48 protein-coding genes, 1 tRNA gene and 1 pseudogene (1 of these 50 cut by a window edge) are annotated in these 57,671 nt (G+C 55.9%); 26 read left to right on the forward strand and 24 right to left on the reverse strand.

Going from position 1 to position 57,671, the window contains the following annotated elements; genetic code table 11:
* Nucleotides 1-435: 435 nt before the first annotated feature.
* The 7 genes from PHACT_RS04525 to PHACT_RS04555 form a co-directional block, all read right to left on the reverse strand.
* Nucleotides 436-3,558 (reverse strand): efflux RND transporter permease subunit, encoded by a 3,123-nt coding sequence (locus PHACT_RS04525; RefSeq protein WP_070116104.1) that lies wholly within the window; start codon nucleotides 3,556-3,558, stop codon nucleotides 436-438.
* A gap of 13 nt (nucleotides 3,559-3,571) precedes the next feature.
* Complete coding sequence (locus PHACT_RS04530) at nucleotides 3,572-4,507, reverse strand: efflux RND transporter periplasmic adaptor subunit (protein ID WP_070116105.1); 936 nt, start codon at nucleotides 4,505-4,507, stop codon at nucleotides 3,572-3,574.
* Nucleotides 4,508-4,519: 12 nt separating this feature from the next.
* Nucleotides 4,520-5,836, reverse strand: coding sequence for a TolC family protein (locus tag PHACT_RS04535; RefSeq protein WP_070116106.1), 1,317 nt, complete (start codon nucleotides 5,834-5,836; stop codon nucleotides 4,520-4,522).
* A 71-nt stretch (nucleotides 5,837-5,907) separates the two neighbouring features.
* Nucleotides 5,908-6,264 (reverse strand): hypothetical protein, encoded by a 357-nt coding sequence (locus PHACT_RS04540; protein ID WP_139141439.1) that lies wholly within the window; start codon nucleotides 6,262-6,264, stop codon nucleotides 5,908-5,910.
* A 122-nt stretch (nucleotides 6,265-6,386) separates the two neighbouring features.
* Complete coding sequence (locus tag PHACT_RS16660; protein WP_317622274.1) at nucleotides 6,387-6,689, reverse strand: hypothetical protein; 303 nt, start codon at nucleotides 6,687-6,689, stop codon at nucleotides 6,387-6,389.
* Nucleotides 6,690-6,889: 200 nt separating this feature from the next.
* Nucleotides 6,890-7,687 carry a transposase gene (locus PHACT_RS16745; protein ID WP_070116109.1) on the reverse strand — a complete coding sequence of 266 codons (798 nt, stop codon included), beginning with the start codon at nucleotides 7,685-7,687 and terminating at the stop codon, nucleotides 6,890-6,892.
* A 3-nt stretch (nucleotides 7,688-7,690) separates the two neighbouring features.
* The gene (locus PHACT_RS04555; protein WP_070116110.1) at nucleotides 7,691-8,587 is read right to left on the reverse strand and encodes a cation transporter; all 897 of its coding nucleotides are present in this window, start codon (nucleotides 8,585-8,587) and stop codon (nucleotides 7,691-7,693) included.
* Between the two features lie 95 nt (nucleotides 8,588-8,682).
* On the opposite strand from PHACT_RS04555, the gene cadR reads away from it, so the two are divergent.
* Nucleotides 8,683-9,090, forward strand: coding sequence for a Cd(II)/Pb(II)-responsive transcriptional regulator (cadR, locus tag PHACT_RS04560; RefSeq protein WP_070116111.1), 408 nt, complete (start codon nucleotides 8,683-8,685; stop codon nucleotides 9,088-9,090).
* A gap of 256 nt (nucleotides 9,091-9,346) precedes the next feature.
* Here cadR and PHACT_RS15975 read toward each other — a convergent pair.
* The 9 genes and pseudogenes from PHACT_RS15975 to merR form a co-directional block, all read right to left on the reverse strand.
* Nucleotides 9,347-9,717: pseudogene (locus PHACT_RS15975) on the reverse strand (P-type ATPase); the annotation flags it as partial.
* A 212-nt stretch (nucleotides 9,718-9,929) separates the two neighbouring features.
* A complete protein-coding gene (locus tag PHACT_RS16750; protein ID WP_068893796.1) occupies nucleotides 9,930-10,160 on the reverse strand; it encodes a DUF2933 domain-containing protein in 231 nt (76 codons plus the stop codon).
* Between the two features lie 181 nt (nucleotides 10,161-10,341).
* A complete protein-coding gene (locus PHACT_RS04575; RefSeq protein WP_070116113.1) occupies nucleotides 10,342-10,671 on the reverse strand; it encodes a hypothetical protein in 330 nt (109 codons plus the stop codon).
* 60 nt (nucleotides 10,672-10,731) lie between these two features.
* Entirely contained in the window at nucleotides 10,732-11,556 is an 825-nt protein-coding gene (locus PHACT_RS16470) for a copper-binding protein (protein WP_245730582.1), read from the reverse strand.
* A gap of 61 nt (nucleotides 11,557-11,617) precedes the next feature.
* Nucleotides 11,618-14,752: an efflux RND transporter permease subunit gene (locus PHACT_RS04585; RefSeq protein ID WP_070116114.1), complete on the reverse strand. Its 3,135-nt coding sequence runs from the start codon at nucleotides 14,750-14,752 to the stop codon at nucleotides 11,618-11,620.
* Nucleotides 14,749-16,248, reverse strand: coding sequence for an efflux RND transporter periplasmic adaptor subunit (locus tag PHACT_RS04590; protein ID WP_083264343.1), 1,500 nt, complete (start codon nucleotides 16,246-16,248; stop codon nucleotides 14,749-14,751). Before PHACT_RS04590 ends, PHACT_RS04585 begins: the two co-directional genes overlap by 4 nt.
* Before the next feature lie 32 nt (nucleotides 16,249-16,280).
* Nucleotides 16,281-17,513: a TolC family protein gene (locus PHACT_RS04595; RefSeq protein WP_211284382.1), complete on the reverse strand. Its 1,233-nt coding sequence runs from the start codon at nucleotides 17,511-17,513 to the stop codon at nucleotides 16,281-16,283.
* A 175-nt stretch (nucleotides 17,514-17,688) separates the two neighbouring features.
* A complete protein-coding gene (locus PHACT_RS04600) occupies nucleotides 17,689-18,030 on the reverse strand; it encodes a hypothetical protein (RefSeq protein WP_139141440.1) in 342 nt (113 codons plus the stop codon).
* A gap of 505 nt (nucleotides 18,031-18,535) precedes the next feature.
* The gene (merR, locus tag PHACT_RS04605; RefSeq protein ID WP_070116118.1) at nucleotides 18,536-18,991 is read right to left on the reverse strand and encodes an Hg(II)-responsive transcriptional regulator; all 456 of its coding nucleotides are present in this window, start codon (nucleotides 18,989-18,991) and stop codon (nucleotides 18,536-18,538) included.
* Nucleotides 18,992-19,063: 72 nt separating this feature from the next.
* Between merR and merT the strand changes: the two genes are divergently transcribed.
* The 10 genes from merT (at nucleotide 19,064) to PHACT_RS04655 (ending at nucleotide 29,006) form a co-directional block, all read left to right on the forward strand.
* Complete coding sequence (merT, locus tag PHACT_RS04610) at nucleotides 19,064-19,414, forward strand: mercuric ion transporter MerT (protein WP_068810624.1); 351 nt, start codon at nucleotides 19,064-19,066, stop codon at nucleotides 19,412-19,414.
* Nucleotides 19,415-19,428: 14 nt separating this feature from the next.
* On the forward strand, nucleotides 19,429-19,737 hold the full coding sequence (gene merP / locus PHACT_RS04615; protein WP_068810623.1) for a mercury resistance system periplasmic binding protein MerP: 309 nt from the start codon (nucleotides 19,429-19,431) through the stop codon (nucleotides 19,735-19,737).
* Between the two features lie 13 nt (nucleotides 19,738-19,750).
* Complete coding sequence (merA, locus tag PHACT_RS04620) at nucleotides 19,751-21,157, forward strand: mercury(II) reductase (protein ID WP_070116119.1); 1,407 nt, start codon at nucleotides 19,751-19,753, stop codon at nucleotides 21,155-21,157.
* 57 nt (nucleotides 21,158-21,214) lie between these two features.
* Nucleotides 21,215-21,655 (forward strand): organomercurial transporter MerC, encoded by a 441-nt coding sequence (merC, locus tag PHACT_RS04625; protein WP_068810621.1) that lies wholly within the window; start codon nucleotides 21,215-21,217, stop codon nucleotides 21,653-21,655.
* Entirely contained in the window at nucleotides 21,648-21,854 is a 207-nt protein-coding gene (locus PHACT_RS04630; protein ID WP_068810620.1) for an FAD-dependent oxidoreductase, read from the forward strand. Before merC ends, PHACT_RS04630 begins: the two co-directional genes overlap by 8 nt.
* Before the next feature lie 58 nt (nucleotides 21,855-21,912).
* On the forward strand, nucleotides 21,913-22,128 hold the full coding sequence (locus tag PHACT_RS04635) for a hypothetical protein (RefSeq protein WP_068810619.1): 216 nt from the start codon (nucleotides 21,913-21,915) through the stop codon (nucleotides 22,126-22,128).
* Nucleotides 22,129-22,553: 425 nt separating this feature from the next.
* A complete protein-coding gene (locus PHACT_RS04640) occupies nucleotides 22,554-23,801 on the forward strand; it encodes an IS256 family transposase (protein WP_070116120.1) in 1,248 nt (415 codons plus the stop codon).
* 46 nt (nucleotides 23,802-23,847) lie between these two features.
* Nucleotides 23,848-24,333, forward strand: a complete 486-nt coding sequence (locus PHACT_RS04645) for a TolC family protein (RefSeq protein ID WP_083264345.1) — start codon at nucleotides 23,848-23,850, stop codon at nucleotides 24,331-24,333.
* A 168-nt stretch (nucleotides 24,334-24,501) separates the two neighbouring features.
* Entirely contained in the window at nucleotides 24,502-25,875 is a 1,374-nt protein-coding gene (locus PHACT_RS04650) for an efflux RND transporter periplasmic adaptor subunit (protein ID WP_139141441.1), read from the forward strand.
* Nucleotides 25,872-29,006 (forward strand): efflux RND transporter permease subunit, encoded by a 3,135-nt coding sequence (locus tag PHACT_RS04655; RefSeq protein WP_070116123.1) that lies wholly within the window; start codon nucleotides 25,872-25,874, stop codon nucleotides 29,004-29,006. Before PHACT_RS04650 ends, PHACT_RS04655 begins: the two co-directional genes overlap by 4 nt.
* Before the next feature lie 203 nt (nucleotides 29,007-29,209).
* Here PHACT_RS04655 and PHACT_RS04660 read toward each other — a convergent pair.
* The 3 genes from PHACT_RS04660 to PHACT_RS04670 all read right to left on the reverse strand — a co-directional run bounded on the left by PHACT_RS04660 (nucleotide 29,210) and on the right by PHACT_RS04670 (nucleotide 33,286).
* Nucleotides 29,210-29,286: transfer RNA gene (locus PHACT_RS04660), tRNA-Arg, on the reverse strand.
* A gap of 55 nt (nucleotides 29,287-29,341) precedes the next feature.
* Nucleotides 29,342-31,696 carry a sensor domain-containing diguanylate cyclase gene (locus tag PHACT_RS04665; RefSeq protein WP_083264346.1) on the reverse strand — a complete coding sequence of 785 codons (2,355 nt, stop codon included), beginning with the start codon at nucleotides 31,694-31,696 and terminating at the stop codon, nucleotides 29,342-29,344.
* 6 nt (nucleotides 31,697-31,702) lie between these two features.
* Entirely contained in the window at nucleotides 31,703-33,286 is a 1,584-nt protein-coding gene (locus PHACT_RS04670) for a M48 family metalloprotease (RefSeq protein WP_070116125.1), read from the reverse strand.
* Nucleotides 33,287-33,513: 227 nt separating this feature from the next.
* Here PHACT_RS04670 and PHACT_RS04675 point away from each other — a divergent pair, with 227 nt between their 5' ends.
* From PHACT_RS04675 to PHACT_RS04690, 4 genes are all read left to right on the forward strand, one after another.
* On the forward strand, nucleotides 33,514-35,703 hold the full coding sequence (locus PHACT_RS04675) for an outer membrane protein assembly factor BamB family protein (protein ID WP_070116126.1): 2,190 nt from the start codon (nucleotides 33,514-33,516) through the stop codon (nucleotides 35,701-35,703).
* 249 nt (nucleotides 35,704-35,952) lie between these two features.
* A complete protein-coding gene (gene ectA, locus PHACT_RS04680) occupies nucleotides 35,953-36,513 on the forward strand; it encodes a diaminobutyrate acetyltransferase (protein WP_070116127.1) in 561 nt (186 codons plus the stop codon).
* Nucleotides 36,510-37,784 carry a diaminobutyrate--2-oxoglutarate transaminase gene (gene ectB / locus PHACT_RS04685; RefSeq protein WP_070116128.1) on the forward strand — a complete coding sequence of 425 codons (1,275 nt, stop codon included), beginning with the start codon at nucleotides 36,510-36,512 and terminating at the stop codon, nucleotides 37,782-37,784. Before ectA ends, ectB begins: the two co-directional genes overlap by 4 nt.
* A gap of 51 nt (nucleotides 37,785-37,835) precedes the next feature.
* Complete coding sequence (locus PHACT_RS04690; protein ID WP_070116129.1) at nucleotides 37,836-38,219, forward strand: ectoine synthase; 384 nt, start codon at nucleotides 37,836-37,838, stop codon at nucleotides 38,217-38,219.
* A gap of 96 nt (nucleotides 38,220-38,315) precedes the next feature.
* Here the strand turns inward: PHACT_RS04690 and PHACT_RS04695 are convergent, their stop codons facing one another.
* From PHACT_RS04695 to PHACT_RS04710, 4 genes are read right to left on the reverse strand one after another with little or no spacing between them, the layout of a single operon-like run.
* Nucleotides 38,316-38,891 carry a hypothetical protein gene (locus PHACT_RS04695; RefSeq protein WP_070116130.1) on the reverse strand — a complete coding sequence of 192 codons (576 nt, stop codon included), beginning with the start codon at nucleotides 38,889-38,891 and terminating at the stop codon, nucleotides 38,316-38,318.
* Nucleotides 38,892-38,896: 5 nt separating this feature from the next.
* Nucleotides 38,897-39,385 (reverse strand): hypothetical protein, encoded by a 489-nt coding sequence (locus PHACT_RS04700; protein WP_070116131.1) that lies wholly within the window; start codon nucleotides 39,383-39,385, stop codon nucleotides 38,897-38,899.
* A gap of 42 nt (nucleotides 39,386-39,427) precedes the next feature.
* The gene (locus PHACT_RS04705; RefSeq protein WP_070116132.1) at nucleotides 39,428-40,105 is read right to left on the reverse strand and encodes a nitroreductase; all 678 of its coding nucleotides are present in this window, start codon (nucleotides 40,103-40,105) and stop codon (nucleotides 39,428-39,430) included.
* Nucleotides 40,105-40,836, reverse strand: a complete 732-nt coding sequence (locus PHACT_RS04710) for an SDR family oxidoreductase (RefSeq protein ID WP_070116133.1) — start codon at nucleotides 40,834-40,836, stop codon at nucleotides 40,105-40,107. Before PHACT_RS04710 ends, PHACT_RS04705 begins: the two co-directional genes overlap by 1 nt.
* 243 nt (nucleotides 40,837-41,079) lie before the next feature.
* Here PHACT_RS04710 and PHACT_RS04715 point away from each other — a divergent pair, with 243 nt between their 5' ends.
* The 4 genes from PHACT_RS04715 (at nucleotide 41,080) to PHACT_RS04730 (ending at nucleotide 46,750) form a co-directional block, all read left to right on the forward strand.
* Nucleotides 41,080-41,445 (forward strand): DUF4156 domain-containing protein, encoded by a 366-nt coding sequence (locus PHACT_RS04715; protein WP_083264347.1) that lies wholly within the window; start codon nucleotides 41,080-41,082, stop codon nucleotides 41,443-41,445.
* Between the two features lie 96 nt (nucleotides 41,446-41,541).
* On the forward strand, nucleotides 41,542-44,295 hold the full coding sequence (locus PHACT_RS04720; RefSeq protein WP_070116134.1) for an efflux RND transporter permease subunit: 2,754 nt from the start codon (nucleotides 41,542-41,544) through the stop codon (nucleotides 44,293-44,295).
* On the forward strand, nucleotides 44,292-45,185 hold the full coding sequence (locus PHACT_RS04725; RefSeq protein ID WP_070116135.1) for an outer membrane lipoprotein-sorting protein: 894 nt from the start codon (nucleotides 44,292-44,294) through the stop codon (nucleotides 45,183-45,185). Before PHACT_RS04720 ends, PHACT_RS04725 begins: the two co-directional genes overlap by 4 nt.
* A complete protein-coding gene (locus PHACT_RS04730) occupies nucleotides 45,182-46,750 on the forward strand; it encodes a DUF1302 family protein (RefSeq protein WP_070116136.1) in 1,569 nt (522 codons plus the stop codon). Before PHACT_RS04725 ends, PHACT_RS04730 begins: the two co-directional genes overlap by 4 nt.
* Nucleotides 46,751-46,771: 21 nt before the next feature.
* Here the strand turns inward: PHACT_RS04730 and PHACT_RS04735 are convergent, their stop codons facing one another.
* Entirely contained in the window at nucleotides 46,772-48,055 is a 1,284-nt protein-coding gene (locus tag PHACT_RS04735; protein ID WP_083264348.1) for a dicarboxylate/amino acid:cation symporter, read from the reverse strand.
* A gap of 144 nt (nucleotides 48,056-48,199) precedes the next feature.
* On the opposite strand from PHACT_RS04735, the gene PHACT_RS04740 reads away from it, so the two are divergent.
* From PHACT_RS04740 to PHACT_RS04770, 7 genes are all read left to right on the forward strand, one after another.
* Entirely contained in the window at nucleotides 48,200-48,946 is a 747-nt protein-coding gene (locus PHACT_RS04740; RefSeq protein ID WP_070116137.1) for a ferredoxin--NADP reductase, read from the forward strand.
* Nucleotides 48,947-49,034: 88 nt separating this feature from the next.
* The gene (locus tag PHACT_RS04745) at nucleotides 49,035-52,052 is read left to right on the forward strand and encodes a M16 family metallopeptidase (protein ID WP_070116138.1); all 3,018 of its coding nucleotides are present in this window, start codon (nucleotides 49,035-49,037) and stop codon (nucleotides 52,050-52,052) included.
* A 4-nt stretch (nucleotides 52,053-52,056) separates the two neighbouring features.
* Nucleotides 52,057-52,989 (forward strand): ABC transporter ATP-binding protein, encoded by a 933-nt coding sequence (locus tag PHACT_RS04750; protein ID WP_070116139.1) that lies wholly within the window; start codon nucleotides 52,057-52,059, stop codon nucleotides 52,987-52,989.
* Nucleotides 52,989-53,849: an ABC transporter permease subunit gene (locus PHACT_RS04755; RefSeq protein ID WP_070116140.1), complete on the forward strand. Its 861-nt coding sequence runs from the start codon at nucleotides 52,989-52,991 to the stop codon at nucleotides 53,847-53,849. Before PHACT_RS04750 ends, PHACT_RS04755 begins: the two co-directional genes overlap by 1 nt.
* 41 nt (nucleotides 53,850-53,890) lie before the next feature.
* On the forward strand, nucleotides 53,891-54,844 hold the full coding sequence (locus PHACT_RS04760) for a PDZ domain-containing protein (protein ID WP_070116141.1): 954 nt from the start codon (nucleotides 53,891-53,893) through the stop codon (nucleotides 54,842-54,844).
* Nucleotides 54,834-56,435 (forward strand): FG-GAP repeat domain-containing protein, encoded by a 1,602-nt coding sequence (locus tag PHACT_RS04765; protein ID WP_139141442.1) that lies wholly within the window; start codon nucleotides 54,834-54,836, stop codon nucleotides 56,433-56,435. Before PHACT_RS04760 ends, PHACT_RS04765 begins: the two co-directional genes overlap by 11 nt.
* Nucleotides 56,432-57,671: the 5' portion of an FG-GAP repeat domain-containing protein gene (locus PHACT_RS04770; RefSeq protein WP_070116143.1), read on the forward strand. 578 nt of this gene lie beyond the right edge of the window; 1,240 of the gene's 1,818 nt are visible here — the first part of the coding sequence; it begins with the start codon at nucleotides 56,432-56,434; its stop codon lies off the right edge, out of view. The genes PHACT_RS04765 and PHACT_RS04770 overlap by 4 nt, the downstream gene beginning before the upstream one ends.

Consider the following 57,671-nt stretch of genomic DNA (forward strand, 5'->3'; position numbering starts at 1 on the left):
GTGAAACTCAGAACGGAACAGTGCGAGTCGTCACTCCCGTGCACCTCAGTGATCGTATCATATACCGCGGCGGCGGTCAGCAGCCCGGCAGTAAAGGACAAAGTGGCCAATTGGAGAAGGCTACTCTGACTCCTGATCAGATAGTACGGAATCAGCGTCGCCCCAACGGCCGGCCCCCAAAAGCAGCGGATAACAGCAACCTCCTAGACCTAGTCAGGCGTTTGTCTTTCATGTTGGCGACGATGGAACAGTCCTCCGGGAAGTCAGGAAGCGCTTTTCCCAACACCAACGACCTGTAGCATTCTGTTACGCACGGCTTTCGATGGGGCGGAAAATCCGCCCCGCTAATCCTCCGCTGAAATTGCTTAACGCGGGTAACAGCGCCAGTATTATGACTGACTGTCCAGATCTGGTCCATTTGACTCACGTGAAAGTTCAGTTAGCGGCTAATGCGTTTTTACGTCCATGAACAATCCGATATAACGCCGGCAACACCAGCAAGGTCAATAGTGTCGAGGAAATTATCCCTCCAATGACAACCGTTGCCAATGGCCGCTGTACTTCAGCGCCGATGCCAGTGTTCAGTGCCATCGGCACAAAGCCGAGGCTGGCAACGAGTGCCGTCATCAGTACCGGGCGCAGCCGTATCAACGCTCCTTCGATGATGGATGCGATCAGGTCGCCCTTTTCCTCAACCAGATCACGGATGAACGTCAGCATCACCAGACCGTTAAGCACCGCGACGCCGGACAGGGCAATGAATCCGACCCCTGCTGAAATAGACAGCGGCATGTCCCGTAGCCACAACGCCAGCACACCGCCAGTCAAGGCCAGGGGAACACCGGTGAAGATGATCAATGCATCCCTGAAAGATCCCAATGCCATCACCAGCAGACCCAGGACCATGAGCAGCGTCAGTGGGACGATTATTAACAACCTCTGGCTCGCGGACTCCAGCTGCTCGAAGGATCCTCCATACTCCAGCCAGTATCCCGCCGGCAGGTCGACCTGTTCCAGTACCTGCTGTTCGACTTCCGCCACGAATGAGCCTAGATCGCGGTCCCGTACATTCGCACTGACGACGATGCTGCGCTTGCCGCTCTCGCGGCTGATCTGGTTGGGTGCCGGTGCGATCTCCAGTATGGCAAGCTCTGCCAAGGGAACATAGCCACCGCCTGGCAGTGGCACCGGCAGCTCGCCCATGCTGTTGATGTCATTGCGCAAGGCCTCGGGCAGACGCACTACCAACTCGAACCGGCGATCCCCTTCAAAGATCACGCCAGCCGACTCACCTCCCATCGCCATGGAGACATAATCCTGCACATCGGATACATTCAGGTCATAGCGGGCGATTGCCATGCGTTTGGGGTGGATCGACAGCATGGGTAACCCGGTCACCTGCTCAACCCGGGCATCAGCCGCGCCGGAGATTGTCGTGACAACCTCCAGGATGCTTTGGGCCGAGGTCAACAGCTGATCCAGATCGTCACCAAAGATCTTGATAGCGAGGTCCGCACGCACGCCGGAAATCAGTTCGTTAAACCGCATCTCGATGGGTTGAGTGAACTCGTAGTTGTTGCCCGGCAATTGTTCTAGCGCCTCTTGGATTTCGACAAGCAACTCTTCTTTGGTTTGATCCGGATCAGGCCATTCCTCCGTGGGCTTGAGAATCACGAAGGTGTCTGCGATGCTGGGCGGCATTGGGTCGGTCGCGACTTCCGGGGTGCCGATTCGCGCGAAAACTCTATCAACCTGAGGAAATTCTGCTATACGGGTCTCAAGCATTTCCTGCATGGCAACGGATTGATCGAGTCCGGTGCCGGTTGTGCGCAATGCCTGCACGGCGAAATCCCCCTCGTTCAGCTGAGGAACGAACTCTGAACCGAGCGTCGTGGCAAGCCACGCTGACACGGCAACCAGAATCGTTGCACAGACGACAACCAGCCAACGCAATTTCAAGGCTCCGACGAGCAGGGGCTTGTAGAGTACCTTTGCTCCCGTGACAACCGGGCTCTCCTTCTCGCGAATTCTGCCTCCCATGAAGACCGCGATCGCAGCAGGCACGACCGTGACAGACAGAACCAGCGCGGACAGCAATGCCATCACGACCGTCGCTGCCATCGGTTGGAACATCTTTCCCTCCACTCCTGTCAGCGTGAACAACGGAATGTATACGATGGTAATAATGAATACACCAAACAGGCTGGGGCGGATGACTTCGTTCGTGGCTGAAAAAACGATGTCCAGTCGTTCGCGCAACGGCAACCTTGCTCCTGAGGCTGGCTGAGCCAATGAAAGGCGCCTGATGCAATTCTCTACAATAATCACGGCACCATCCACAATCAGCCCAAAGTCCAGTGCGCCAAGGCTCATGAGATTGGCGGAAACGCCGGTGCGCACCATCCCGGTCAGTGTGGCCAGCATGGCCAGGGGTATCACAGCCGCCGTGATCAGTGCGGCCCGCATATTGCCAAGCAACAGGAACAGCACCACAATAACCAGCAGCGCACCTTCGAGCAGATTTTTCTCAACAGTGGCAATGGCCTTGTCCACCAGGGTGGTCCGGTTGTAGACCGCTTCGGCGACAATTCCATCGGGTAGAGACTGCTGAACAATTTCTAGGCGTTCTGCAACGGCGCGTGCAACAGTCCGGGGGTTTTCGCCCATCAGCATCATTGCCGTCCCCAGCACGGTTTCCTGACCATTCAGGGTTGCTGCTCCCGTGCGTAGCTGGCGGCCAATTGCAACTTCGGCAATGTCACGGATCTGAACCGGCGCTCCGGCGCGGTTAGCAATGACCACCTGCTCGATATCCGCAATTGTTTTCAACTGCCCTGGCGAACGAATCAGCAACTGCTGACCATTGCGCTCGACGTATCCGGCTCCACGATTGTCATTGTTCGTGCGAAGCGCTGCAGCAATATCTTCCATGCCCAGATCAAAGGCCAGCAGTTTTTCTGGCCAAGGTGTCACGTGGTATTGTTTGTTGTAGCCTCCAATGCTATTGACCTCCGTAACCCCATTAACGAGCGCTAACTGGGGCTTGATGATCCAGTCCTGAATTTCGCGCAGTGCTGTCGGGTCGTAGGGTTCGCCATTCGCCTGAACTGCGCCGGGCAATGCTGATATTGTGTACATAAAGATTTCGCCGAGCCCCGTGGCAATTGGACCCATTTCAGGCTCAAGTCCTGGTGGCAGCGTGCTCTTAATCGTGCCCAGCCGTGCATTGACCAAATTGCGGGCGAAGTACAGGTCTGTGCCTTCCTCGAAGACAGCCGTAACCTGAGAAAGGCCATAACGCGAAATCGAGCGCGTGTACTCCAGATTGGGCAAGCCCGCCAAGGCCGTTTCCACGGGATAGGTGATCCGTTGCTCCGACTCCAGTGGCGAGTAGCCAGGAGCATTGGTATTGATCTGTACCTGGACATTTGTAATGTCGGGAACGGCATCAATTGGAAGTTGCTGGAAGCTCCAGATTCCCGCTCCGATCAGAACTAGGACAAGAGACAACATAAGCCAACGCCGCTCAATTGAGAGGCGTAATATTGAAGAAATCATTTTTGTCTCCTGATCAGTCGTCGTCTTCGACGCTGGATTTTTCCAGGTCGGCTTTGATGAGATAGCTGTTCTCTACAACATATTGATCGCCGGGCTCGAGGCCGCTTAGAATTTCCGTGAGCGCATCGTCCTGGCGCCCTATTTGCACCGGTCGGGGTTCATAAATATCACCCTCCTGAACGAAGACCACCAGGGCATTTTCGAACGTCTGAATGGCGCGATTGTCGACGGCAAGCGCGACGTCTGCTTGACCGATAACTACGTCCGCCTGCACGAGCAGGCCTGGACTCCATAGCCCGTCACGGTTATCCAACGGCACCCGGGCGACGACCGCCGGCGATTCGCTGGTGCCCGGTAAAATGTGAGCTATGCTGCTGCGAAACGCTTGCGCGGTCGTTCGCAGAATGACTTCCTGTCCCACGTTGATACGTGCCGCATCGAGCGGAAAGACTGCCAGTTCTGCCCATAGGTGATCATAATTAGCGAGGGTCAGCAGCGGTTCGTCGCCCGTTGTCTCCCCCGGATTCGCGTTGCGGGAAATCACGATTCCATCTATCGGCGCCCGTATAACGTAATCATTCAGACTCTCACTGGACTCGATTCCCGCGATGGCATCGCCAGCCGCGACCAAGTCACCGATGCCGGGCTCAATACTGACGACTAGGCCAGGAAAGCGGGCGCGGATGTGACTGATACCCCGAGGGTCGACGACAGTCCTTCCATACACTGTGATGGCGTTCCGTATGACCCCTGCACCGGCGGCTGCCGTCGTAATGCCAGCCTGTTGTGCCATGGCGGAATCAATAATCACGCTCTCGGCATGCCCTTGCTCCTCTTCTTCATGCTCCTCTTCTGCTTCAGCAGCCAGCAATTCAGATGAGTGTAAAGAGAGTGACATAAACATTAAAAGCGCAGCGAGTAGCTGCTTCCATCGGCAATGCAGTTTCATAATTTAATCCTGTTAGTTGGTATGCTCAGCAAGAGGAGAAAGTAAAGGCTCAGCCGTTAATTGCTCGACGTCCGCGCCATAGCGCAAAGCGGCGGCCGCTGCATCGATAAGGGTCTCGCGCGCGCCAATGAGTTCCTGGCTGGCAGTCATCCACTCCAGGTAGCTATATCGCCCGCTCTCATAGGCGGCTCGTATCCCAGACAGCGCCTCTGTCAGCAAGGGAATCGTGCGGCTTTGTAGTGTATCAATGGTGGTGAGTGCCTGCTGCCGGTTCTGGAAGGCATTGAAGAGCTGAGTATGCATCCTGACCAATACAGCTTCGCGTCGTATCTCTACCTCATCGCGCGCTGCCATCGCCGAACGTATGGCACCCTGATTGCGCTCTGCACTAAACAGCGGAATGCTGAAGCCTGCAACCAGGCCGACGTCGCCAGTCTCCTGAAGCCGTCTGGCACCCACAGACCAACGCAGATCAGCCGCTGACTGCGTGCTGGCGAGACGTAGCTCCGCCTCGCGCAGGCGCTTTTCACTGGCAAATACCTGAATGAACGGGTTCTGCTGGACTCGCGCAAAGAGGTCCTCAAAGCCCACCGTTTGCTCGATCTGATAAAGATCTCCGGTCACGGACGCAAAGTTGGGATTTGTTTCACCCCACATGGCTGCCAAAGCAACCTGAGCATAGAGAAGCTGATTCTGCTCGGCAGACACAAGGAGTTCGGCCTGTGACAGCGCGGCTCGAGCCCGTAGAACCTCCGCATCGGGCGTGGCTCCGACCGCTGCGCGATCCTGCACAATCTGCAGTGTTTGGCGAGCGAGGCTTTCTGCATCCAGCGCCAATGCAAGTCGTTCCTGTGCCGCCAGCGTGTCGATGTATCGACGTGTAACCTCGCCCAACAGATCCAGCGCCTCAACCTGACGTTCTGCGTCCAACTGGCCCCGTCTGGCGCCGATGGAGGCAACTCTCGCTACACGCTTATCGCCAAGCTCAAGCACGGAGGAAAGAGAAACCGTCAGCTCGGCACCATCAATGCCTCTGAAATCGCCAGTGCCACCGATGTTCTCGATATCGGCACCAACTTCGAGCGGCGGGTTGAGAGATGCGGTTTCAAGCTGTCCCTGAAGCGCCTCATCGCGGAAGTCGAAGGCCTGCAACTGAGGATTCTGGGCTAGAGTACGCTTTACGGCTGATTCAAGAGTGAGTGTGCCATCAGTCGTGGCGGTAAGCGCTCCGTGGCTAAATATTAAAGCAATGCTAATGAGGAGTGGCCGCGACCGGATAGCGAGCCATGTCGCCAACTCGATAGCCGACGCCTTATAAAAGAAATTCATTGTAAAATCCTGCGTAAAGATTTATGCAACACGAGCCGAGCGCACTCAGCTCGCCATTGAAGGCAGCAGGATCAGGCTATGGGAGGTCGAAAAGGAGAGAAAGGGGAATCTGAAGGGAAGAACATTTCGTAACCAACCACGGCCACCATCGGCGCGGCCAGAACATTGTGTTCATAACTGCTGACCACTGCAGCGCAGGCAACACCATGGCAGTGACAGTAATGGTCACAATCATGCGGATCTGAAGGGGATAATCGATCAAACTTTTCTAAACCGGAGTTCTCATAGTCAGAATCATCTTGCTGATCAAGGCTAACGTCAAAGCGCGACGCGCCCGACTGATGAACCTGATGACCATCCGCCATAGCAATAACTGACTGCAGGGTAATCAGTGCTATTAAAGAGATTGACAACCAATATTTCAACATTAACGCCCGTTTTTCACCCCATTAAGAGCTAGGGTCTGTCGATAATCATCTATGTTACCTGATATGTATTCCCATGAATAGCGGGTAGCAGGACAACCATAGCATAGATCCAATATCTGAGGCTACCGTGAGATACGCAAGCGTCGTTGCCCTGGTTGTTCCGCGGTCAGTTTCTGCCGGATAGCCAAGCCAAAGATACCGATGATCTCATCCGCAAATGGCCCATCCGGACGTGCACCCAAGATCAGATCTGACTCTTCTTCCACCAGCATCTTGAAGCCATAGACTGTCTCTGCAGTCTGGCGAGCCGTAAACCAGTTGGGCGTGAGCTGACTTTTCACGTCGAACTTCAGACCTTGGCCGCGTGCTTGAGATTCATTCAGCCCAACCGAGGCGATGGGCGGCGGCGTGAAGCCACGCTCGATACACCCCGCTCGTCAGGCGATCAATGGTTACCTTCCAACACATTCATAGTGGCAACTTTGGCATCGTGACTGGAGACGGGGCAGCGATGGACCTGCTTGAGCGGCGTCACCCGCCGCATTGGAAATGCTCTGTAGATATTTAGGGTTTACGGATTTAATGGTTGATGGGGCACCTTCACCCCATCAATCTGATACCACCCTCAGATGGTTGATAGATCGACCCCGTAGTTGAGCTCCTTTGCGAAGTCCTGCAGTCCGTAACCGATGGTTTTCTTGTAGAAAGGAGAGATCTTCGCAGTCGGTGCCTTTTTCTTGTGCTTCGTGGTGTAGAGCATTCGTGCCCGCATCACCTCGAAGGAGTATCCGCGCCCTTCACGGTTCTTGTCCTTGGCCAGTCGGTTGATGGACTCCGTGTAAGCGTTGGTGACGGGCATGTCCGTGTCGAAGTAGGCCGTGAACTCTTCGCGCCAGTTTCCGACTGGCCTGATCAGATCGCTCGAGACTTCCTTTTGGCCCTTCGGGGTGGTGGCTATCCCCTCGTCCACGGCGGCTTCTGCCTGGAGCCGTGTGGTGGCATCCCAGATGTCGTAGAAGGGGCTCCATTTGTTCATGCTGACGATCTCGACCTTTTGTCGGTCTTTCAGCTTCATTGGGTAGCTGGTCAACACGTCCTGGCGGCGGGTGGCCAACAGGTCGAGCAGGGTTCGTTCCTCGCCTTTTTGACGATTTTCAAGGATCAGCTTGATCAGAAAAATTGAGACCACTACCGCGATTCCGATAAAAAAGTAGCGCTGCCAGCCTCCACCATTCGCAAAAAGACTGAATGCGGCACCGGTGTTCCATAGGTGCACCCAGTTAAAGAACGGGGTCACCGAAACATACTCGCCATAGGCCATTGATTGCTGCACCAGCCACTTTACAGCCTGATCAGACGCTGCCAGCAGGCCCGATATGGACAACAGGGCATACGGCGAGAGCTTTTTGCCAATAATGAGCATTATTTAACCCTTCAACGCCAAAATGCGTCTGGCACCGTTAAGTACAATGCCCCCCGCGATGGTGCCGATAATCAGATCCGGATAATTGGAACCGGTCCACGCGACCAGGGCGCCGGCGGTGATGACCCCCAGGTTGATCACCACGTCGTTGGCCGAGAATATCCAGCTTGCCTTCATGTGCGCCCCGCCTTCCCGATGTTTGGATATGAGCAGCAGACAACTGGTATTGGCAATCAATGCGACGAATGCGATAGCCATCATCACCAGCGATTCAGGCTCACTACCGAATACAAAGCGTCTCACCACCTCTACGAGCACGCCCACAGCCAAGATCAGTTGCAGTACACCAGCAAGATGCGCGGCACGTACCTGCATTTTCACGCTATGTCCAACCGCATAAAGGGCAAGCCCGTACACCGCCGCATCGGCAAAATTGTCCAGGGATTCTCCAATCAGGCCGGTGGACTGGGCGATCAGACCGGCAGTCATTTCCACCACGAACAGAAGTGCATTGATGCCGAGCAACCAGCGCAGGGTCCAGGATTCTTGCTTAGCAGAAGCTGCCGAGAACTCGTCAGCCTTGATGGTCTCCGGATTTGCAGCGACGGTTTCCTGAAGCGAGGCTCCTAGCCCCAAGGTCTTCAGTTTCGAGGTGACGGGCTCGACTTCGCCGTCATGCACGACCTTCAGCCGGCGGTTCGACAAGTCGAAGGACAGCGCCCGAACCTCCTCAAAGCCGTTCAGGGCCAGGCGAATCATTCGCTCTTCTGATGGACAGTCCATCTTCGGCACGGCGTAAACGCTGACCCATTTCCCCGACGCTTCGGAGGAGGCCTGAATATCAGTATCCGCCGCAGGCGTTACATCGTCGCCACAGGGGCGTCCGCAGTTTTTGCTCATGATACGACTCCACTTGACTGTGATCGGGCAATCATTTAAAACTATATAGTCGCTATAAGGTCAATAGCGTAGAGAATTCGTTGCGGAGGAACCCGATGCGTATTGGTCAGTTGGCGCAGTTGGTAGGGGTCGAAACACAGACGATCCGCTTCTATGAACAGCAGGGCTTGTTGTCGCCGCCTGATCGGCAAGACAACCGTTACCGTGTCTATACCGAGAAGCATGGTGAGGAGCTGGCCTTCATCCGTCGCTGCAGAATCCTGGGCCTGTCACTGGCTGAGATTCACGAACTACAGAGCTATCAGGACGATCCTCATCAGCCTTGTACCGCCGTCAATGCCTTGCTCGATGATCACATCTCTCGTGTGCGGTCGCAGATAGCCGCTGTGCAAGCGCTTGAGAAACAACTCGTTTCACTGAGAGCGAGTTGCAACGATAACCGGGAAGTTGAGGCGTGTGGGGTTCTTGCTGGAATTAGCGAAGGAAACATGCACCAGCAGTAGGTGAGGCATCAACCAGATAATCCGATGAGATGCCGATTTGTCTCACTCTCATGCAGAGGTAAAATCAACCATTTAATCGGCTTACCCGATATTAGTTAAGTCTGGGCCGACCGCATTCTACAGCAATACCTGCAGCACCAGGTTTGAGAGAGTCGAGAGCTGGGGCTCTGACAGCCTCATGGATGACGCAGTCGGCCTCTAACTCCTGCTTCCCGCTTCGGCTGTATGTGTGAACCTTGTATCCGGGATCAGTCCAATTTACAGTGCCCCCGATCAGCCTATCACCCTTGGCTTTTTGCACGGGCATTGGTTCACCGTTAACCATCGACTCGTCTACGTGGCTCTCGCCCTCTGCCACGGCTCCATCAACTGGAACTTTCTCGCCTGGCCGACTGCGCAAGCGGTCACCAACCTGTATGGCTTCTACCGCGATTCCTCTTGCCCTCCTGCGGTCAGGTGATTGGCTGTCTTTGTTGCCAACTCTAACAGTGCCTTGATGGCTCCGCCAGTACGCTCACGCGCCTTAAGCTCCAGTGTCTGGACCAGCAGCATCAACACAACAATCACTGCGGCCGCTTCAAAATAAACCGGTACTACGCCAACCGACCCGAAGGCGACGGGGAAAATGCCCCAGGGCCTGTTACCGTATTTCCGGGAGCATGGGACAGGTATGGATCAGGGCAGCTGCGCTCCCGCCAATCGGGACCGATGCGGCCTCGTCTCCATCATGCGTTTCCTTGCCGCGATGACAGTTTCCCGTGTGATGGGTTCTTGCTAATTTTGCCGACGCGGCAGTCTCAAACCATATTGATATCTACCAGACGACTTGGTTATATTCCTTACCCACCCGACTCCCCGTCGTCGTCTCCGGAGTTCTCCGTCATCCCACGCATCATAAAGAACATTATCGCAGGGCAGAGGAAAAACAGCAGAATGAGAAACATTGTGCTGGCGGGAAATTGGCGCTCCCCCAAAAATAAAAACCCCACAACTGCTCCGACTGCGATTACCACAGACCATAATAGCCAGTTGTTCATAGTGCTCTTGTGTTGCTTATCGTGATCACCCATGATGCTCTCCCAAGTTTCGATATGTGACTGGTTGCTGCCCACCAAGAAGGCCTGACGCCAAGAAGCTACAGTTCGTAAATCTCAAACCCCTTGGTCGCCGACCCGGCAGCATTTGCCACCGGGGTCGGCTGGATCGACTCAACTAATTTCAGGGCAGTTCTTTTACAGAGCTGATTGCGGTTCAATTATCATCCCGCATCATCCCATCCATCATCTTCTGCATCATGTCCATGCCATGTTGCATGCTCTCCATGTGCACTTGCATGAGCTCAGCGCGCCGTTCAGGATTCTCCTCCTGGCGGATTTCCTCCATCGTGGTCTTCATCCCCTGCATGTGCTCCTGCATAGCAGTCTTTTGCTCCTCGTTCATCATATTCATCATGCCATCCTGCATCATCGAGCAATGTCTGCTGTTGCCAGACTCTCTAGCTTCACGCTCTTCAGAATCCTGGGCAAACACAGGCACCGCGAGCACCAGCGCAGTAGCGCCGAAAACAGTAGATAGTTTCATCTCTTCCTCCTGAAAAATTTCAGTTTAGGTTAAGTCATCGTATTGGGTGACGGCTTTTCATTAAAATTGATCTGCCAGAAATTTCACGCTCGCATAAATCTCACTGGAACCATCCTTTTTTAGCAGCAAAATATCGTAAGGCGTGAATTTACCGCCCGCCTCCATGCCCGGACTGCCCAACGGCATGCCGGGTACTGCCAGTCCAAGCGCCCCGGCTGGTTTCTGCGTCAGGAACTGCTCAACATATTTCGCCGGCACATGGCCTTCAAAGACGTAACCTTCTGCTGAGACGGTGGTGTGGCAGGACTGGTGGACGGGCTTGATGCCCAGACTCGTCTTTTTGGCATTGAGATCCTGCGGATGATGAACTTCGGTGCTGAAGCCATGCTTGTCCATGTGCTCCAACCAGCCCGCGCAACAGCCACAGGATGGATTCTTGTAGACCCCGAGCGTATTGACGGGCCCGATCTCAACGACCACCTGCCCCCCTGCTTCCGGGCGAACAGCCATAAATTCAACTTCCGATCCCTCCTGTAGTTGTGACATGTCCACGTCCTCGGCCACATCGAACGTCATGGTCATCGGCGGCCATTGCCACTGCGCAATGGCCTCATGAGCTAGCGTCACTTTTCGGTTTTCCTTCTCCATACCGACGACAGTTCCTCGGCCTTTGACCGGCTCCCCGCTCTCGGTGTCATTGTCTGTCATGGGCATCGACATCTCTTGAGGCGCCGCCTGTGCGAGCATCATTCCGCGGCGAGTCTCCGACGAGAGAGTCTCTTTGTCCGGCATGACCGACAGGTGCGCCTGCGCCTGTAGAGTGCCAGACACAGCAGAGCCGATACCGAGTAATCCCATGGCCGTAAATAAACAAAGCTTTTTCATTTGCATCTCCATTTCAGGTTATCAAACATCAAAAAATAGTCCTGCTTTCTCTTTCGTCCATTCACTTGTGAAGCTGCGCGCGCAATAGCCATTTCTGCCACAAAAAGTAGACCGCAGGCAGCACCAGTAAAGTCAGCACCAGGGTGCTGATCATGCCGCCTACCATCGGTGCGGCGATTCGCTTCATGATTTCTCCACCCGTGCCGTGCCCTTGCATGATTGGCAGTAAGCCCGCCGTGATGGCAGCGACCGTCATCACAATGGGTCGCAGTCGTTGCAGCGCGCCTGCGGCTATCGCCTCACGTAGTCCATCTACTGACGCACCGCCGTTTTCTTGTGCCTGTTCAAGATAGCGGGCCCGGTACTGGTTCAAGTAAATAAGCATAATCACGCCGATCTCAACCGCAACACCCGCCAGTGCGATGAACCCGACGGCGACGGCAACCGACAGATCAAAGGCTAGCCACCACAGCAACCAGCTGCTGCCGGCAATTGCCATTGGCAGCGTAGCCATGATGATCAACACTTCACCCAGCCGTCGAAACGCCAGATACAATAGAAAGGCAATGATAAGTAGAGTCAACGGTACCACCAGCGTCAGCCTTTCTTTGGCGCGTTCCATGTATTCATACTGACCGGACCAGGTCAGCGAATAGCCGGCTGGCAATTCCAGATTTTCCGCCAGGTGTTGCTGTGCGGCCTGGACGTAGGAGCCAATATCGCGCTCAGCGATATCCACGTAGACCCAACCGGTCGGTCGCGAATTCTCGCTTTTGATCATCGGTGGTCCGTCTTCTATTTCTATCTGTGCCACATCACCCAAGCGAATGCGCTCGCCTTCTGACGTCAATACGGGCAAGTCCCTGATGGTATCGATAGAGCCGCGAACTTCCTGCGGATAACGCACGTTGATCGGGAAGCGCTCAAGCCCTTCAATGGTTTCGGAGACGTTCATGCCGCCAATCGCAGAAGAAATAACCGCCTGCACGTCGTTGATATTCAAACCATGGCGGGCAGCTGCCGCCCGATCAATGTCCACGGTGACATAACGTCCCCCAGCAACGCGCTCGGCAAACACGCTTGCCGTCCCCTGTACCTGCGGCAGTAGTGCTTCAATATCTGCACCAACGCTCTGTATCACAGGCAGGTCAGGGCCCCCGATCTTGATCCCTACCGGCGTCTTGATACCGGTGGCCAGCATATCGATGCGGGTCTTGATCGGCATGACCCAGGCATTGGTGACGCCCGGTAGATCCACCGTGCGCTGGATCTCCTCACGGATGCTCTCGATGGTCATGCCCTCACGCCACTCCGACTCAGGCTTGAAGCGTATGATGGTCTCTATCATGCTCAGGGGCGCCGGATCAGTGGCCGTATCGGCACGCCCGATCTTGCCGAACACCTGTGCCACTTCGGGTACAGACTTGATCAGGCGATCTGTCTGCTGCAGCAATTGTGTTGCCTCACCAATGGACAAGCCCGGCCGGGTGGTGGGCATGTACATCCAATCCCCTTCATCCAGTGGCGGCATGAACTCTGACCCGAGTCGGGACAGTGGCCAGATTGCTGATGTCATCACCAGGATACCGGCGGCGACCATCACCCATGGCGCACGCATGACCAGCCTGATTACGGGCCGATAAATCCAGCTTAGAAGTCGATTCACCGGATTTCTGTTCTCAGGCATGATTTTGCCTCGGATCAGATAGCCCATCAGCACCGGTACAACGGTTATCGACAGAATAGCGGCGGCAGCCATCGCGTAAGTCTTGGTGAACGCCAGCGGTGCAAACAGCCGCCCCTCCTGTGCCTCCAGCGTGAAAACTGGCAGAAAGCTGAAGGTGATGATCAGCAGCGAGAAAAACAGGGCCGGACCCACTTCGGCAGAGGCTTTCGCAATAACACCCCAGCGGTCGGTTTTTGCCTTTTCGGGATCATGCTCCAGATGTTTGTGCACGTTCTCGATCATCACAATAGCGCCATCGACCATCGCGCCAATGGCAATGGCGATACCGCCCAGCGACATGATGTTGGCGTTAAGATCCTGGCCGCGCATGATCAGCAGTGCTGCCAATATCCCAAGCGGCAGTGTGGCAATGGCAACCAGTGATGAGCGCAAATGGAATAAAAACAGCGCGCAAATAAAAGCGACCACCGCAAACTCTTCAAGCAGCTTGGTGTATAGGTTATCGACCGACCTGCCAATCAGCTCTGAGCGATCATAGGTGGGAACAACCTCCACCCCGTCCGGCAGGCTTCCCTGTAGTTCAGCGAGCCTTTGTTTCACGGCGGCGATGGTGGCCTGTGCATTCTCACCAGAACGCATGACAATAATGCCACCGGCAACCTCGCCTTCCCCGTTCAGATCCGCGACCCCGCGCCGCAACTGCGGACCCGTCTGCACCTGGGCAACATCACCCAGCAACACCGGTGTACCGTCCTGTGCCACTTTTAACGGAACGGCCCGAAGGTCATCCAGACCTTCGATGTAACCTGTCGCTCTGACCATGAACTCCGTTTCCGCCATCTCGATGACAGACCCGCCCACTTCCTGGTTGCCGGCCCGAATCGCCTGGTTCACAGCGGACAAGGTCAGGCCATAGGCGCTCAGGCGATCCGGATCCACAATCACTTGATACTGCTTGACCATACCACCGACGGAGGCAACCTCCGACACCCCTGCCACGGTTTGCAGCTCGTACTTCAGGAACCAGTCCTGGATTGCGCGTAGTTGCGACAGGTCACGCTGATTGGTTCTGTCCACCAAGGCATACTCATAGACCCAGCCTACGCCGGTGGCGTCCGGGCCAAGCGCCGGCGTTACGCCGGGGGGCAAGCGGGAACTGACCTGGCTCAGATATTCCAGCACCCGGCTACGGGCCCAGTAGGGATCCGTATCGTCATCGAAAATGATGTAGACGTAGGAGTCGCCGAAAAAAGAATAACCTCGCACTGTCTCCGCGCCGGGCACCGAAAGCATGGCCGTGGTCAGCGGATAGGTAACCTGATCCTCGACAACCTGTGGCGCCTGGCCGGCAAACGGGGTACGGATGATAACCTGCACATCGGACAGGTCAGGTAAGGCATCGACCGGCATGGTGCGCAGATTCAAAAGACCGGCAATGGTCAACAGGAGGGCGGCAACCAGCACCAGCCCGCGATTGCGCAGGGAAGCGCGAATGACAGCTTCAATCATTGCGTGTCCCCCTGTGTTGGCATCCCAGCGCGGCGCAGCTCAGTGATACTGTAGCCGCCATCAGGCATCGGCATGAAATCGAATTCGATGTCATCGCCTTCTGCGAAGCTCGACAGGTCAACGGTTGGCATGATTTGGAACCCCATGGTCATTGGCGGCCAATTGAGGGCGGGTATGGGACCGTGGCTTAGCGTCACTCCATTGTCGTTGATGCTCTGAATAGTGCCGATCCCGGTCAAGGTCTCCGGTGCTGTTTCAGTGTTTTCATCCTGACTATCGGACTGTTCAGGGTCAGATACAACCGCATTAAGTCGCGCCATGGCCTGTTCGCCGTTCGCTTCAGAGTCCAGCAAAAACTGACCCGAAGTGACGATCTCCGTGCCATCGCTCAGTCCGGCCAGAATTTCAATCCGATCGCCGCTGACAACACCGGTGCGAACCGGCTGCACATTAAAGCGACCATTGCCCGCCGCAGTCAATACACGGGCACCCTGGCCGGACCGAATGACGGCTTCCCTTGGCACACTGATAATATCCGGACGTGGCGGCCCTTCGACCCGGACGCTGGCAAACATGTTGGGTTTCAGCCTGTGCCCGGGATTGTCAAGTGCCAATCGCAAACGCAGACTTCGGGTGACGGGGTCAAGTTCGGGATAGACAAGTGCCACCTGGCCCTGCCACGTTTCGCCAGGGAAGGCCGGAAATTCGGCAGTGACCGGCAGCCCCAATTCCATCCAGGGCATCGTGGTTGCCGGTACCTCAACATCTATCCATATCTGGTTGAGTGAGGCCAACGTCAAGATGTTATTGGTGGGCGTCACGTAACTGCCTTCACGCGCACCAATGCCTGACACCACTGCGTCTGATGCAGCGCGATAAGCAAGCCGGGCACTGACTTCATTATTGCTGGCGAGCTCTGCCACTTGCTCCTGTGTCACCCCAAGTGCAAGCAGCCGCTCCTCGGCCGCTCTGCGCAGAGACGAATTTCCGGCTGCATTCAGGTATTCGCGCTGAGCGCTGACCAGTCGTGGTGCAAAAAGCTCATACAGGATTTGGCCCGCTTCGACACGATCACCGACGCTAGCAACATTGAACTGCTCCAGCCATCCTTCGGCCCGGGGATGCAGCATCTGGATAGTTGATTGGTCCCACGCGGTATAACCAACTGCGTCAACTTGCTGTTGGAATTCACCCGATGTTGCCATCCCCAGACGCACGCCCAGATTCTGCTGCACAGTAGGGGAGATGGAGACATCGGCGCCATCGTCACCTCCCTCATAGACCGGCACCAGGTCCATACCCATGGGAGAGAGACCGGGCTCATCCCGTCTATAATCAGGATCCATCGGGGCTACCCAATACAGAGGTTGTCTTGATGCCGAAGTTGTCTGTGATTCAGTCATGCCGTCTTGTTCAGGCATCAAAAAAATATAGATGGCCAAGCTTGCCAGCACTGCTGCAACAACCCCGCCAACAAGCATGTTTCGTTGACTCATGATTCTTCTCTCTTCATTAGATTCAATAATATTTACAAGGACGCAGGATCAAGAGGCCAGAGCTGTCCGCCGACCAGTCGATCAATTTCAGCGTGCGCCTGGTACTGGCTGGCCAGGGAATTGGATAGCAATAACCGCGCTTCCAGCAGGGCCTGCTCAGCCTGAATGACATTGGAGAAGTCTGCGATGCCTTGCTGATAGTCAGACTGCGACGCCGCGAGAGTTTGAGTTGCCTTGGGTATCAACTGATCACGGGCCAGTTCAATTGCATGATGCGCCTCCCTTGCCCAGGACAGCTGCTGCGCAAGCTCGGATAGCAGCTGGTTCCTCAGGTAATTGATGTCTGATTGCGCGCTGTTGTAGCGATAATCCGACGCTGCTTTACGTGCTGATCGTTTGCCGAAATCCAGTGGTATGTTCACCGACACACCTACCTGGAGACGCAGATCACTGGCGTTCCACAACTCGTTGTAGCCCACATTGACCTGTACATCAGGGTAGTCATTTTTATACGTCAAGGCGCGATCAGCCCGCGCGGCATCCACATCGGCCCGAGCCGATTGCAGCGCAGGATGTGCTTGCTCCAACCAGTTTCTTAGTATTTCCTCGGATGGCAACGCCGGGGGTCGGGGTTCGCCTTGAGCGGCGGCGATCTCAGCAATTGCTGGACGATTGCGTAACGCGTTAATACGTGCCCTGATGCGTTCCAATTGCTGTTCAAGAACGATGCCACGATGATCAGCCCGGATCTGAGCCGTTTGCACCTGAAGCAGATCCTGTTGCAGACCGGCGCCGCTGGCGTATTGGGTCTCAATCACGTTCTCCAGCTCTGTAAGTAGCCTCTGCTGTTCACGGTTGATGGTTAACGCCTGGTGAACATCCCACCAGCTTGCCCAATGCAAACGGCCAGCTGCGATCAATTGCAGTTGCAGATCATCTGTTGAGAAGTGCGCCGCAGCACTTTGCGCCTGCGCCACTTCCGTGCGCAATTGGCGCTTACCCGCCCACGGGATATTCTGGCTGAGTTGAATAACCTGGCGCACCCCCAAGGCATTTCCCAAGGCGCTGGGGATGTTCTGTCCAATGGTTGCCGGTGCCACCGAGTAGCTGACTCGGGGATCGTCAAGCGCGCCGGCATTGACGATTTCCTCGTTGCGGGCAAGCGCTTCCAAACGCTGAGCAGCCAGACCGGGGTTTAGTTGGAGGATGTCCTGAATCAGTTCCTCGGACGTAAGGCCTTCGGTCTCTTGTGCGGCTACTGGCAAGAAAACGAGTGAGGCCGCCAGCGCAAGTAAAAGCAGGCCGGACTTAAATCCGGAAACGAAAAATAATCTGATCCGTGTTTGAGGATAATGCATTGTTGAACTCCGATGTTGAACAAAAAGCAGGTCCCGCAGGAATATCCTGCCGGTCTGACTCGGTCACAAATACGGAGTGCTGTTAAATGCGGTAGCGCTGGGTTGCCTGGTAAACAGGCAGAGGGGTGGGGAGATGCTCACCATTGGCTGAGGCAAAAGATGTACTGACGCGCGGAACGCGCAGAACAGTGAGAATAAGCAGTGCAATGGCTGGCGTCAGGTCTTGTAATCCCTGTTTATCTTTCACCAACACATGGTCGTTACCCGGGTCGGCATCGGCCTCGGGCGATGGCTTGATCTGCAGCGATGCCTTCAGAGTGAAGCAATTATCCGTAGGCATTCCTGCGGAATCTGGCACCTGGATTTCCGGGCTGTTCTGCCTGACAAGGCAGCATTCATGCACAGGTTCCTGCATGTCGGGCATATCGGGCATCATCGTGCAAGCGAAAGCTGACTGAACGTTCAGCAGTAGACTGGCCACAAAAAACCATGTCAATAATTGGTATATATTTCGATTGCGATGTTTGATCATAACGGCAACGTTTAATTTAAACTTGACATGTGGGAAATCGACATATCAGGTCTACCAGAATACATTTATCAGCAACAGATGTAAAGCTAGCACGTTACCCATTGGTGTAAAACTGACATGTAGCCTGCTGGTAGTGACATTCACAGCAGGCTCGGGGCACGTCATCCAATGTCAGAATCCGGGGAGTCTGTTCTGACTCCTTTTCCTGGGCCACACGCTCACTCAAGCCCAGGGTGGCGCCCTAGGGTTCTGTGAAAATGCACCCGCTATGGCGGAGGCGCCGTTGTCAATAATGGCAATATGGAGAGGCAATTTATTTGCACGCTTACTCTACACTCGGCCACCAAAGCCGCTTTTTCTTCGGGTGTGTATCGTAGGCTGCGCTGCACCCCGTCGGCTAAGGGGTGGTGATCGGTTTAGCAGGAGCAACTACATCATACTGTGGTATTCCTTCGTGCAGCGACGCAATCAGGGGGCAAGAGACATTGCCCTGCTGCGCGTGGCATTGACCGACCATTTCACTCAACACCGTCTCAATCCGCTTCAGTCTGGTGATCTTCTCTTGTACGCGCTGTAACTTGTGCTCGGCAAGAGCACTGGCTTCCTGACAGTGAGCGCCGTCCTCCAGCCGAAGCAGGTCGCTGATCTCATTGAGACTGAAGCCCAACTCTTTCGCCGTTTTCACGAACATCAACCGGTCTATATCGGTGGAATCATATCGGCGAATGCCACCCAGCGGTCGATCTGGCTTCTTTAACAGGCCTCGACTCTGATAGTAGCGGATTGTTTCAATATGTACGTCAGCAGCTTTAGCCAGGCCGCCGATGGTCATTGTAATTAATTTGTTCTGCATGGCATTGACTCCGTATCCAACTACGGATGTAACTTTAGCCTAGTGAAGAAAATCATGAAAGGAGCAAGCATCATGTCAATGTCGAATTCAGGGCGTGTCCCCCTAGCTGCGGGAGGTATTGCTGCGCTTTTGGCCTCGGCCTGCTGCCTTGGGCCCCTGGTGCTGATTACGCTGGGAATTTCCGGCGCCTGGATTGGTAACCTGGTGGCCTTGGAGCCCTACCGCCCGCTCTTCATCGGCATTGCAATTGTGGCTTTGCTCTTCGCGTGGCGCCGAGTCTTTCGACCACCACAGAAGTGCGCGCCGGCAGAGGTATGCGCCGTGCCTCGTGTCCGCGCGGCCTACAAGGTGGCTTTTTGGGTCGTATCGGTGCTGGTACTGATTGGCCTGGTATTCCCTTACGCTCTTCCACTGTTCTATTAATAGGAGATTTTCCCATGAAAATGCGATTCATTATGCTCTTGTTCATAACCCTGCTTAGCACGCCCGCCTGGGCTGCGCTGCAGACCGTGACACTTTCGGTGCCCGGCATGACCTGCCCTACTTGTCCGATTACCATCAAGGTGGCTCTAGGCCAAGTGGAAGGCGTCTCGCAGATCGACGTGGACTATCGAGAACGTGAAGCCGTGGTCACCTTCGACGACGCCCAGACATCCGTGGCGGCGTTGACCGAAGCCACCACCAACGCCGGCTTTCCATCGACCCTCAAATCCACGAACGCGAATGACAACGACTCATCTCAGTAAGGAAAGCCCTCATATGAGCGATAACAAAACCCTGCATATTGCGGTGATCGGCAGCGGCGGGGCGGCCATGGCGGCAGCCCTGAAGGTGGCCGAACGCGGAGCACGCGTTACCCTGATCGAGCGAGGCACAATCGGCGGCACCTGCGTGAATGTCGGCTGCGTGCCCTCGAAGATCATGATCCGCGCCGCGCATATAGCGCATCAGCGAAAGGAAAGCCCCTTCGACGAGGGATTGAGCGCCCGCGCACCTGTGGTGGATCGGGCGAAACTGCTCCAGCTACAGCAGGAACGTGTCGACGAGCTGCGTGATGCCAAGTATCAGCGGATTTTGCGCGACCACTCAGGCATCACGGTCCTGAACGGTGAGGCCCGCTTTCTCGATGCCAATCACCTGGCGGTCAGGCTGAATGAAGGTGACGAGCAGAGCGTCCGCTTCGATTGTGCTTTCATCGGCACTGGCGCCCGCCCGGCGGTGCCGCCGCTACCAGGGCTGGCTGAAACGCCCTACCTGACTTCCACCAGCGCAATGACACTGGAGGCTTTGCCAGAACGGTTGATTGTAATCGGCGCCGGATTTGTCGCTTTGGAGCTGGCTCAGGCTTTTGCCCGACTGGGTAGCCAGGTCACTGTCCTGGCCCGCAGCCATCTACTATCCAGTGAAGACCCTGCAATCGGCGAGGCCATTGAGGCAGCGTTCAAGCGCGAAGGCATAGAGGTGCTCAGGCAGACACAGGCCAGCCGTGTGGAATACACCGACAATGAATTTAGTCTCCACACCAGCGCTGGCACCCTGCGGGCAGATCAACTGTTGGTGGCCACCGGACGGACCCCCAATACCGAGGCCCTGAACCTGGAGGGTATCGGCGTGGAAACCTCCCGTGGTGCGATCCAGGTGGACGAACAACTTCAAACCACGGTCCCCGGTGTCTATGCCGCCGGTGACTGCACCGGTCAGCCGCAATTTGTTTACGTCGCCGCTGCCGGAGGCAGTCGGGCTGCTGTCAACATGACGGGAGGCAAGACAATCCTGGACCTCAGCGCCATGCCAGCCGTGATGTTTACCGACCCTCAGGTGGCCACCGTTGGCCTGACAGAAGCCGAGGCAATCAATCGAGGCTTCACCGTGGATACGCGTGTGCTGGATCTGGAGAATGTACCGCGCGCGCTGGTCAATTTCGACACCAATGGTTTTATAAAGATGGTGGCCGATCGCGACTCAGGAAAGTTGCTGGGTGTGCAGGCGGTAGCGGGAGATGCCGGTGAACTGATTCAGACGGCGGTAATGGCGCTGCGCGCGGGAATGACGGTGCAGGCTATCGGTGATGAGATGTTTCCTTATTTGACCATGGTGGAAGGCCTCAAGCTTTGCGCTCAGACGTTCACCAAGGATGTTAAACAGCTATCTTGTTGCGCTGCGTAGGAGAGTGTACGAGGTTGCATGAAATCATCCTTGAAATCGGTAATAAAGGAAGACAGTATGTTCAATAACTTGTCTAACATGATAGTCCGCATTGGTGACAAAGCTGGCTTTAGCGGGGCCCTGGTTGCAGGAATAGGATGTTCCGCGTGTTTCCCCGCACTGGGCGCTATAGGCGCGGCTTTGGGCTTAGGATTTCTCAGTCAGTGGGAATCGGTACTCGTGAGCTGGGTCATTCCGCTCATAGCCGTTCTGGTGATGGTCGTCAATGTGTTGGGGTACTTCAGTCACGGGCAGTGGCCTCGTGCAGCGCTGGGGTTGATTGGCCCGATATTAATATTGATCGGAGCCATAACGATGAGTGAATGGTATTTCTATCCGGGGCTTGGATTCATGCTGGGTGTCTCGGTCTGGGATATGGTTTCAGCCCGAAATAAACGATGTGAACCGAAAAACACGGGGGGCAGGTGCGAGCACAACGAGGAGAAAACAGGTGACTGACCAAACGTATGATTTAGTCGTGATTGGCACCGGCACTGCCGCCACCGTCACCGCGTTTGGTTGCCGCAAAGCCGGTCGGTCGGTAGCCATCAATGACCATCGGCCTTATGGTGGCACCTGCAGGCTGCGCGGCTGTGACCCGAAGAAGAAGCTGATCGCGGCCACCGAGGTAATCGATGGCTACGAGCGCATGAAATGACACTCCGCTGAAGTCGCCAATCTTCGGAAAAGCTCATAGAACGAAAACTGGAGGAACTATGACTAAGATGTTCGAGAAGCTGTTTTTTCTAATGCCAGGACTCTTAATGCCCACTCTTATTCTTGCCCAAGAGCCCGATCGCATGGGCGATGGCATGATGGAAGGCTGCATGATGCCGGGCATGGGTATCTTCATGGCAGTTATCTGGGTTTTTCTGATTGTTCTGCTGGTGGTTGCCATCTTGGCACTGATCAAATATTTAAGGAAAAAGTGATAAGCTGGAAAAGTATCTACTGGCGCATTGGGTTGAACGCTATAACGCGACTCATCCACATAAGGGCCTTGAAATGAAATCGCCACGCGAATATCGTGTGCTATCGATGGAGATATCACAATCATGTTGGCAGCCTGATAAGCAATTGAGCGAGCACATTTCAAAGTTCTCTGCTGCCCACTAAGCTGTAGCAATGCCAATCTAGCCGTTGATTTCCTTTGAACGTATCTACGAAACAGCGACCCAGCAATAGGGGCTTAGTTTCAAAGCAAGCGCAGCACTGATCGTGTTGCCCAGAAAACAACCCCTGCCATCAGATAAGGAGTTATAACTGAATCTGGTGTTCAGGGAGGTTGAAAAGAAGCGACGTATCTGGTTGATTTGTTGTCGCCAAACAAGTCAATCAACACGAGGAATACGCCGCTATGGACAAGAGTAACGTTGTTGGGTTTGCAGGTCGAGAGAAGATTGCCGATCCGTTGACACAATTACTTCGTCAAGGTGCCCGAGAATTGATTCAACAGGCCGTAGAAGCCGAGTTGTCAGAGTATTTACAACAATTCACAGAACGACGACTGGAAGATGGCCGTGCCGCAGTTGTGCGCAATGGCTACCAGCCGGAGCGCGACATTCAGACGGGAGTTGGACCCGTGACGGTCAAGGTACCTAAAATTCGCGCCAAAGATGGTAAACCGGTCACCTTTCGCTCAGCGCTGGTACCGCCGTATGTGCGCAAGACGCGTTCGCTGGAGGCTGCTCTGCCGTGGCTGTATCTGAAAGGCGTCTCGACGGGCGAGATGGACAATGCATTGCAAGTGCTGGTGGGCCCCGAAGCCAAAGGTTTGTCCGCCAGTACCGTGGCACGGCTGAAACGTCAGTGGGCGCAGGAGTATACCGCCTGGCGACAATCTCGGCTGGACAGGGATCGTTGGGTGTATCTGTGGGCTGATGGTATCTACAGTGGCCTGAGGGCCGAGGATACCAAGCTGTGTGCGCTGGTGATCATTGGTGTTAATGAACGCGGTCAGAAGCATTTTTTGGCCATTGAGGACGGTGTTCGCGAGTCGACACAGAGTTGGCGTGAGGTGTTGCTTGATCTGAAAGCCAGGGGAATGAATACACCCAAACTGGCCGTTGGTGACGGAGCGATGGGCTTCTGGTCGGCATTGGATGAGGTGTATGGTGCGACCCGTCAGCAACGGTGTTGGGTGCATAAAACAGCCAATGTGCTGAACGCGGCCCCCAAGTCAGTACAGCCGAAGATGAAGCAGGCGCTTCATGAGATCTGGCAGGCGGCAACGCGAAAAGAAGCCGAGGCGGCTTTTGAGCAGTTTGAGCGCATGTACGAGGCAAAGTATCCCAAAGCGGTGCAGTGCTTACACAAAGATCGTGAGGAGTTGATGGCGTTTTATGATTTTCCAGCCAAGCACTGGCAGAGTTTGAGAACGACCAATCCTATCGAGTCGACATTCGGTACGATCCGTCACCGGACGAAACGCTCAAAGGGCTGCCTGAGTCGAGACGGTATGTTGCACATGATCTATAAGTTGGGGGAATGTGCTCAGAAGAACTGGCGCAAACAGCGCGGGTTTAATTACCTGGCCAAGGTGGTCCAGGGTGTGAAGTTCAGGGATGGTGAAGAGGTGATAACAGCTGACCAGAAAGTCGCTTGATCAAATGCCTGAACACCAGATTTGACAATAACTCCCCGACCGGGACCTGACCTATAAAAACGACTTCCCCGACGTACAGGTCAATGTGGGTTACAACGAACTGTGGAATGCCAGCGACCTGCGCCTGCAGGTGGGCGTATCAGTCAACATACCCCTGGATTTTGGCAAGCGCTCTGCACGCAAAGCCGCGTCAGACTACCAACTTAACAGTGCCCGAACCGACATCCAGTATCTTCACAATCAGCTGCTTGCCGAGCTTGAACAAGCACTATCACGCGCCGAGGAAGCCCAACACGCCATCGAGTTGTGCCGTGAGCAGTTGATACCTATCGCACAGCAATCACTGACAGCGTCACAGTCTGACTATCAGGAGGGCATCGCGGATTTCTCCAATGTTATTCAGGCTGAGCAGGCCCTGCTTGAGGCCCGACTACTGTTATCCCGCTCCATGGCCGACCAGTATCAGGCCCATGCAGAAATAGATCGACTGGTAGGCGGGCGGCTTTGGCCCTTTGAGTTCTCTGGTCACTAAAACTGCGGCATCTGCTGAAGAGAGAAGAATCATGAACACACGAAACATGTTACTTGCCGGAATCGTAGTCGCTGCACTGATTTTGGTAGCTGCCTATTTCATTTTAATGCCCCAGCAAGCCAATATCTCTGCTGAGCATGCATCATCGACAACAAGGCAGCCCCTGTATTGGGTCGCCCCGATGGACCCGATTACCGACGGGATGAGCCCGGCCTCTCTCCCATGGGTATGGACCTGGTGCCAGTCTATGACGAGGGTGACGATGGCGCCGATGTCACCATCTCCCCCACTGTGCAGCAGAATCTGGGCGTACGTCTGGGGATAGCAACAATGGGCGAGTTCCGGCAGCAGGCTGATGCTGTGGGTTATACCGCGTGGGATCAGTCAACTATTCAGATGCTGCACCCGCGCGCCGAGGGCTGGCTGGAACAGTTCAATGTGGCCAGCGTCGGTGATCGTGTCAGCGCTGGCCAGATCCTGTATCAGCTTTTTTCACCGCGACTGGTCAGTGCTCAGCGCGAATACCTCAACGCCGCCGGAAATGCCGTTCTTCGCAAGGCGGCTGAAGATCGACTGCTTGCGCTGGGTGTGACACCGGCGCAGGTGACGGAACTTGCCAGCAGCAATGAAGTCAGTGCCCAACTAGCCTATCGCGCCGAATCAGATGCGGTGGTATCGGCCATTGGCGCCCGCGAGGGCAGCTATGTGACACCGGCAGATACCATTCTGACGCTGGCCTCACTCGACCGGATATGGCTGGATGTCGAAGTACCGTCCACCGCCATGTCCTGGATGGAGGTGGGCTTGCCGGTCACTGCCGAATTCCCAGCATACTCCGCCGAACAATGGCAGGGTCAAGTCGCACTTGTCTATCCGGAACTTGATCCTGTCACCCGAAGTTTGCGGTTGCGGCTGGAAATCGACAATCCGGAACACAGGCTGAAACCCAATATGTTTGCCAGCGTCCAGGTGGAAGGCCCTACTCGACACAACGTCGTCAGTGTGCCAACAGAAGCGGTGATCCGCTCCGGTCAGGGTGCCCGGGTGTTGCTCGCCGCAGGCGACGGTCGTTTCACGGTAAAGCCGGTTCGCACCGGTGTGACACGCGGTGACCGGATTGAAGTCCTGGACGGGCTGAGCGATGGCATGCAGGTCGTTACATCGGGTCAGTTTCTGCTGGACTCCGAAGCTAATGGAGAGCAGGCAATGGCAAGACTTAACGCCGCTGGCTCTGATTCTGACCTCGACCCGGAGCAGGTCAATGACCAGCAAGAAGACACTGGCACCGCCCCGGCCACGCTGACCGGCACCGGGACTATCCAAAGCATCAGCGACAACCGCGTGACGCTGGACCACGGTCCCATACCTGCTCTGAATTGGCCTTCAATGGTCATGGGATTCCAGATCATGCCCGGCGTTGATCTGTCTGATGTCGCCGAAGGCGATCAGATCGAATTCGACTTTATGCCGATGTCTGCCGGCGGCTACAGCATCACGGCGCTGCGCCCGGCGAAAACGTCAGGCCCGGGAGACACGCCATGATTGAAGCTGTCATTCGCGCCTCCCTGCGCAATCGCGGGCTGGTACTGGTTGCCGCCCTGCTGTTGACCATTGCCGGGTTGCTGAACCTGCGCACCATGCCAGTCGATGCCCTGCCCGATCTATCTGATGTCCAGGTCATCATCCGTACACCTTTTCCGGGGCAGGCACCGCAGGTGGTCGAGGATCAGGTCACCTATCCGCTGACTACCGCCATGCTGTCGGTGCCCGGTGCGGAGACGGTGCGAGGATACTCGTTCTTTGGTGATTCCTACGTCTACATCATTTTCAGCGACGATACCGATCCCTATTGGGCGCGCAGCCGGGTACTGGAATACCTGAGTCAGGTCAGCTCGCGCCTGCCTGACGGCGTGGCACCGGCGCTGGGGCCCGATGCCACCGGTGTCGGCTGGGTCTACGAATACGCCCTGGTGGACAGAAGCAATCAACATGATCTGTCGCAATTGCGCGCCATTCAGGACTGGTTTCTGAAATACGAACTGCAGACCGTGGCAGGTGTGTCAGAAGTTGCGTCAGTCGGTGGCATGGTCAAACAGTACCAGGTCATTGTTGATCCGGATCGGCTGAGTGCCTATGGCCTGACGCTGTCTGCGGTGAGCCAGGCGATTCGGGCCGGCAACCAGGAAGTGGGCGGCTCAGTCATCGAGATGGCGGAAACCGAGTTTATGGTGCGGGCCACCGGTTACATTCAGGGCCTGGATGATCTGCGGGCCATTCCGTTAAAAGTCACACAGGACGGCACTGCGGTGCTGCTGGGTGATGTTGCCCGCGTGCAGACCGGCCCGCAGCTGCGCCGGGGTGTTGCCGACCTGAACGGTGAAGGCGAAGTGGCTGGAGGAATCGTGGTCATGCGCTCCGGTGAAAATGCCCAGGCAACCATCGCAGCTGTCAAGCAGCGCCTGGATGAACTGCAGGCAAGCCTGCCAGAGGGGGTAGAAATAGTTCCCACCTATGATCGCTCAGAGCTGATTGGTCGATCAGTCGACAACCTTTACAGCAAGCTACTTGAAGAATTTGCAGTGGTCGCCTTTATCTGCGCGCTGTTTTTATTCCATTTGCGCTCATCACTGGTTGCCATTGCCACACTGCCGCTTGGGATATTGGCGGCACTGCTGATCATGCGCGGCCAGGATCTTAACGCCAACATCATGTCACTGGGCGGTATCGCCATTGCCATTGGCGCGATGGTTGATGGCGCCATTGTCATGATCGAGAACGTGCACAAACATCTGGAGCATGATCCCGAAAAGGCAAAAACCGATCGCTGGGGTGTCATTGCCAGGGCCTCTGCCGAAGTGGGTCCTGCCCTGTTTTTCTCACTGCTGATCATCACGTTCAGCTTTCTGCCGGTGTTCACCCTGGAGGCCCAGGAGGGGCGTCTGTTTGCGCCGCTGGCGTTCACCAAGACTTACGCGATGGCTGCCGCCGCTATTCTGTCAATCACTGTGGTGCCGGTACTGATGGGTTACCTGATTCGAGGCAAGATACTACCGGAAAACAAAAACCCGGTAAATCGACTGCTGGGCTGGATTTACCGGCCCGTGATCGGCATGGTCATGCGTGCGCCCTGGGTGATGGTCGCCGCCGGTATCCTGGTGATGACTTCAGCGATCTGGCCGCTGTCCCGACTCGGTTCGGAGTTCATGCCACCACTGGATGAGGGTGACTGGATGTACATGCCCACCACCCGACCTGGACTGTCCATCGGTGAGGCCACCCAGTTGCTGCAGCAGACCGACCGGCTGATCAAGTCTGTGCCGGAAGTAGCACAGGTGTTCGGCAAGATCGGCCGCGCCGATACCGCCACCGATCCGGCGCCGCTAAGCATGATAGAGACCATCATCCGCTTCAAACCTGAGTCCGAATGGCGCGAGGGCATGACCATTGAGCGCATCCGCGAAGAGATCCGGCGCACGGTGGATCTGCCAGGCGTCACCAATGCCTGGGTTATGCCGATCAAGACCCGTATCGATATGTTGGCCACCGGTATCAAGACACCGGTGGGTATCAAGATCGGCGGTCCCGAATTGCCGGTCATACAGAACATTGGTGCGGATATCGAGGCATTGCTACCGCAGGTGCAGGGAACCGCCAGCGTGTTTGCCGAACGGGTCGCCGGCGGGCGTTATGTTACCGTGGATATTGACCGGGCGGCAGCGGCCCGCCATGGCCTGAATATCGACGAGGTGCAGGCAGTTGTTTCGTCGGCGATCGGCGGCATGAATGTTTCCGAAACCATTGAGGGCCTGGAGCGCTTCCCGATCAATGTGCGCTACCCGCAGGAAATCCGCAACTCGGTCGATGCCATCAGGGATCTGCCCGTATTAACATCGCAAGGGGCACGCATTCGTCTGGGTGACGTGGCACATATAGAAATACAAGACGGACCACCGATGATAAAGAGCGAGAATTCGCTGCCTACCGGGTGGGTATATGTGGACATCGCCGAGCGTGATATTGGCTCTTATGTCCAGGCCGCACAGCAACACCTGGCGGACAATCTGGCCTTGCCCGCTGGCTATTCACTGACCTGGTCCGGACAGTACGAATACATGGAGCGGGCCAAGGAGCGGCTGACACTGGTGGTACCGCTGACCCTGCTGATAATCGCATTTCTGCTCTACATGGCGTTCCGCGGGCTGGCGGAAGTCTTGATCATCATGGCCACGCTGCCCATGGCGATTGCCGGCAGCAGCTGGCTACTGTGGTGGCTTGCCTTCGATCTGTCGGTCGCCGTCGCCGTTGGGTTCATCGCCCTGGCAGGTGTGGCGGTGGAAATCGGTGTCATCATGCTGATCTATCTGAACCAGTACCGCGCACGCTACCTGGCTGAGGCACGTGAACAAGGCGGCCCGACTGTGGAGGGCTTACGGGATGCAATTGCCAAAGGCGCACTGCAGCGGCTGCGCCCTGTGGTCATGACCGTGGCGGCCATCACAGTGGGCCTGTTGCCGATCATGCAGGGGCACGGCACCGGCGGTGAAATCATGCAGCGCATAGCAACACCGATGGTGGGCGGCATGATCAGCACCCTGGTGCTGACCCTGCTGGTGTTGCCTGCAGTGTATTTTTTATGGCAAAGGTGGCAACTGCACTCTGAACTCCTGAAGTAGCCGCACGCAAGGCAAGGCCCCTTCAGCATCATCAGGTGGGGGCTGCCTCACCATCGGAGTGTTTCCGAACGCCATAATTAATCGTGAACATAGGACTGTTATTGTGGTCATGGGAATTCCCGCAAACTCCCGCATTCTAACGGTTTCAAACCCGAGGACAGTCTACCTAAAGGATTTCAAACCATTGTTATAAAAGGAAATATTGGCGCACCCGGAGAGATTCGAACTCCCGACCAAGTGGTTCGAAGCCACCTACTCTATCCAGCTGAGCTACGGGTGCGTAGGGGCGGCATTATATAGGGATCTGTGGCGCAGGTCACCCGTCTGTGGGCAGATTATTCACTGTCTTCCTGATATAGCCTGAAATCGTTGCGGCCCGCGCGTTTTACCTGGTACAAAGCGGTGTCGGCCTTCCTCAGAAGATCCTCAGCGGTGTCAGGGCTGCCGGGGTCATAGATGGCAATTCCTACACTGAGCGAGACCTTCAACTGCAGGAGATCGCTATCAAATTCCTCACGAATTGCGCGGAATACCTTGCGGGCAACCAAAGCAGCGTCCTCAGGCGCGCTGATTTCTGACAACAGCAAGACAAACTCATCACCGCCCTGACGGGCCAGGGTATCGGAGTTTCTGACCACAGCACTCAACTTGTCCGCGATCCATTTCAGCAGGTCGTCTCCTACATCGTGACCGTACTCGTCATTTACCTGCTTAAAATGGTCTACATCGATAAACATGAGCGCAAAAGAACGTTTATGTCGGCGGCTCAATGCCAGGGTATGGTTCAATCGCTCCTGCAGTAGCCGGCGGTTGGGCAGCGCGGTCAGCTCATCATGGCTAGCTTGGTGGGCGACACGTTTCTCAAGTCTCTTGCGCTCGGTGATATTCTCAATTTGAGAGACATAGTGCTGCGGCTGCCCTTTATTGTCTGTCACCATGGAGGCGCTGAGCACAATCCAGATGAGAGAGCCATCCTTGCAGAAATAACGCTTTTCCATCTGATATCGGGGTATCTTACCGGCGGTGAGCGCTTCCAGGTGCTCAAGATCCAGCTCCAGATCGTCCGGGTGCGTGATATCCTGAAAGGTGAGTTGCAGCAGCTCGCTTTCTTCATACTGCAACATATCCAGCAGCGCCTGGTTTACTTTTAACCACTCGCCCGCCAGCCCGACCAGAGCCATGCCCACAGCAGCCGATTCAAATGAACCACGGAAGCGCTGATCGCTTTCGCTCAGCGCCAGCTCCAGTGTCTTCAGACGGTCGATGTCGGTATGGGTGCCGATAGTACGGGCAGGTTTGCCATCTTGGGTCCAACTGACAATTGCCCCCCGGGTCAGGATCCAGCGCCACTGGTCATCGCGGGTCTTCAGACGATGTTCAACGCTGTAGTTATCGCTCTTGCCGGAAATGAAGTCAGCGATCGCGGCCTCCGCGCGAGGCCTATCGTCGGGATGAACCAGACGCTCCCATTCCGAGAAATCATTCCGGATCTCATCGTCCGCAAATCCCAACATGGATTTCCATTCAGTATTAAAATTCACTTCATTGGTGACATTGTTCCAGTCCCAGACGCCGTGCCCGGCACCCGAGAGCGCTGATTTCCAGCGGAATTCGGTTTCGGATAACTCCTGATTCATGACTTCCGCTCGGACTTCTGCACGTTCACGGCTTGTTGACAATGCCCACGTCAGCAACGCCATTAAAGCAGTGAAAAGAGTACCTATAAACAGCACCAGTCCTGGCTCGGTGTTTTCGTGCGGCTGAATAAAGCTACTATCTGCTGAGAACCTGACAGTCCAGGTACGCTGGGCAAATTCGATCTGCTCTGTGCGCAGGAAAGGCAGACCGGTTGCCTCCAGCGTTTCGTTTGATGTTGCATATAATTGCGCATCGCTATTGATGTCGGCCCCGTCGTAGAGGCCCAGCGCTACCGGGGACTCGTCCAGCTGAATACCCTGCATCAAAATGTCCATGCTGAAGGGTGCATATACCCACCCCAGTAGCTCATCAACATTAATCTCAGCATCGTTGATCTCGCCTTGATAGAGAGGCAGATACAACAGAACTCCGGCAATCGGACCGCGATCAACATCCTGTACCAGGCTTACTTTGCCGGATAACGCCAGCTCACCACTGACCCGGGCTCTGTCCATCGCCTCGCGCCTGACTGGCTCGGAATACATATCGAAACCAAAGGCGTTCAGATTATTGCCACTGAACGGCTCGATATAGACGATGGCAGAGTATTGATCACGATCACCGGAGGGGGCCACGGTATAGTCCGGAAAACCGCTGGTTCGGACATTGGTGATATGTTGATCCAACTGGTCTGGGGCTATATTCAGCGCGTAGGCAATACCCAGAATCCCGGGGTAATTCTCTTCCAGATTAAGCTCGTTAGTATACGAGCGAAATTCCTCGCGGCTGACATCGTCCGAGGCAATAAACAGGCCCTTGACTCCCCTGAGCACCTGCCCGTAAATAGCCATTCGTTCCTGAATAAGCTCCAGGCTTTCACTGGTCGCATCAAAAAAGCGGTCCTGATCTTCATCATTCACGACACTGACTGCATTTCGCCAGGCCAGTGATGTCAGCAATGCCCCGAAGGCCAGAACGGCAACCGTTAATGAAGAGATTCGCGTGACACGAAGCCATTTACTCGAAAAAGACTTAGCTCTGTTTATCATCATCCAGGCTCAATTGACCGACACGCCGCGCACAATGACTTGCGCCTGTACAGTCTGTGGATCAGTTTCCGCCGGCAGCGTCAGCCCGGAAGCAACATCACGCGCCTGCCCGGCAGCAAGACCACGCACGGTGACGGCACGGCGCACGCCTTCTCTGCCCACTGACGCCTGCAATTCGAGTTCGATCAGCACCATGGGCACGGGCGCCCTGTTCAGCACCCGCACCTGAATCTGCCCACCGGCACCAACAAAGGCCTGCGCCTGAATGTAGGCGCCGGGATTGTCCGCCACATCCAGACGTATGTAAGCGGCCTGAGCCTGCTCCCCCAATTGACCGGGTGCGCTGGCCGCCTGTTCAAAATACTGTTTGGCAAGACCCCGGTCGTTAGCAGCCAGGGCCATGGTGCCCAGCTCGTTCATCGCCAGCGCTGTTGGTAACAGATCGACGCTGGCCTGCAGATCTGCCCGTGCCTGTCGCTCGTTACCCTGCCGGGAGTAGGCCAGGCCACGTCCCAGATAATAGTCGAAATAGGCATCATCCCGCGCCAGTGCCTGATTGTAAGTGTCAATGGCAGCACTGTATCGACGCTGCATCAGGGCGATATCGGCTTTCAAACCATAAAACCGGGCTTCTTGCGGCAACATGGCAATGGCGCTGTCCAGTTTCTGCTCGGCCTCTTCAACCTTGTCATCACGCACCAGGGCATAGGCTTCGTCAAAGGCTTCATACGCGGGCTGGGTTTCGCGTAACCGGGCGGTGCGCTGCTGGTAGCGTTGTTCACCCAGTTCACCATCGGTGTAACCTTCCGTCCTTAACTGCGCCGTCAGTTCGCGGTTGTTTTGCACCCGTTCGGTGGACGCCGGGTGACTGGCAAACAGCCCGTCAATCCAGCCTGGGGCATTGCCTTCCGACAGTCGCACAAAGGTTTCTTGCAGGCTGACTGCTGCAGCCGGATCGTAGCCCGCTTCGGCCATATACCGGGTACCATACAGATCACCTTCGCGTTCGGCATCGCGGCCATAGCGCTGACTGACCAGTTGCGCACCAAGCTGGGCCCCGCCGACAATAAAGCCACCGTACTCATTATCACTCACCGCGACCGCGACCGATGTCGCCAACAGCGCACCCTGCAGCAACATGCCGCGCTCCATGGACTGGGCTCCATGACGCGCGGCCGAGTGCACCACTTCATGCCCCAACACCGCAGCCAACTCAGCCTCATTATCCAGCTCCGTTAACAGGCCCCGGTTGATGGCAATTTTGCCACCCGGCAGCGCCCAGGCGTTGGGTACAGAGCTGTTGAGTACAACAAATTCATACGGCAGATCGCGCGGACTCTGTGCGGCTACCCGCTGGCCAACTTCACTGACGTAGGCCGTCAGCTCAGTGTCGATATTCCACTGCCCGCCCTGGCTCTGCTGAGTGGGCAGGTAATTTTCTTCACCCAGGTTTATTTCCTGGCGTTCGGAGACAAAGGTCAGTTCCCGGTCACCGGTCACCGGGTTTTCAGCGCAGGTGGTCAGCACCACTGCCAGCGCAACCATGGCCAAATGTCGCCATATCGATGGCTGGACCCGTGCATCGTCAGTCATGTCGGTGCTCCCGGAAAGTGAGATTGAGGTGTAATTGTAATCTGCACGGCGGTGATCAGCAATCGCCTCAGCTGACGCGGCTCTGACACGTTCTGTTGCAGAACCGTGCTTTCTAGGGCGCAACAAACACGGTAATATTGTGGTCTGACCTGGCAACACCATCGAATAATTAGAAAAACCCCCAGACTTGTCACCATCATCCGAATTCAGGAAAGAGGAGAATCCGCTTGATCAGATTTCTGCTGCTCATGTTATTACCCATTTTCGCATCCGTCAGTGCCCACGCACAGACGGCGTCTGCCGAACGCGGTGCCACCCTGTTTCAGTCGGAATGCGCTCGCTGCCACGTGCAGGCCGACATTGAAATGCGCATCACCAATGACTGGCTGGGCCTGCCTGCCAATGAGCTGCATAGCCAGATCATGGCAACCATGCCTGCGGAAACGCCCGGTTCCCTGAGCCCGGACGAATATCTGGATTTGACAGCCTATGTCCTGCAAATGGCCAATGCCACCGAAACCGGCAGCGGCATGAGCATCGCTCAGCTGGCGGGTTTCAACATTGCGCGCGGCGCTGCCGGTGCCGGCCCGGACTATTACCCCTGGACCAGCATGAACGGCGGTTTGAACTCCAATCGCTACTCACCTCTGGAGCAGATTAATGCCGACAATGTTGGCGAGCTGGAAATTGCCTGGACCTGGAGCGGCGCTAACTACGGCCCACGCCCTGAAGGTCTGAACGTCACCTCTCCCATCATGATCAATGGCGTGCTGTATGCCACCGTTGGCACCACCCGTAATGTGGTGGCCATTGACGCCGGCACTGGCCAGACCCTGTGGATGTGGCGTCCGCTGGAGGGCGAGCGCTTTGAAGAGTCACCGCGCAAAAATTCCGGCAAAGGTGTTGCCTATTGGTCTGATGGTGAACAGGAAACCATATTTGTGGTGACGCCGGGTTATTATCTGGTAGCCCTGAACGCAGAAGATGGCCGCATGGTTGAGTCGTTTGGCAACGGCGGTACACTGGACCTGATGGACGGCATGCGTTTTAGCGATGCCCGTGAGGACCGTGACATCACTCTGACTTTCCCGCCCACCGTGATTGAAGATGTGCTGGTCGTGGGTGCCGCGCACCAGGTCAGCATGCGTCCGCCAACCGCCGACAATGTCAAAGGTGATGTGCGTGGCTTTGATATCCGCACCGGCGAACTGCTGTGGACACACCGCAATATTCCGACCAAGGGTGAAGAAGGCTATGACACCTGGCTTGAGGGCTCCGCTCAACATACCGGCAACGGTGGTGTCTGGACAGCCATGTCGGCCGACCCTGAACTTGGCCTGGTTTACCTGCCCGTGGAATCTGGCACCGGTGATCGCTACGGTGGTGACCGCCCCGGCAGCAATCTGTTTACCGGCTCCGTGGTAGCGGTTGATTACCGCACCGGCGAGCGCAAATGGTATTTCCAGCACCTTCGCCACGATATCTGGGACTACGACACGCCGTCCGCACCGGTGCTGGCTGACCTGCCCGATGGTCGCAAATTGCTGGTACAGATGACCAAACAGGCGTTCGCCTACGTACTGGATCGCGAGACCGGTGAGCCGATCTGGGAAATGCAGGAGCGTGCGGTGCCGCAATCCGACGTTCCTGGCGAATGGACCTCTCCGACCCAGCTGTTCCCGACGCGCCCCCCGGCCTACGACCGCCAGGGTATTAGTGAAGACGACCTGGTCAACTTCACCCCGGACATTCTGGCCATGGCCAAAGAAGCAGTGAAGCCTTATCGCATGGGGCCTTTATTCCAGCCAGCGTCGCTTGCAGATGCCGACGACGGCACCATTGGCACACTCAGCCTGCCTGGCACACTGGGTGGCTCCAACTGGGAAGGCGCAGCTTATGACCCGGACACAGGCATGCTGTACATCCCCTCTCGCACCGACGTGGCGGTATTGTCACTGGTTCCGGGTGCAGAGTTCTCCGACGTTGACTGGATCCAGGGCCCTGCCCGCACTCCCAACGTCGATGGCCTCCCTATTGTGCAGCCACCGTGGGGCCGGATCACTGCGCTCGACCTGACCACCGGTGATATGGCGTGGTGGATCGCCAATGCGGACACACCTGATCGCATCGCCAATCACCCATTGCTGGAAGGGCTCGAGATTGACCGCACTGGTATCCCGACTCGCGCGGGTCTGCTGGCCACCAAGACACTGCTGTTTGCCGGTGAAGGCCAAGGCGGCAACCCGATCTTCCGTGCTCATGACAAGGCAACGGGCGAGATCGTCGCCGAGATCGATTTGCCAGCGTCTCAGACCGGCCTGCCCATGACTTATGCTCATCAGGGCAAGCAATACATCGTCATGTCGGTCAGCGGTAGCGGCCCGGCACAGTTTGTTGCATTGACGTTGCCGGACTGACCTCAGACTGGACAGACCCCGCAGACCGCAAGGGCTGCAAACAAAAACGGCGCCTACTGATGGCGCCGTTTTTGTTTGCCCGGAGACAGGATCGCCCCGGACGGCTTAGACATCAAGGTGATATTTTGATATAATTATCACGTTTTCATTATTCATAGATAAAAGTTATAGACATCCGATGCTGTTATGGTCACGTAGCAATGTCGGGTACATTAATTCTCATAAACAAAGGGAAACTGACTGTTTGTTATGACTACTTTTCAAGAAGCGCCAGCGCTTCAAGAAAGACCCGACCCCCGACAATCCATCCAATTGCGCCCCCCGACATCGGAAGACGGCGCACCTGTCCATAATCTGATTCGCAAGAGTGCGTTTCTGGACGATAACTCCCTGTACTGCTATCTGGCTATCTGCACACATTTTTCGCAGACCAGTGTTGTTGCCACTATGGGTGAAGATATCGTCGGCCTGGTAACTGCCTATATTCCGCCTGAACAACCAGACACTTTGTTTGTCTGGCAGGTCGCCGTTGATACGGTTGCGCAGAAGCAGGGACTGGCTGGCCGCATGTTGAATGCAATCCTGGCCGCCGATGCGTGCAAAGCGGTTAAATTTGTGGAAACCACGGTTACCAGCGACAACGCCGCCTCGCGTGCGATGTTTGCCTCTCTGGCCCGACGCAACGATTGCGGTATTGATGAATCTGTCATGTTTGACCGGCAGACTCATTTTCTCAATCTGCACGACACCGAATACAAGTTGCGCATTGGCCCTCTTAGCAAAGACACCCTTGATGGAGAACAGAAATGACAGACATTTTTAAAGACATCGAATCTGAAGTACAAAGTTATGCACGGGCATTCCCGGTCATTTTTGACAGAGCTCAGGGCGCCTATCTGTATGACACTGACGACAAAGCCTATCTGGACTTCCTGGCCGGCGCGGGCACCTTGAATTACGGTCACAACAACCCGGTCCTGAAAAAGGCCCTGCTGGAATATATCGAGCGTGACGGTATTGCTCACGGCCTGGACATGCACACCAGTGCCAAAGAAGAGTTTCTGACCAATCTCAATGAGCTGATTTTCAAGCCACGCGACCTCAACTACATGGTTCAGTTTACCGGCCCGACTGGCACCAACGCGGTTGAGGCAGCGCTGAAGATTGCCCGCAACGTAACCGGTCGGCATAACATTGTTGCCTTCACGAACGGCTTCCACGGTGTATCGCTGGGCGCCATGGCTGCCACCGGTAACTCACACCACCGTGATGCTTCCGGCATTCCGCTGGGTGGCGTGACGCACGTGCCCTACTCCAATTATATGGGTGAAGAGCTCGACACCGTGAAGTTGCTTGAAAACCTGCTGGAAGACTCTTCCAGCGGTCTGGACAAGCCGGCGGCTGTCATTCTGGAAACAATCCAGGGTGAAGGTGGCCTGAATGTGGCCAGCAATGAATGGCTGCGTGCTATCGAGAAGTTGTGTCGTAAACACGAGATCATCCTGATTGTCGATGATATTCAGGCGGGTTGTGGCCGTTCCGGCAACTTCTTCAGCTTTGAAGAATCCGGCATCAAGCCGGACCTGGTCACCCTGTCGAAATCATTGAGCGGTTATGGCCTGCCGTTTGCGGTAACGCTGATCAAACCTGAGTATGACACCTGGAAGCCGGGTGAGCACAATGGCACATTCCGAGGCAACAACCACGCCTTTGTAACTGCCAACGCTGCACTCAAGGAGTACTGGTCGGACGATACGTTTGAAAAAGATGTGCAAAAGAAAATTGCACATTTGACCACGCGACTGAAAAAGATTGCCGGCAAATACGACAAGAAGCTGATCAAACAGAAAGGCCGCGGCTTTATGCAAGGGTTGGAATGCCGTGACGGCGATCTGGCCGGCAAAATCTGCAAGTACTCGTTCAGCAAAAGCCTGGTCATTGAAACCAGTGGTGCCGACAGCCAGGTGGTTAAATGCCTGTGCCCGTTGATCATCACCATGGAAGAACTGGATAAGGGTCTGGATATTCTGGAAGAAGCCGTTGCGCACACCTTCCAGAAAGAGCTCAGCATTGCGTCGTAAGGCGTAGCTGGCATCTGATATCCGCCCGGAAACAAACAAAAGGATGACAACATGATAGTAAGACAGCTACAGGAGTGCGAACAAAGCGATCGCAGCGTGAAGTCGAAAACCTGGCAGAGTGTTCGTATGCTGCTGGCAGACGACAACATGGGATTTTCGTTCCATATCACGACCATTTTCGCTGATACCGAAACGCACATGCATTACAAGAATCATCTCGAGTCGGTGTACTGCATCTCCGGCAAAGGTGAAATCAAGGATCTGGCTACCGGTCAGACGCACCAGATAACGCCCGGAACGCTGTACGTGCTGGACAAGCATGACAAGCATATTCTTTATGCGTTTGAAGAACTGAGCCTGGCATGCGTTTTCAACCCGCCGGTCACCGGTCGTGAAGTGCATGATGCAGATGGCGCCTACCCGGCTTCGTCGTAAACGTCCCGGTTTGCGCTAACGACGGCGCCAACCCTGATACAAAAAAAGCCCGCCCCCGGTACGACAGGGGCGGGCTTTTTTTTGCGCTGGCAACCACTAGAACGCGGTCAGGCCAGTCACCGGAACAATGCTGGACACAAGGATCAGATAAGCCAGATTAAACAATAACAGCCCGTAGTGGACGCTGCGATTCTTCGTGAATAGCAACCAGATGACTGAAAATGTAACCAGCACGGTACCCAGGGAGCGACGCTCCCAGGTGTCAGCGAAATCAGGTAACAAGGGGTCTGATGCACGTGACAGCACCAGGAAGATGATCACCATGCAGAAAAACCAGTTCTTGGTCTGGAGATAATGCGCCTCCAGATCCATCTTCTGGTAAAACCGCAGCTCCGGCGTCAACACAAAGGTCAGCAACACCATCATGATGGGGGCTGCCAGAAACAGCACCATCGGCGCAACCTTGGTGAAGTTGTAGGCCTGATACTCCCAGAACCCCAGGTAGTGGTAAGTAATGATGATCAGTAACCACACCGACCAGCCGGCCAGCAACCAGGGGTGACTGACGCGGTGCCGTGCTCGAATGATTTTACCCCAGCCCATCAGCAGTTCGGCCATGGCAAACGCGACCACAACCGAGACAAACATCATGATGAACTCGAATTTTGACACGCGAGTTACTCCTGATCACGTTCCGTCAGAAACGTGGCCATGGCCTGTTGATTCAGGGATTCGGCCTTGTCCTGATAAACGATCTGCTCAAGCAAAGCGGCGAGCGACTGTTTAAAGTCATCGGGGTGCAGGTAGGCCGCAACGTGTCCGTCATCAGTTGCCAGTGCCCGCTGTTTCAGATCATGGCGATGATCTTCGCTAATGATGATGACCGGCGAGTGCTCGCGCAGAGGGCTTTTACGCTCCATGGCACGCAAGCGGTACAGGAACTGGTCACGAGGCTTTTTGTGATTGTTCCAGCCGGTAATCACGCAGGCAAGTTTGTTGGTCAGCCAGCCAAAGCCGCGGTCATATTGACGCACAGCATCCATGGCATTGGCTTCGTTATAGGTATTGATACTGGTGTACCGGCCGGTAATACCAATCTCGGCGGCAACATCGTCAACCAGGCGGTTATCAATGTCGTAAATCAGAATGACAGGTTTGAAACGCATCGTGCCCTCGGGCTTCTCTTTATTGTTTTGTGACTGCAGTCTTTAACGTGAGCTTTTCATAAACACGCTGGCCGACACCGGATCACGGGTGGTTCGGGTGCGATTGGCTGCCACCGAGCTGTCTTCGTAACCAAATGCCAAGCCAAACAGTATACGGGTTTCATCACCCAGCCCAAAGGCTTCACGCACCAGTGCCGGGTAGTTGCGCATGGTGCCCATCGGACAACTGTGGACACCGTTGGCCACCATGGCCAGCATCAGATTCTGCGCGTACATGCCAACATCAAGCGCGACTGTGGTGCCAAATGCCTTGTCCATGCCAATAAAGGCCATGTAAGGGGCATCAAAAAACTCGAAATTGCGTAGTACCGCGCGCTCGCGCCCTTCCCGGTCATTTCGCTCGATGCCCATCTGTGAATACAGGGCAACAGCACACTCGACCTGTCGCTTGCGATACTCTCCGGCAAAATCGCCGCGATATTCGTAATCCGGTTCAACCGGTTCGCGGGCAATCACGCGCCGCTGCATTTCGGCACTGAGCTGATCACGCAGCTCGCCGGTGGCAACAAACACCTTCCATGGCTGTACATTGCAATTGGACGGAGCCAGTTGCGCCAGCTCAAAAATCCGGGTCAGCACATCATCCGGTATCGCATCCGGCAGGTAGCCACGAACCGAGCGGCGTTGGTGTATTGCGTCATGAAGCGTCATGTCAGCCATCAGCTTAACAACTGCCCGCCGTCGACATCGACGGTCGTTCCGGTGGCGTATCCGTTGAGCATCAGGTAGACCAGCGCACTGGCAACCTCTTCCGGACGCCCAATGCGACGTACCAGCTGCCCCTGCGTCATGGCCGAAACCCGTTCTGTCTTTTCGGAGCCCATCCAGTCAAACAGCGCGGTATCAATAATGCCGGGGGACACCACATTGACCCGAATCGGGCTGAGCTCTACCGCCAGACACCGAACCATGTTCTCTACGGCCCCCCCGACACAACTTAGTGCTGACATATTGGGCTTGAAACGCCGCGCCGGCGCCCCGCTGACAAAGGTGATGGTGCCATCCTGGGCAACAAAAGGTGCACCGATGCGCGCGACTTTGGCGTAACCCCACAATTTGCCGAATGCAGCCTGAAACTGCTCTTCGCTCTGTTCGATCAACGGCTTCAGCGTACGTGTGCCGCCGGTTGCGGCTGACACCAGATGGTCAATGCGGCCTATATCTGTGAACAGGCGTGTCATGGCTGCGTCATCGTGTGTATCCAGCTGTACCAGCTCGACCTTGCCTGCAGTGGCCTCACGCGCTTTTTCCATGTGCTCGGCAGAGCGACCACACGCCCAGACCCTGGCACCCAGCTTGCTGGCGGCAATGGCCGTGGCCAGACCAATGCCCGATGTGCCACCAATAACAACAACATTTTTCCCGTTCAGCACAGTTTCTGGTGCCTGCATAAACCTTCTCCAACGTGATTAAGCAATGCCGCGATATTAGCACAATTGCCCATACACCTGCCTGCGCTCCTGACACAGTGTCAAAAACCGTGAAGCAACGCACACCTTTAGTCCACCTGGGCAGTTGCCAAGCGCTATAGAACAAGGATAATACACAGCGTTATTCTCTTGCCTGAATACGTTCAAGATCGACCCTGATAGTCGACCGCAGGCAGGCATAAAAACCAATATGAGGCTTTTTGTATGACCCGCTCCGTAATCCACATGGCTGCCAGGCACACTCGCCGGATCGCCAATGCCCGCCTGCCCTTGCTGGCAGCCGCCGCTCTGTTACTCGCAGCCTGCGGCAACAGCTGGGTGCAGGTGACCCCCGAGGGCGAACGCGTCAGCCTGGCCACCGCTGCCGACGTCGGCAACTGTCGCCGCATTGGCGCCGCCAACGTCAACGCTCTGGACAGTATCGCCTTTGTCGATCGCGGTGCTAACCGGCTGCAGGAAGAACTGGTTAATCTGGCCCGCAATGAGGCCGGCGCAGCCGGTGGCAACCGTGTGGTACCAGAGTCAACGATTGAGGAAGGCCGTCAGACCTTTGGCATTTATCAATGCTGAGAGCACTGATGACAGAACAACGTTAATTTCACCCGATAACAACAAAACAATCAGTCCTTGTGTGATGCGGTAACAGGGCATACTGGAGTCACCCTAATGGAAAATGGGCTTCTGGTGCTGAGCCGCTTTTTTGCCAGCACACCGGCTGTCATGGTCAGGCACAAAATACTGGTGTGCCTGTTGCTGCTCATCGGCACCCTGCTCAGCGCATACAGCATTGCCACCCGCACCAGTCTGGACATGAGCATTGACAGCTTTCTGGATCAGAGCGATCCCGCCATTGAGGCACTGAATTCGTTTCGCACCCAGTTTGGCAGCGACGACTCCGTGTTTCTGGTCTACGAAGCACGAGACGGCAACGTCTTTTCTGCCGCCTCGCTGCGTGCCGTCCGTGAACTGACAGACAAACTGCGCAACTGGCGCGACCTTGATGCCGACAACTACAGCGCCGACCTGACCGAACTCGACCAGATACGGCGTGTGCAATCCATCACCACCTTGCGTATTCAGCGCGTGGACGGTGACACCCTTCGTTCCGACAGACTGGTTCCCGATGTCATTCCGGACGATCCGGCTGCCCTGGCAACCATCCGCCAAGAGGCCATGGCAGAGGATGACTTCAAGCTGGCATTCTATTCCGCCGATGCCCGCTTTGGCGCCCTGATGCTGCAGACCACGTTTGGCGCCGAGCCATTGCCGGACTTCGAACCCGCCGTTAATGCCGATGACATCACCCTGGGTGACTCCTTCAGTAATTTTGACAGTGCCACCACCGGTGACGGCGGCTTTGACCTGTTCTATGACGAAAGCGCAACCGTGCAGGATATCCCGTTCCAGACGGTCGACATGCTCGAGTACCAGCGCTTTTACAGCTCGCTGAGCCAGGTGTTCGCGGACGTGGAAGACACACTGGAATTTTACCCGGTGGGCAATCCTCCGCTGATGGCCTGGGTGTATGAGGTTTTACAGCAATTTGCCTGGCTGGCAGTGGGCATGGTGGCGATTTTTGTATTCCTGCTGCGAACCCTGTTCGGCTCGTTCAGTGCCGTGGTCTGGTCCATCCTCACCATTGCACTCAGCCTGGCCTGGACCTGGGGTATTACCGTTGCGTTTGGTGTCACCCTGTCAACCATGATTTCATTGACCATGTTGCTGGTGTTTGCGGTCGGTATTGCTGATTGCGTGCACGTGATGAGCGCCTACTTTGTCTATCGCCAGCAAGGCCAGCAGCATGACCAGGCACTGGCCGGCGCCTATGGCAAGACCGGCCTGGCCATCATGGTTACCACCATTACCACCATGACCGGAGTACTGGCACTGACCACATCCGGCCTGATCCCGATCCGTGTGTTTGGCGCCATGTCGGCGCTCGGCGTATTCATGGCCTTCTTCTTCACGCTGGTGTTGTTGCCCATCCTGCTAAGCGTCTGGCATCCGGGGGCAAATCAGAACCCAAAACCGGGCCGGTTACAGGCGTTCTGGCAACAGGCCACGTTGCCGGTCCAGGGATTGCTGATCATTGTCGCACTGGCAACCATCATGTGGCTCACCGGCATTGCCCTCGGACTGTATATCGCCCTGATCGGCGCACTGGCGCTGGGCATTTTACGCTGGCAGGATCGATTGCTTGAAGCCTGCTCGCCGCTGGTCGCCAACCGACCGGTTACTATTCTGCTGATTTTTGCAGCCATATTCACGACATCACTTTATGGTACCAGTCAGGTTCAGATCGACAGCAACGTCTCCGAACTGGCGCGCCAGGGCAGCCCGCCTCGAGTCGCCTACAACATGGTTGATGAACACATGGCCGGCGCGCAGAGCATTTCCATCATGATTGACAGTGGCATCAGCGACGGACTGATGGAACCGGCATTGCTCAGAGCCATGGACTCACTGCAGACGCGCATCGTCAATCGTTACCCTGATGAAGTGTCACGTACCTATTCACTGGCCAATATTGTCAAAGACACCAATCAGGTGATGAACCAGGACAACGACCAGTTCTACCGTATCCCTGACTCGGCCATTACCGTGTCGCAGTTGATGTACCTGTTCAACAGCGCCAACCCGGAAGAACGTCGCAGCCTGGTGTCGGACGATTTCAGTCGCAGCCATATCACCATCAATGCCTACAACGCCGGGTCTTATCAATACCAATTGTTTTTTGAAGAACTCGGCGCCGAAATCGATGCCGTATTCGAACCGCTGCAGGCACAATTTCCCGAGCTGGAAGTCACCGTCACCGGTTCGGTGCCTTTGATGATGCGGGCAATGGATGAAATCGCGCAGTCACAGTACAGCAGTTTCCTGCTCGCACTGGCCGTCATCAGTGTCATCATGATACTGACGCTGGGTTCCGTTCAGGCCGGCCTGATATCGATCGTTCCCAACCTGATTCCGGCCTTGCTGGCATTTGGTTTGATGGGGCTGCTGAACATTCCGCTGGATACTGACACCCTGCTGATTGCCCCGGTAATCATTGGCATCGCGGTGGATGATACGATCCACTTTATGACACACTATCGCGTCGAGCTGACACGCACCCGGAATATGCAGCAGGCACTGGACAGCACCGTGCGTGACGTGGGTCGGGCGGTTCTGTTTACCACCATGATTCTGGGTCTTGGATTTGCCATTCTCGGCTTCTCGGAATATCTGGGCATGGCCAAGATAGGCATCTTTGGCGCACTGGCCATTCTGATGGCCCTACTGTGTGACCTGCTGCTACTGCCAGCGCTGCTGATGAAATTGAAACCACGCTTCGGGCTCATGGGTCCGATACAGGGATTTGCATCAAGGGGCGACGCGGACACCCGTATCGCCAGCAATCAAGCCGGAGACAATGCATGAGATTGACACTACGCGGCCTGTTAATGGCCTCAGCTTTAATCACCATGACCGTGAATGCACAGGAAACGACGCAGGAAGACGGGCGTCAGATTCTCGAGCAGGTGGAAGACAACATGCGCGCCGTCTCCGATGCTGCCTTCAACCGGATTCAGCTCTCCAGCTGTCGTTTCGGTCTGCAGAACAGCCAGATCACCTGCGCCGAGCGCCCCAGAATCAAGGCCCTGGAATCGGTCAGCATCAATACCGGTGCTGACAATCGTGACACACAGTCCATTTCCATTGTGCTGGAACCTGCCGCCGAGCGTGGCATAGGCATGCTGAGTTATTCCTATGACGATGCCGACCGCGACAACGAAACCTGGCTGTATTTGTCCGCGCTGGGTCAGGTAAAACGGATTGCCAGTGGCAATTCCGACGACGACTCGGAATCCGCCTCGCTGTTCGGCTCCGAATTCACCACGGAAGACCAGGACACCGGCAAACTGGAAGAGTACGAAATCAACATTCTGGAGTCAGGCACCGAATCAGGCCGTGAGGTCTGGGTCATCGAGACCATTCCCAATGCCGAACGTGCCCGCAAGACCCGCTATGCCCGCACCGTGCAGTACATCGACAAGGAGCGGTTTGTGGTACTGCGGGCTGACATGTATGACCGCCAGGGCCGTGAAATCAAACGCCTGATGGCATCGCGCATTGAGCAGGTCAATGGGGTATGGACAGCGCGCTCCCTGACCATGATGAATCTGGTGGCCAATAGACTGTCCAATATGGCGATACTGGAAATCAATACCGGCATCGATGTGCCGGAAAATTTCCTGACCCCAAGAACGCTGACCGATGTCGCCTTTCGGGAAGCCGAGCTCAGCAGGATTCGCGCGCAGGTCGATTGACGTCCGCCCAACTGACACCGCTGGAGACCGGACTGTTGCCAACCACGTTCGACATAAAGCTGAGGCTGAGGCATAAACTGACCTGCTGCCTGGTGACGCTGCTGCCAATGGCAGGCCTGTCTGCTCAGGACGAGGACGCCAGTGAATTTCCTGATGATGTCGAGTTTGGCGGGGCTTTCCTGAACCCCGATGGTTTGAACCCGGATGCGTCCAACAGCGATGGCTTTGATGGCAGCAGCTTTGACAGCAGTGCGTTTGATGACACCATGTTTGACGGGGCTGATCTGTTCAATACGGAGGTTGAAACGCCCAACAATTTTCGTTTCCAGCTCAGTCAGCAGACCGTTGCCCATATCAGCAGGCATCGTTACAAAACGCCTGCCGACAACACCGAAACGCAACATCGCGGTCTGGAGAACAATCGATTCGGTCTGAATATTCGTTACCAGAACCCATTTGCGGCGGGCTGGCTGCTGCAGAGCAGCGCTCAGTTACGTGCTTACCTGCCCGGCGACTATGAACGTGACAGCCCGGGGCGTGACGGCTGGGAATGGCGACTGAACGAATTATTCGTGCAGCGCAGTGGCGCACAGAACAGCTTTTCTTTTGGTCGCCAGACCATTGTCTGGGGTGAAACCATCGGCATGTCCGTGCTGGATGTTATCAACACCACTGAATACCGCGACCTGACCATCATCGACATTGAAGATGCGCGTCTCAACCAGTGGCTCGCGGTGTGGGATCATTTTAGCGACAGTGGCAACTGGTCCAGTTTCATCAATCTCTATCCCGAATTTGATCCGGTACCGGTCACCGGCAGCCCGCTGTTCCCGCAACCCTTGCAGGTTAACGGGCAGACGCTGCGACTGGGCAGCTACGACCGGGATAAAGAGTTGTTTGAGGTCGGCACACGCTGGAACCGAACACTAACTGGCGGTGACATAGCAATAATGGCAGCCAGATTGTATGAGAATACCCTGCGCTATACCTTGCCCGAAGACGGCAGCAACCATGCCCAGATTCATATCAATGACTTCGCGCTGCTCGGTTTCAGTGCCAATCGCGCCATCGACCGCCTGTTGTTAACCTTCGACCTGGCCTACAGCCATGGCCTGCTGACAGACACCCTGCGCCAGGTTCCGGATGGTGCCGGCGGTGACGCATGGCTGCCGGGTTACGACCGGCAGGATCGGGTGAGCGTGGCCGCCGGTTTTGAGTACGGCATCTCCGCCACGCGCCAGATCAGTCTGGGCATTCAGGCACAGCGGTTTATTGACCTGCCAGAGGACTCAGCAACCCGGCAATGGCGCCAGCGTGACGCCGAAGGCAATGCCTTGCTGCGCTACAGCCACAGCCTTCGCAACGAAGAATTGATGCTGTCAGCAACCGCACAGGTGGCGCTGGATGGTGACGAAATATTGTTGAATCTGGCGGCAGACTACCGCCTGAGCGATGCCTGGGAGGTCACCGGCCAGCTCATTCTGACCCGCGCCGCTGATGACAGCGCGATCTATTTTCTGGAACGTGATGTACGTGCCGGCCTGACACTGAGCTGGTCGTTCTGACCAGCGCCTGCCGACCGGCATTCAGATTTCTGACCGCTGCCGACTCTTACCGGTCGAATCAAAGACTTCCCGATCAAACTCATTTTCCCAGTTCGCCACCGTTGTCGCCACGGACAGGTCACCGGTGATATTGACGCTGGTCCTGAGCATGTCCAGCGGGCGATCAAAGGGCAGTACAAACCCCACCACAACCGCAATCTGCTCCGGGCTGAGACCGATCGTGCCCATCACGGCCGCCATCAGGAATACCGACGCTCCGGGCACGGCCGCCGTGCCAATGGATACCATGGTCGTGGTCGCGGCTACCAGCAGATAGTCAATCAGACTCAGATCAACACCAAAAACCTGCGCTGCAAAAACAGACACCACACCAACGTAAATGGCTGAACCATCCATGTTGATGGTTGCACCCAGCGGCAACACCGTAGAAGCAACAGCCGGTCTAATGCCCAGATTCTCTTCCGCCGCGGTCAGCGTCACCGGCAACGTCGCCATACTGGATGACGTGGAGAACGCCACCAGCATGGCGTTCTTGGCGCCCTTAAAGAATTTCACCGGCGACAGACCCAGCACAAATTTCATGATGCTGCTGTGCACAACCACGGTGTGAAAAACCAGTGCCAGAATCACCGTCGCCGCCAGTGCCACGACATCCAGCAATGCCGCGACCCCCTGCGTGCCAGCCACCCAGGCAATCAGTGCGAACACCCCGAACGGGGCAAACTCCATGACCCAGTGCGTCAGCTTCAGCATGACTTCAGCGCCAGCGTCCATGATGTCGGCCATGGGTTGGGCATTTTTGCCGACGACCAGAATCCCCATGCCGAAAATCACGGCAAAAAAGATGATCGCCAGCACATTACCTTCCGCCAGCGCCGCCACCGGGTTGGTTGGCACAATTGACATCATGCGCTCCCCGATGGGAATCGGCGCCTGAAGTTCGCCGGGCGTTGCTGCCGACAGGTCCACGCCCACACCGGGCTGAATGATCGCCGCCAGGGTCAGGCCAACGATAATGGCCACCAGTGTTGTGCCCATATAAATAGCCAGGGTCTTGATGCCCAGCGAGCCCAGTTTTTGCGGGTCCCCCATCGCCACAATGCCGGCGACGATGGTGATGAAGATCAGAGGCACCACCACCATCTGTATCAGACGGATAAACAGATCACCTATCCAGCGAATGGACTGGGCACCTTCACCCCAGAACGCGCCGACAATCACACCCAGAATCAGTGCCAGCACAATTCGTTTCCACAAAGGTGTCGCAAACCATTTCTGAGTAACTGTTGTTGATGAACCCGCCACTGTTGTTGTCCTCTTGCTGGATTTTTATCGTTATCTGGCTTTATTTAGCGTTGCCGAACAGACTATCTAAAACCTTGACGAAGTGCCAATTATTTCCATTTGTGCGACAATGCCGCCTCTCTCGCGCATTGCAGGCAGGACTTCATGACAGACTGGGTCAAAGGCGTGGTTGCGGCCAACACGCACTGGACAGACAATCTATTTTCGCTACGTATTCAGGCAGACATCGCACCTTTTACTGCGGGTCAGTACACCAGCCTGGCGCTGGATATTGCTGGCGAGCGCGTGGCACAACCGTATTCGCTGCTCAGTGCGCCCGGCGCTCAACCGCTGGAGTTTTTCTTCTATACCCAGCTTGAAGGTGACCTGTCACGCGCACTGTCGCGCAAAGTCGAGGGCGACACCGTCTGGGTGCAGCAGCAACCTGAAGGCACATTGACACTGACAGGCATCACCGAATCCGGTAAAAACCTGTGCTTGATGGCGACCGGCACCGGCGTCGCGCCATTCATATCAATGCTGCAGACAGATCAGCCCTGGCAGCAGTTTGAACATGTGATCCTGGTGTACGCAGCGCGTCACTGGGCCGACTTCCAATATCAGGATCTTTTTACCGCGCTGCAAAAACGCTACCCGGACCGGTTCACCCTGCTGCCTTTCATCAGCCGTGAACAGATTGCCGGCACCCTGCAGGGGCATATACCTGACAAGTTGCGCTCAGGCGAACTGGAGCAGCAGCTGGGTCGTCAATTTGATCCGGCCCATAGCCATGTCATGCTGTGCGGCAACCCGGGCATGGTCAAAGACGCCGTTGCTGTTCTGCAGGCACGCGGATTCAGCGATAATCGACCAGGCCAGCCCGGTCAGCTGAGTTACGAAAGCTACTGGTAAAACACTGAGGGTTATCTCAGCTCTGGATTTCTGCGCGAATTCCTATACATTAGGGCGTTGCCGCAGTTTCTATCCGGAGAGTTTTACCATGGTCAATTCCGCATTCGCCGGCGCCTGCCGCCTGCTTCGCCGCCCTTACACTGGATTTTTCGTCGCATCGCTGATGCTGGCGGCCTGTTCACCCGATGCAACTTCTCCTGATTCAGCGCTCCCCGAGACAACGTCGTCGGAAAACAGCGCCACCGGTCAGCCTCAGCCTTCGTCAGGCTATACCCGGGTTTATCCGCCCAATGCCGATGACGCGCTCGACGCCCACATTTATGAACTGGATAACGGGCTTCGTGTGTACCTGACACAGAATACCGAAGAACCGCGATTCTATGCCGAAATTGCCGTCCGCGCCGGCAGTAAGCAGGACCCTGAAAACGCGACCGGCCTGGCGCACTACCTGGAGCACCTGTTGTTCAAAGGCAACCAGTCTTTGGGCACGCTGGATTACAGCGCAGAGCAGCCCTATCTGGAACAAATTGAAGCCCTTTATCAAGAGCACTTCAGTGAAACCGATGAGCAGCGCCGGGCCGAGATTTATGCGGAAATAAACCGGGTGTCGCAACTGGCTGCCATGTATGCCGTCCCCAACGAAATCGACACCCTGTATAACAGCATGGGCGCCAGCGGCCTCAACGCGCATACCTGGCATGAAGAAACGGTATACAAGGTCAGCCTGCCCGCCAATCGTTTAAAGCAATGGGCCGCGATTGAGGCAGACCGTTTTGTCAATCCGGTGTTCAGAATGTTTCACACCGAGCTGGAAGTGGTTTACGAGGAAAAGAACCGGACGCTGGACAACCGCGATCGCATCTCCTATTACGCGCTGGCGGACCTGCTTTACAAAAACCACCCTTACGGCCAGCAGTCCACCATCGGTGACGCCGACCACCTGAAAAACCCGTCTCTGGTCTATATTCAGGAATATTTTGATACCTGGTATGTGCCCAACAATATGGCCATTTTTATCAGTGGCGATATCGACATCGAAGACACCTTGCAGGTGATCAGTGACGAATTCTCGGACTGGGAACCCGGCCCGCTGCCACCGCAACAGACATGGCAGGAAGACCCGATCAACGCTATTGAGCGCGTTACCGTGACCTATCCCGGCCAGGAAGAGGTGCAGATGGCATTTCGCACTGTGCCCAACGGGCATCCTGATCAGGAAGCACTGATGCTGCTGGACATGATACTGGACAACCGCACAGCAGGCCTCATCAACCTGAATCTGAACCAGCGCCAGCGTGTGCTGGCAGCTGGCTCGTCACCCGAATTCCTCAACGACTATGGCTCACAACGATTGTGGGGCGTACCCCGGGAAGACCAGACGCTGGAAGACGTGGAGGCCCTGCTGCTTGAACAACTGGCCATCATCAAACGTGGTGAATTTGAGGACTGGATTCTGCCCGCCATTCTTAATGATTTCCGGCGTATGAACATGCGCGCGCTGGAGTCCAACACCGCCCGTGTTGCCGACATGCGCGCAGCATTCCTCAGCGACAGTGACTGGGAATACCACATCAACCAGATGGCGCGACTGGAAGCGGTCACCCGCGACGACATCGTTGAGGTAGCCAACCGGTACTTCGACGATAACAGCTATGTCGCCGTGCACCGCGTCGACGGGCCCGCCGTCATCCCGCCAGTGGACAAACCGCAGATTGATCCGGTAGAAATTGACCCGAGCCGCCAGTCACAGTTCGCCGCGCAGATCCTGGCCATGCCATATGAACAAATCGAACCCACTTTTCTTGAGGCAGGTCGTGACTATCAGCTTAGCGAATACGCGCCCAATGTCCCGCTTTATTATGCCCGCAACCCGCTCAACGAATTGTTCACGTTCAGCATCAGCATTGACGTCGGTACTGAAGAGAACGACCTGCTGAGTCTGGCCGGCGCACTCATGGGCAAGGCGGGAACCGAAAACCTGTCCGCAGAAGAACTGCAAAAGGAGTGGTACCGACTGGGCAGTGATTTTGGACTGAGCAGCAGTGCCAATGAAACCAGCATTGCCATTACCGGTCTGGACTCACAGTTTGAAGCAACTCTGGCACTGATGCTGGAACTGATCAGCGCGCCACGCGCTGAAGAAGAAACCTTTGCCGATCTGAAGGCGACGATTCTGCAGGCCCGCCGCGAGCAAAAGGAAGATCCAGGCGCAATCAGCCGGGCCCTGTATCTGTATAATCGCTACGGTGATGACTCTCCCATGCTGCAGGCGATGAGCAGCGATGCTATTGCGGCAGTCGATCTCGACGAGCTGACTGCCCTGATCAGCAGCCTGCAACAGTATCAGCATCGCATCAGTTACACCGGGTCAATGCCACTGGAGCGCGTCACCGCCATTCTGCGTGAGCACCATCAGCCCGCTGACGATCTGCTGGAACCACCGGCCTACGAATACCGTCGCGCGCGTCAGGTCGCTGACAATGAAATCTTTGTCATTCATCGGGAAACGGCACAGGCGCAAGTACGCCTCGAATTCCCCGACGGCACCTATGAGGAAGATCTGGTGGTACCGTCTTCGGTTTACAACAGTTATTTTGGCACCAGCATGTCCAGTGTCGTATTTCAGGAATTGCGCGAGGCTCGCGCCCTCGCCTATTCTGCCGGCGCCAGCTATTCGCAGGGCAGCCGGCCGGAGGCACAGACCATGGTGTTGGGCGCCATCGGTTCACAGAACGACAAGGCGGTGGAAGCCACGGCCGCTTTTGTTGACCTGTTCGACAATATGCCGCGCTCGAGCGACCGGTTCGAGGACGCGGTCAATGCTCAGCTTAACCGTTACCGCACCTCCACCATCGGTTTCCGGCAGATCCCTGGGACCGTCTATGCCTGGCAGCAACTTGGACTCGACGGCGACCCACGTCAGCAGCGCTTTGCCCGTTTGCAGGAGATGACACTGGAAGAACTGCTGCAGTTTCAGCAGACCCATGTTGCCGGCCGTGCCAAGCTGATATCCATTGTCGGTGACACCAGCCGCATCGACATGGACGCACTGGCGGAACTGGGCACCATTCGTGAACTGACAGTCGCTGACGTTTTTGTGGAGTAGCACCATGACAGGTGCGGGAACAATCGAGCAGGTGTTGTCCATTGCCGCGCTGGAAAAGCGTTATGGCAACACCCGTGTGCTGGCACAACTGGACCTCACCGTGCAGCGCGGCGCCATACACGGACTGGTCGGACTCAATGGCTCCGGCAAAACCACAACCCTGGAGTGTGTGCTGGGCATGCAGACTTTCCAGGCCGGTGAACTGACGGTGTTGGGCCGGGCGCCGTCCAGGCTCTGGCAGGGTCGCGGTGATGTTGTCGGCATTTTTGATGCGCCCAGCCTGCACCCCACGCTCACAGTACGTCAGGTACTTGAGCACGCCCGACTGATCTGCGGACAGCCCGTTCGCAGTCCGGCCGAGGTTGAGACACTGCTGGGCATCAGCCGCTACAGCAACTACAAAATAAAGCAGCTGTCGCTTGGTAACCGGCGACGCGCCTCTATTGCGCAGGCGCTTATTGGCCAGCCCGAGTTTATTGTGCTTGATGAACCGTTTAACGGTCTGGATGCCGGCGGCGTTGATGATGTGCTGGCGCTGATCCGACAGTTAAATCTGCAACATGGCACGACCTTTCTGTTATCCAGTCATCAGCTCGCCTACCTTGAAAATATCTGCACCGATTTTGCCATTCTGCATCAGGGTCATATCGCGTTGAACGGCAGTGTCGACACCCTGTTCCGGGACCAGCACACACAGCTCAATGTTCGCTGCGATCAGTCAGCAAAAGCCTGCGCCCTGCTCACCGCGATGAGTGGCATCAGCTCCGTCACCAGCGCCGGCCCGGACGAGGACGCCCTGCTCACACTGACACTGGACAATATCGATGCAGCAACCATCAATAGCGCGCTGGTGCATGCTGGCATTGCCGTGGCCGGGCTTGAACTACAGAAGCCAAGCCTGGCCCAGCTCTTCCATAACATTGTGGAGACACACTGATGGAAGGGTTTGTCACTGCATTAAAAGCCGAACTGTATGTTGCCCTGCGCAGTAACTCCACGCGTCTGGTGGTATTGCTGCCGGCCATTATCAGCAGCCTGCAACTGCTGCTGGTGAGTTTTCGCAACGCCGGTGAACAGGCGCGCGATGCCGTATCCAATCAGGGATTCAGTCAGGACCTGGTGGAAGGCGCGGATGCCTGGGGCGCCCTGGTGGACGCCATGTCGACCGGGTTGACGCTAATCGGGCTGATACTGGTTGCCTATGCCGCATGGAGTTTTGCTGGCGACAAGGACAGCGGCGCACTGCGGCACTTGCTGATCCGCCGCGTCAGTCGACGGGCATTGGTTGCTGCCAAACTGGTCAATGCCCATATCGTCGGGATACTGTCAGTGATGCTGATGCTGGGTGTCGCTGCACTGATCGCCAGTGTACTGTGGGATTTTGGTCCTGTGGTCGAAGATGGTTATGAGCTAATAGGCACGCAGGAAATCCACAATGAGATACGCCTGGGCCTGATACTGGCGCTGATACCGCTGCCTGCCGCCATCGCACTGGGTACGCTGATTTCGGTGAGCACACAGAATGCCACACAGGCGATCACGGCCGCGCTCGGTCTGACGCTGGCACTGGATATTTTCAAAGGGCTGATGGGGAATTTTTCCGCCTATCTGTATGTCAACTATCAGGCGTCGTTACTCAATGAGTCTTATTTGAATGATGTCAGTCGTCTGGTGCGCGGTTTTTCAGACGTCCTGATCGACCCGTCGGCATTGCAGCTCAATCAGTGGGCACCGTGGCCACAAATGCTGGCATTGATAATCGCCAGTCTTATTATTGTGCAGTATCGGAAATTGTGACGGAGTCAGGCATGCACTCCAGGATAGCAACAGGTCATTATATGGCACTAAAACTCAGCACATTCATCGTTTGCCTCGCCACATTGACTGCCTGCGTCAGCTTTGAACCCAGACAGCGAGTGCCAACGCTGTCACTGTCACCCAATAACGTCATGCTGGCAGACAACAACGGCGCTGCGCAGACACCCGGCGTCAGCTTCGGTTTGACCGGGGGGATCAACGAGTCCGACTCACTGACCAACATCAGCGTGCTGCCAGGCATCCGGGTTCGCGCAGTTGCACCTGGCGGCGCTGCCGAACGTGCCGGCATTCGTGCCGGCGATGTCATTCTCAGCATTGATGGCGCCGACAGTAACCACCCCGATGTGCTGGATGCGCTGGCATTACAGACCTCAGAGGCACGCCAGTTTGCGTTCGAAGTCAGGCGCAATACCACGGTGTTCATGGCTTCAGTAGGAGTAACGCCGGTGATAGCGCAACAGGCTGCTCCCATTGAGCTGTACCGGGCCGACCCGGTGCTTCTGCGCGCCGGTTTCAGTACCGAGCTGTTGCAGGATTCAGACGGCAAGCGCGTGTCCGGTGCCCGCGTCGTGCGCCGATTTGATGACAGCCCGCTGATGGAGGCTGGCATCCGTGTCGACGACATCATTCTGACGCTGGATGACACCCGCATTGAGTCTGCCCAGGGCCTGGTCGATTCGCTGACACAACAGTATGCCCCGGGCGAGAGCGTCACGCTTGGCGTAAGCCGGAACAACGCAGTGCAATACCAACGTGTCGATCTGTGGCACCCGGGGCGCAAATTGAGCCAGCTTAGCCTGTGGCCGCTGTTCAATTATCAATCCACACTTAGCCCGGACCAGACCCGGTTCAGCCTTGGCGATCTGATCCTGTTCTCCGTGTTTTCATATCAACGTACCGGCGCTGAGCGCGAAATCAGTATCCTCGGATTGTTCCGCACGGCCAGTGACTATGGTGAACTGATTGAAGATTGAGATGCGTCGTCGATCGCAAACATTGTCAGCCCTGGCATTAAAGGCCGGTTTTGTTTTGACCGGTTTCGTTCTGAGCGGACCCAACGTCCTGGCTCAGCAAACTTCGGGACAGATCAATTACATTGCATCCGAAATGCCAGCACCTGAATGGCCCAATCAGGTAGCGATGGCCGACCTCAATGGCGACGGCCGCGAGGACCTGATACTGCCGCAATGGACACCTGGCGCTGGCCGCCAATTGCTGGTTTTTCTGCAACAAAGCAATAACCGATTTCTTGCACAGCCATCAAGTTACATTGCCATCGTTCCGGAAATAGTGGCGGTCAGTTTTGCCGACATTCGTCCCGAACCCGGCACCGAGTTGCTGCTGTTTACCGGTACCAGTGTATTCAGCCTGTCATCTGCCATCGATGGTTACAGTGGCAATATTCGACGCCTGTTCGACTGGCCTCTGATTGCTGCCATTCCGGATCGAAGGGGCATTGAATTTTTGCCACCGCCTGTTGACGTCACTGGCGATGGCCACATTGACCTGCTACTGCCCGGCCCGGAAGATTATGGTGTGTTCGAGGGTGGCCCTGATGAACAGTTCAACCTTAAGCATCGCTTTAGCACCGTCAATGCAGATCTGGCCCCGTCTGAATTGCCCAACAGCGGAGGCCGCTTTTCCACACAGGTACAGTTCAACCGGCAGGACGGGCTGGTTGTGAGGATCAACGCACGCCCCAACACCGCGTTTGAAAACTTTCTCGATGCTGCCAGCAACGACGACAGCCGCGTGTTACTTGACCGCAGTGTCTGGCAACCACCTGCTGTGTTCAGCGCCATCACCGGCCCCGACAGCAACGACATTGTTTACCTGAACATCGGCAACGACCTTCGTGGCCAGATTAATGTGTTGTCCGGCAACAACGCTGGCACATTCAATACCCTGCCAGACTGGCAAGGCCCCATCGACATGGAAGGCGAGATACGGCTACAGGACATAAATGGTGACGGCATCTCCGATGTGATGCGTGTTGTTGAAGAAAACAATGACTGGACCGTCTACTTTTACCTGAATCGCGACGGGCGTTATACGTTCGATCAGCCCGATCAGGTCATGCGTTTCAGTGGCTACGACCTGCAGGTCGACGTCAGCGACATCCTGAATGACGGTCACCCGGTGCTCAGTGTCAGTTTCTATACCATCCCGGTGGTCAATGCCATCCGCAATACCAGCATTGTTCGCACCCAGTTGTTATATGGCAACAATCGCAATCGCGATCAGTACCGTTTCAACAGCCGACCCGACTTCAGTCTGGAAGAACGTTTTTCCGCCAGCAGCATTCGCGGTCTGTCCAGCCCCATCATCCTGAACACCGACCTTGACGGCGATGGACACAAGGACGCCCTGGCACTGAACAGCGATGGCACACTCACTGCAACATCAATCAATAATTCCCTGCAATTTGCCAGCGAGCCTTTCTGGCAATACGTACCGCAGCGCACCATTACCGGTTTCAGCGTACAGGATCTGAACAAGGACGGACGGCCCGACCTGCTGCTGAACCACTCCAATACCATCACAGCCCTGGTGTCATCTCCATGAACGGGATTACTACACAGCTTTACCGTCCCGATTTAACACTGAGCCGCTGCATTGTATTGCTGGCCCTGTCTTCTACCCTGCTGGCTTCTCCTGCCCATGCGCAGAACCCGTCGGCGGCGGTTGCAGAATTGCCAGGCTACCGCCCGTTCACGTTCAACCTGCCCGCAGACACCGAGCGCATGCTGACCATCGATGCCGATGGCGATGGCCGTACTGACCTGATGACATTCGCTGGCAACACCGTCAGTCTGTACTTTCAGAATGCTGACGGTTTTGATTTCTCGACTGCCAGCACAGAATTGACATTGCCGGGTGAAGCCGTGGGCTGGGATGTCAGCGACAACTATGCAACGGAGCCGGGTGATGACACCTGGTCGCTGATCGCGCTGGTTGACGGCAACCGTGTACAACGCTGGCCTATCCGGCAGCATCAGTTTGGCGCCGCTGAGACATTGCTCACCGACATCAACGGGTTTACCGGGCCGGGTTATTATCGACTCAATTTTTCCCGGGATATCAACGACGATGATCTCGCTGATCTGATCATCCCGGGCGCCGGCGAGCTTGCCTTGCACATTCGCAATCCAGATGGCAGCTACCAGCCGCCGTTGGCGATCTCGTCTGAAATGCAGCTGCGCACGGTACTGACACCCGATAACCGCCGCGGACTGGATATTGTCGGCTCGAACACTCGCGACCTGCAGCCGGTTGAGCTGACACGGGACGTGGGGCAGAGCCTGCGTATCCCATTGCTGGCATTACGTGATATCAATGGTGACGATAAACCTGATCTTGTTTCCGATACCGATGAACGTCTGGATGTATTTCTGGCCAACAACGCCAGCGATGACAATTATTTTTCGTCTACACCCAATTTCAGTGTTGATCGTACCGAGATCCGCGAACGCCTGGGTGAGTTCGATGTCGATCAGCTTGATTTTGCCAACCTGACCGGTGTGCTGGCATTAACTCATGAAGAAATCCTGCAGGACATGAACGGGGATAATGTAGATGATCTGATTTTGCGCGAGGGCGGCCGCGTTGCCCTGCATCTGGGACGTCCTGATGGCATCAATCTGGATGACACCGAGCAGATCCTGCGCTCAAGCGGAAATGTGCTCAGTGTCTTTCTTTACGACGAAAATGGCGACGAACGCCCTGATTTGTGGCTGTGGCGTGTCGAGCAGGTATCACTGGGCGATGTGTTCCTGTGGCTCGCCATTTCCGGTTCGATCA

This window comes from Pseudohongiella acticola, assembly GCF_001758195.1.
Taxonomy (GTDB): Bacteria; Pseudomonadota; Gammaproteobacteria; order Pseudomonadales; family Pseudohongiellaceae; genus Pseudohongiella; species Pseudohongiella acticola.

Coding starts and splice junctions, on each gene's coding strand:
- PHACT_RS04525 (WP_070116104.1), bottom strand. CDS start 3,558: ATGATTTCTTCAATATTACGCCTCTCAATTGAGCGGCGTTGGCTTATG.
- PHACT_RS04530 (WP_070116105.1), bottom strand. CDS start 4,507: ATGAAACTGCATTGCCGATGGAAGCAGCTACTCGCTGCGCTTTTAATG.
- PHACT_RS04535 (WP_070116106.1), bottom strand. CDS start 5,836: ATGAATTTCTTTTATAAGGCGTCGGCTATCGAGTTGGCGACATGGCTC.
- PHACT_RS04540 (WP_139141439.1), bottom strand. CDS start 6,264: ATGTTGAAATATTGGTTGTCAATCTCTTTAATAGCACTGATTACCCTG.
- PHACT_RS16745 (WP_070116109.1), bottom strand. CDS start 7,687: ATGCTCATTATTGGCAAAAAGCTCTCGCCGTATGCCCTGTTGTCCATA.
- PHACT_RS04555 (WP_070116110.1), bottom strand. CDS start 8,587: ATGAGCAAAAACTGCGGACGCCCCTGTGGCGACGATGTAACGCCTGCG.
- cadR (WP_070116111.1), top strand. CDS start 8,683: ATGCGTATTGGTCAGTTGGCGCAGTTGGTAGGGGTCGAAACACAGACG.
- PHACT_RS16750 (WP_068893796.1), bottom strand. CDS start 10,160: ATGGGTGATCACGATAAGCAACACAAGAGCACTATGAACAACTGGCTA.
- PHACT_RS04575 (WP_070116113.1), bottom strand. CDS start 10,671: ATGAAACTATCTACTGTTTTCGGCGCTACTGCGCTGGTGCTCGCGGTG.
- PHACT_RS16470 (WP_245730582.1), bottom strand. CDS start 11,556: ATGAAAAAGCTTTGTTTATTTACGGCCATGGGATTACTCGGTATCGGC.
- PHACT_RS04585 (WP_070116114.1), bottom strand. CDS start 14,752: ATGATTGAAGCTGTCATTCGCGCTTCCCTGCGCAATCGCGGGCTGGTG.
- PHACT_RS04590 (WP_083264343.1), bottom strand. CDS start 16,248: ATGAGTCAACGAAACATGCTTGTTGGCGGGGTTGTTGCAGCAGTGCTG.
- PHACT_RS04600 (WP_139141440.1), bottom strand. CDS start 18,030: ATGCCCGACATGCAGGAACCTGTGCATGAATGCTGCCTTGTCAGGCAG.
- merR (WP_070116118.1), bottom strand. CDS start 18,991: ATGCAGAACAAATTAATTACAATGACCATCGGCGGCCTGGCTAAAGCT.
- merT (WP_068810624.1), top strand. CDS start 19,064: ATGTCAATGTCGAATTCAGGGCGTGTCCCCCTAGCTGCGGGAGGTATT.
- merP (WP_068810623.1), top strand. CDS start 19,429: ATGAAAATGCGATTCATTATGCTCTTGTTCATAACCCTGCTTAGCACG.
- merA (WP_070116119.1), top strand. CDS start 19,751: ATGAGCGATAACAAAACCCTGCATATTGCGGTGATCGGCAGCGGCGGG.
- merC (WP_068810621.1), top strand. CDS start 21,215: ATGTTCAATAACTTGTCTAACATGATAGTCCGCATTGGTGACAAAGCT.
- PHACT_RS04635 (WP_068810619.1), top strand. CDS start 21,913: ATGACTAAGATGTTCGAGAAGCTGTTTTTTCTAATGCCAGGACTCTTA.
- PHACT_RS04640 (WP_070116120.1), top strand. CDS start 22,554: ATGGACAAGAGTAACGTTGTTGGGTTTGCAGGTCGAGAGAAGATTGCC.
- PHACT_RS04655 (WP_070116123.1), top strand. CDS start 25,872: ATGATTGAAGCTGTCATTCGCGCCTCCCTGCGCAATCGCGGGCTGGTA.
- PHACT_RS04665 (WP_083264346.1), bottom strand. CDS start 31,696: ATGATGATAAACAGAGCTAAGTCTTTTTCGAGTAAATGGCTTCGTGTC.
- PHACT_RS04670 (WP_070116125.1), bottom strand. CDS start 33,286: ATGACTGACGATGCACGGGTCCAGCCATCGATATGGCGACATTTGGCC.
- ectA (WP_070116127.1), top strand. CDS start 35,953: ATGACTACTTTTCAAGAAGCGCCAGCGCTTCAAGAAAGACCCGACCCC.
- ectB (WP_070116128.1), top strand. CDS start 36,510: ATGACAGACATTTTTAAAGACATCGAATCTGAAGTACAAAGTTATGCA.
- PHACT_RS04690 (WP_070116129.1), top strand. CDS start 37,836: ATGATAGTAAGACAGCTACAGGAGTGCGAACAAAGCGATCGCAGCGTG.
- PHACT_RS04700 (WP_070116131.1), bottom strand. CDS start 39,385: ATGCGTTTCAAACCTGTCATTCTGATTTACGACATTGATAACCGCCTG.
- PHACT_RS04705 (WP_070116132.1), bottom strand. CDS start 40,105: ATGGCTGACATGACGCTTCATGACGCAATACACCAACGCCGCTCGGTT.
- PHACT_RS04710 (WP_070116133.1), bottom strand. CDS start 40,836: ATGCAGGCACCAGAAACTGTGCTGAACGGGAAAAATGTTGTTGTTATT.
- PHACT_RS04715 (WP_083264347.1), top strand. CDS start 41,080: ATGACCCGCTCCGTAATCCACATGGCTGCCAGGCACACTCGCCGGATC.
- PHACT_RS04720 (WP_070116134.1), top strand. CDS start 41,542: ATGGAAAATGGGCTTCTGGTGCTGAGCCGCTTTTTTGCCAGCACACCG.
- PHACT_RS04725 (WP_070116135.1), top strand. CDS start 44,292: ATGAGATTGACACTACGCGGCCTGTTAATGGCCTCAGCTTTAATCACC.
- PHACT_RS04740 (WP_070116137.1), top strand. CDS start 48,200: ATGACAGACTGGGTCAAAGGCGTGGTTGCGGCCAACACGCACTGGACA.
- PHACT_RS04745 (WP_070116138.1), top strand. CDS start 49,035: ATGGTCAATTCCGCATTCGCCGGCGCCTGCCGCCTGCTTCGCCGCCCT.
- PHACT_RS04750 (WP_070116139.1), top strand. CDS start 52,057: ATGACAGGTGCGGGAACAATCGAGCAGGTGTTGTCCATTGCCGCGCTG.
- PHACT_RS04755 (WP_070116140.1), top strand. CDS start 52,989: ATGGAAGGGTTTGTCACTGCATTAAAAGCCGAACTGTATGTTGCCCTG.
- PHACT_RS04760 (WP_070116141.1), top strand. CDS start 53,891: ATGGCACTAAAACTCAGCACATTCATCGTTTGCCTCGCCACATTGACT.